Source organism: Lactovum miscens (assembly GCF_014202895.1).
Lineage (GTDB): Bacteria > Bacillota > Bacilli > Lactobacillales > Streptococcaceae > Lactovum > Lactovum miscens.
The window spans coordinates 1-57,671 of sequence record NZ_JACHHV010000008.1 but is presented as its reverse complement, the minus strand read 5'-3'; the positions used below and the strand labels follow the sequence as shown (position 1 = coordinate 57,671).

Here is a 57,671-nt window from a genome sequence, read left to right as displayed (position 1 = left end):
CTGCGCCACGAGTTTCTGGAATAAATTTAACGTCTTGTCCAAGCTTTTCAGCTAGTGTAGCTGCAACTGGAGCCAAAGACTTACCAACTTTATCAGCTTCTTCTTTTACACGGCCAAGGTGAGAGAAAAGAATGGCACGTCCTCCTTGTTCGAGGATATATTTTATTGTCGGCAATGCTGCGGTGATACGGTTATCATTAGTTATAACGCCGTCTTTGATTGGAACATTGAAATCAACTCGAACGAGAACTTTTTTTCCCTTTAATTCAACGTCTTTTACGGTAAGTTTTGCCATAATTGGATGTTTCTCCTTTTTATATCGTCCTCCTCAACTTTCAAAATTTGGGTTATAAGTCCAAAATAAAAAGAGAATCGTAACGTTTTATTTTTGTTAAGTAAATTATATCACAAAAAATTTTGAAGACTTTTTTGAAAATGCTTACGTTAGGAGACTTTTATCATTTTTCAAATCATTAAGGATTCATTAATTTTATGTGATAGAATATTCAAAATGGAGGTTAAACCTATATGTTATCTTGGATTTTTCGCTTAATAAAAGGAATGATTATCGCTCTTGGGTTTATTTTACCAGGAGTATCTGGTGGTGTTTTAGCTGCTATACTTGGGATTTATGAACGGCTGTTATCTTTTCTTGCTCATATAGGTCAAGATTTTAAAATCAATTTTTTCTTTTTCTTGCCTGTGGGTCTCGGGGGAATCTTAGGACTTATTTTGTTTTCAGCCCCCCTCGAGTTCTTACTTTCAAACTTTCAGGTAACCGTACTTTGGGGATTCGCGGGTGCAATTTTTGGCTCACTCCCCGCTTTATTTAAAGAGGGAAAATTGTTTTCCAACAATCCCCGTTTAAAAGGTCCTACTGAATACACGTGGCTTATAGCAACATTCTTTATCTCACTTTTCTTACTTTATTTTTTTCCCGCGGTGGGTTTAAAAGCGCCAGCAAATTTTTGGGGTTTTATCTTTGCGGGAATATTGATTGCTCTTGGGGCACTCGTTCCTGGTCTTTCACCTTCAAATTTACTTTTAATTCTGGGACTTTTCAGTCCCATGCTAAAAGGTTTTCAGAATCGAGATATTTTTGGTGTTTTTTTGCCTATTTCTATTGGATTAGTTCTTACCCTTTTAGCTTTTTCAAGATTGATGGAAACAGTGCTCAATAACTACCATAAACAAGTTTATCAACTTATCATTGGTCTTGTCCTATCAAGTACTTTTCTCATCTTAATTCCAACAAAATCTTCGGAATCAATTTCCTATGATGCAGTTCAAATTTTCACTATCATGTTAACAGCATTTTTCTTTGTGGTCGGTCTAGGCTTAGGATTCTGGATGACCTTACTCGAAAAAAAATACAAATAATAACATTTACTTTCCACAACACGGGAAAGTCTATGCATGATGTTTTGATTAACATAATCCTCAGATGATCTTTCAATCCATGAGTCATCGAGGAAGTTGCCATTATTATTATCATGATGAATTCATTATTAAAACACCAACCGAATAAAAAATTTTTTAATTAGCTTTCTCAGCAAAGAATAGCTGTTAAAAATAGTATACTAACAAAACTGCTCAAGCCTCATTGTTGGTTGAGCAGTTTTCTAGTTTTATGGGTGCATTAACATCAAGAGTGAAACTTTAGGGTAAACACATAAAAATTGTGGCTCTTTATAAAAACTTGTATAAATTATAGATACAGACTCTCATTTACTTAACGTGTACCATTTTTTCCCCGTAATTAATTCGTTTCTTTGCTGTTGCTAACATCAAACGAATACGATTAAGTTGGTTAACGGCAGAGACGCCTGGATCATAATCAATTGGTGCCAAATTTGCTCCAGGATACTGACGACGTAATTCCTTAAGCATTCCTTTACCAACGATATGATTGGGCAAGCAACCAAAGGGTTGAAGACAGACAATATTCATCACACCTTTTTGCAATAGTTCAATCATTTCTCCTGTCAAGAACCAGCCTTCACCTGTATGATTACCGATTGAAATTATATCTTCAGTATTCGCGGCAATTTCATAAATTGACTCAATCCCATCAAAGTGCTTAGAAGCACGAAGCTTTTTATCCATTGGTTTTTCAAGCATATTGATAATACCCAGAATGGTCTTGGCAATGATCTTATTTTTCTTGGCAAAGCCAATCTCATCTGTTTCCCATATTTGGTTATAAAGACTATAGTTCATAAAGCCAATCAAATCAAGGACTACAGCCTCTGCTCCTTCCTCCTCTAGGATTCCAACAATATCATTGTTGGCAGTCTTTGAGTATTTAACCAAAATTTCTCCTACCACACCTACACGTGGTTTCCTTAAAGCCTCATCAAGAGCTATTTCATCAAATTCCTTGATAATTTGCTTCATATTTTTGTTAAATTCAAAAAATGATGCTGACTTTACGTTATGGCCAGCGATTTTTAACCACTTCTCGTGCAAAGCATTAACAGAGCCCTTTTCAATCTCATATGGCCTAGTTCGATAAACCACACGTTCAAAGAGATCCCCATAAAGGATTGCAATCATAAAGCGAGTTAACATTGGAGCAGTAAACTTGAATCCTTCTGTCTTTTCGGTTCCTTTATTTCCTAATGACAACGAAATAACTGGAACTTGGGGGAAACCTGCATCAACCAAGGCTTTCCGAAGTAAAGGAATGTAGTTTGTCGCGCGACACCCACCACCTGTTTGAGTCATCATTACAGAGGTATTGTTCACATCATATTCACCTGATTGAAGAGCTTCTAGAAGTTGACCAATTGTTATAATTGCTGGATAACAAGAATCATTATTGACAAATTGTAAGCCACGATTAACAGAATTTTGTGTTTCTGGAAGTACCACAACATTGTAACCTGATTGCTGAAAAGCAATCTCTATCAAATTCCCTTGATGAATTGGAGACAGCATTGGCATGAGTAGCGTATGCTTTTTTCGCATTTCCTTCGTGAAAGTTGGACTAGCCTCAATAATTTCTTCGAAATTTTTTTCGGAAGTGCTTAATATTCCATGCTTTCTTCGTTCAGACACAGCTGCCTTGAGGGACCTGAGCCGAATACGAACGGCTCCCATGTTTGAACCTTCGTCAATTTTCAGCACTGTGTAAAGTTTGTTGTGGCTGCGCATTATTTCTTCAACCTGATCTGTAGTTACAGCATCAAGCCCACAGCCAAAACTGTTAAGCTGAACAAGCTCAAGATTTTTATTCTTACAGACAACTTGTGCAGCAGCATATAACCTTGAATGGTAAACCCATTGATTCACAACACGTAAACCTTTTACATCTTCCAATTGAGAGATTGAATCTTCTGTTAATACATGGAAACCTTCTTGCATAATGATATCTGCAATACCATGATTAATTTCTGGGTCCAAATGATATGGGCGTCCTGCTAAAACAATTGCTTTTTCATTATTAAGGCTAATTTGCATCAAAAGATCTTCAGCCTTGTCACGTATGTCCTGCTTAAAAGCCTCCATTTCTTCAAAACCATGCATCACAGCTTTCTGCACGTCTTTTATGGCAATATCTGTGAATCCTGCACTGAGTAACGATTGATAAACATTTTTTACAACTATTTCCGGATTTGCTAGATTAATAAAAGGATGCAAATAACTCACTTTGCCCTCACGAATTTCATCGATGTTATTGCGAATGACCTCTGGATAAGACTGAACGATTGGGCAATTATAATGATTTTGAGCCTTTGCCTGTTCCTCTTGCTCATAAAGAACAGAAGGATAAAAGATTGTTGGGATTTCTTGCTTAATCAGTGCCATAATATGTCCATGGGTTATCTTTGCAGGGTAACAAACCGTATCCGAAGGGATAGTCTCAATTCCTCCTTCAAAAAGATCCTTATCCGAACGTGGACTAAGCACAACGCGAAATCCGAGATCTGACAACATGGTATGCCAAAGAGGGTAGTTTTCGTACATATTCAACACGCGGGGAATCCCAATCTCGCCATGCTCCGGATTCATCTTCTTTTTTGATAAAGAATGATAGTGAAAGAGCTTTTTGTACTTATAATCTACTAAGTTGACTTTCTTGTTGTGTTTGGAAATTTTAATTTTGGTTGCCTTTTCTTGCCCTCGCTCACATCGATTACCTGTTACAAACTTTGAACCATCTGGAAATACAGTCAGTGTCATCTTACAGTTGTTTTCGCATAAACCACAAACCATAAACTCCTTGGTTGTCTCAAACTTTAGCAAGTCAGCCATTTTCAAAATACTTGACTTTTCATTAGCAATTGCATTATTCATTGAGATTAAAGCACAACCATAAGCTCCCATCAGTCCTGAAATGCTTGGTCGAATAACTTCACGGCCAGAAATTATTTCAAAAGCGCGAAGTACAGCCTCATTGTAGAAAGTACCACCTTGAACAACGATTTTTTCTCCTAATTCTTCAGGACGTTTTACCTTAATAACTTTATAAAGGGCATTTTTTATAACAGAATAAGACAAACCAGCAGAGATATCGCCAACCGTTGCCCCTTCTTTTTGAACTTGTTTTACTTTTGAGTTCATAAAAACCGTACAACGCGAACCAAGATTGACAGGATACTTTGCTAATAGAGCAATTTTGGAAAAATCTTTCACATCATACTTTAAAGATTCCGCAAAAGTTTCAATGAATGAGCCACAACCTGAACTACAAGCTTCATTAAGCTGAATACTTGAAAGAGCTCCATCTCGAACACGCATAGCTTTCATGTCTTGACCACCAATATCCAAAATAAAGTCAACACCCGGATTAAAATAATCTGCAGCCCTATAGTGAGCCATTGTTTCTACTTCCCCATTGTCAACTTTCAGTCCTGCCTTAATTAAATGTTCACCATAGCCTGTTACGGTTGATTTAGCAATATAAACATCAGTTGGCAATTTTTGATAGATATCAATTAGAACAGTAATAACCGATTCTAGTGGCTCACCATTATTGCTACCATAATATTCATAAAGAATATTTCCATCATCATCAATTAGAACCAATTTTGTTGTCGTTGAGCCTGCATCGATTCCCAAATAAGCTGCACCATGATGCTCTGATAAGGACTTATAACTTGCTTTTGCCTGAGCATGGCGATTACGAAAAGTTTGAAGCTCCTCTTCAGACTCAAAAAGGCAATCCATCGTATCTTTTGGAATTAAACTCTCAGAATTGTCCTTTTTCAGACTATGAATCAGTTCATCTGCTGTTTTGATTCTCGTTTCGTCTGCTAATGCGGCACCCATTGCCACAAAAAGTTGTGGGTTTTCTGGAAAGATCACATCTTCCTCAGAAAGATTTAGAGTTTCTATGAAGCGTTTACGCAACTCTGACATGAAATAAAGGGGACCACCTAAAAATGCCACCTTGCCTTTAATCTTTCGACCAGAGGCTAGACCTGCAATTGTTTGATTAACAACTGCCTGAAAGATTGAAGCCGCTATATCCTCGCGTCGTACACCTTCGTTCAATAAAGGCTGTACATCAGTTTTGGCGAATACACCACATCGAGAGGCAATAGGATATATCTTATGATAATCCCTAGCTAGTTTATTGACTCCACCAGCATCTACCTTAAGCAGAGCTGCCATTTGGTCAATAAATGCACCCGTTCCCCCGGCACATGTTCCGTTCATTCGAAGTTCTTGTGTACCTGCATCAAAGAAGGTCATTTTTGCATCTTCGCCACCTAGCTCGATCATAACATCCGTTTGGGGAATAAACTTTTCAATTGTAATTGCAGAAGCAATAACCTCCTGAATAAAAGGAACATCTATGACTTCAGCCAACCCCATACCACCCGAACCTGTAATCGCAAGCTCAAGACTAATTTTTCCTTGCTCTTCTTCTAATTCTTTTAAGACCTTAATCGTAGCCGCCTTAACATCTGAAAAATGACGTTCATAACGACTAAAAATAAGGTTGTAATTATCGTCAAAAACGACAAGCTTGACCGTGGTTGATCCCACATCAATACCTGCTTTATATGTAGTCATGAATACTAAACCTCCAAGTTTAGGGCCAGTCGCACCGAGTTAAGGAACCATACCAACTCTTCATTTCTAAAAGCCGTGTAACAATAACAGGCTGTTGTTTATCTAATACAATGTCATTTTAACACTAAAATTTTTAAGAAGCAATTGTCAAAATGCCCGTCTTTATTGGTTATACAACGTTTTTTATCTATCTGTTGTTTATGGCAAATATCTTTGACATCCAGTTTAGCTGAAATAAAATAGAACATATTTTATAATGTATTACAACACTTTTTAAATAGTTGTTGTATAAACTACAAAGAATAACTAAGGATTTACTTTGGGAAAAGAAAATAAATTATCCCTCAGTCAACAGCTAAATGTTCTTCGAGCTGGTGTACTGGGTGCCAATGACGGTATCGTATCTGTTGCTGGTGTTGTAATTGGTGTGGCTGCGGCACACGGAAGCCATAGCGCCATATTAATTGCCGGGCTTGCTGCTATCTTGGCTGGCGCCTTCTCCATGGCCGGAGGTGAGTACGTTTCTGTCTCTACCCAAGCTGATACAGAAAAAGCAGCTATCAAAACTCAAAAAGAGGCCTTGGAAAATGATTTTGAAAACGAAAGAAGAGCTGTCGTAAACTATTATCTTGAAAAAGGTATCATCAAAGAAACTGCTGAAGAAATTGCTAATGAGTTAATGGAGTCAAGTCCACTCAAAACTACAATTGAAATTAAATACAACCTTGAGGAAGGGGAATACACAAACCCTTGGCATGCAGCAATTTCAAGTTTTATTGCCTTTGCAATTGGTTCGCTTCTTCCCTTTATTACAATGGCTTTTATTCCAGCCAATTACCGTATCATTGGGACTATCATTGCGGTTACTATTACCCTATTTTTAACAGGATACATATCTGCATATCTTGGTTCTGCTCGAAAAGGGCCTGCTATCCTCAGAAATGTATTAGTTGGTTTTTTAACAATGGGGGTCACCTATGGTATCGGATTATTGTTGCATGTTAATTAAGGGGGGAAAATGGAGAAAAAAGCAGTTGATTTACGTGTTAGACGCACAAAAAAAATAATTATTCAGTCTTTTATCAGTCTCTTGCGAAAAAAGAAATTCGAAAAAATTTCTATTCAGGAAATCGCCGACAATGCTATGATTAATCGCGCAACTTTCTACGCGCATTACTCTGATAAACAAGCATTGTATGACAGCTTAATTGACGAATTTTTAGAAAAATTTACAAAAGTTCTAGATGATGGCACACTAGTCGAAGGCGCTAATGTTTATGTCAACGAGATTGAAGGTATTCTGACTCGTTTCTACGATTTCATTCGTGAAAATCCCGAAGTCGCTCAAGTTATTATTGATAAATCACAAGATGAAGCCTTTACTCGTCGTTTCTACGAAATCATCTCTGAGCGTTATATCGAACTCTTTGAGAAACTTGAAGTGAGAGAAAAGGAGGTTGTAATCCCGATAGAGTTCGTGATTTCTTATATTACCGCTATTCTGGTTGGAACCTTAAAATGGTGGATCTCAAAAAATAGCCAAAATATGAGTTCTGACGATTATGCTCACCTGATTATTAAGCTGATATCTAACGGACATCTAACCGTTCTTGGGGTAAACATTGATCGACTTACAAAAATATAAACTCTCAGTAAAATTAGGACAAACAAAAGGAATCGCTATTTTGAGTGATTCCTTTTGTTAATTCTATTAAAGTTTGATCAATTTGAAATAATAATTTTTAATAATTCTTGATTATCATGAGCTATAAAATCAGACTTCTCCGCACGAAGGTTTTCCTCACTGTGACTTCCCCAAGTTACTGAGCAAGTTTTTACAGATGCCGCCTTTCCCATTTGCGAATCAAAGATTGCATCTCCAATCATAATAGACTCATCTCTGACAAGCTCGTATTTCTTGATAAGTAAATCAAGACTTTCAGGATTTGGCTTATATTTTTCCACCATGTCCGATCCAACTACATCATCAAAAAATAAAGCAATTCCCAAAGTATCTAGATTTCTAAGTAATGATTCGCTATGCTTACTAGAAACAACAAAGAGTTTGTAACCCTTTGTTTTAAGGCTTTCTAGCATTTCCATAGCATTTGGAAAAAGTGTTAAATAATTCTTTTCACTTTCCTTATAAAGCCAGCGAAATTCATTTAATAACGCCTGCAATTCTTCAGCTAAAAGTTCACGATCAGCCATTTCTATGAATGATTGCTCAATTGGGATCCCCATATAATAAGCAATCTGTTCAAAACTTGGTACAGTCAAATCAAAGTGAGCAAAAGCTTCTTGTGTTGCAAAATTTCCAAGTTCCTTGGAATCACCTAAAGTTCCATCAAAATCAAAAAAAATATTTTTTAAAGTCACAAATTCTCTAATTTCCACTCCAATTTTGGAGAAATTTTACCAGTTATTTGGTAACTGGTCTCAGTCTCAACTACATTATCCAAAAGGGAAATTTTCTTCAATTCCGGAAGTAAGTAAGACTTATCATAGGGAAGTTCTATCTCAAACCTAACAAAAATTTTATTTAATTCTTGTAAAATTGCTTGTCGGAAAACCATTGGTCCCTGCTCTGACTTGATAGATAATTCAAGAGCTGGTGTCAACGTATAACCAAAATCAGCTGGCGCAAGGTCCATTTTATTATAAACAACGAGCTGAGGAATTTTATCCATCCCTAATTCAGATAATAAATGTAGAACCGTCTGCTCATGTGCTTCATGATTAGGATTACTTGCATCAATGACATGAACCAATAAATCCACGTTAGCAGACTCTTCAAGTGTTGACTTAAAGGCCTTGATCAACTCTGTAGGTAAATCTTGGATAAATCCAACTGTATCCGTTAGTGCTACTGAAAAATCATCTTTCACTTTGATCAACTTTGTTGTTGCATCAAGTGTTGCAAAAAGCTCATTTTTCTCGTATTGTTGTTGTCTCTCATTAACAAGGGCATTAAGAATTGAAGATTTTCCAGCATTGGTATAGCCAACCAAACCAACTTTGAAAACACCTGACTCAAGCCTTCTTTTACGAGCTAAGTCCCTTGACTTCTCAATTTTCTGAAGCTTTCGATCAATGTCTTCAATGCGTTCTTCAATATGCCTGCGGTCTAACTCAAGTCTCGATTCACCTGGTCCCTTCGAGCCAATTCCCCCAGCTTGACGTGACAAAGCAACCCCACGACCGGCTAAACGTGGTTTCATATAACTCAACTGAGCTTGTTCAACTTGTAACATACCTTCCTGAGAACGGGCTCGTAAAGCAAAGATATCCAAAATCAGTTGCATTCGATCAATAACTTTAACTCCTAATTCATCTTCCAGGGCAACATTTTGCCTTGGTGATAAACGACTGTTGAAAATCACAGTATCAATCTCACGACTATCCACAGTCATAGCAATTTCTTCAAGCTTACCCGTCCCAACATAAGTTCGGGCGTTCGGCTTGTCTAGTTTTTGGACAGCAACCCCAACCACTTCTACTCCTGCAGTTTTTGCCAATGATGCAAGTTCTTCAAAAGTGGAAACGAAGTTTGCTGCATTTTCATACGTTTCAAGGCCTACCAGTAAAACTCGTTCTGCCTTATTTTCTATTTTTATCAAATTTTTCCCTGAAATCTATATTTATAATTAAATTTTTTATTAATTGACACTATTTTAACACACTGCCCGTCCTAACCTTTAAGAATTTTTAAAGATAAGGGAGTTGTTGAAATTTCAACCTCTCCTCCCAGAGGGAAAGTAAAAATCGGTTGAGTGTGTCCAAAGTCAACATCATAGATTACAGGAATTTTTTTTAATACAGGGAATTTTTCTAAAATGAAAAATAAAATATCTTCGGACATTTTGGTTACACTTGGAAAACGGCCTATAACAAGTCCTTTTAAGTCTGAATTTATTTGCAAGACCTGGGTAAGTTGACGATCAAAATTTAAAATATCATCTTCTTCCGCATTTTCTATAAAAACAATAGGGTTATTCACCTTAATAAAAAACTCTGTCCCTGCTTGTAAAAAGTAAGTACCTAAGTTTCCGCCAGTTATGACTCCTTTTGCAAATCCTTCACTGTAAACCTTCCATTTATTTTTCATAGTGTATCGTGGTTGAGTCAAATCATACCAAGGGTCACTTGTCCAAAGATTATTAGCCTCCAAATCATAAGTTTCTTCAGTTAAAGATTTCAGCCATTCACTAGTCTGAAAATCTTGAAGTTCATCCATTTTAAACGATGAGTATGCAGGTCCATAGTAAGTTACAAGCCCAGTTTTTGCAAAAATCGCATTGTGTAAGCTTGTGGTATCTGAATAGCCAATAAAGGCTTTAGGGTTCTTCCGAACTAACTCCCAATCTATATACGGAATAAGTTCATTACAGTTATATCCTCCAATTGTCGTTAGTATAGCTTTAACCTTCTTATCTGCAAACGCAGTATGAAAATCAGAGACTCGTGAAGCAATGCTGGCTGAGCTGAGCATATCATCTTCTAATATATGAGCACCAAAAGTAACTCTAAATCCTAATGCTTCTATCCTCTCCTTAGCAATGGGATTTTCTTCAAATCCACCAGCTCGTACGATGGATGAACTCGGGGAAATCACACGAATTTCGTCCCCTTGCTGTAACTTTGTTGGATAAACTTTCTTCATATTACTTTTATGCCTCCCCCATTTTCAAAAATTATAACAAAGGGAGAGAAAAAAAGCTTGAATTAATCAAGCCTTTCTATATTTACTTATAATCAAATTTTTGTTAAATCAGAGCACTTCTTGTTAGCACGTCCACACCAGCGGGTGCCCATACTGCAACTGTTGCTTTACCAGACACGCTAATCCAACCTAAGCCTGATATAACAAGATCAGTTTTTCCTTTAACATTAAACTCATGACGATCCAGATTTTTTGACACGCTTGGTTTCAATAATTCACCCGCATGTTTTTGATAAAAGTCATCTGCTCCTTGAGACTTCGTTCTGTGAATTTCTAACTCATTATCAAAATAAGTTGTGAAACCTTGCTTAGCTCCTGAAACAAAATCAAATCGAGCCAATCCACCTAAGAAAAGAGTTTGATCCGAATTGAGCTGCCAAGTTTTAGGTTTAATTTCTTTCTTCGGGGAAACCAACTTCAAATCTTCTGTATTCAGATAATGGGCCATCTGACCTTTATGAATAATTCCTGGTGTATCAATTAAAATTGAATCATCATTCAAGGGAATTTCAATCTGATCAAGGGTTGTCCCAGGGAAACGACTGGTTGTAACCAAATCGCTGATCCCAGTTTCATATTTAATAATGGCATTTGTCAAAGTTGACTTTCCTACGTTTGTCACACCGACAATATAAACATCTCGATTTTTCTTGTGTGTTGCTACAAGCTCAAGAAGCTCATAAACATCATATTCATGACGAGCGGACATTACCAAAACGGCCTTCGTTTTCAGTCCCATTGATCGCACTTGCGTTTCCACCCATTTGGTCAATTTATTGGGATTGAGCGAACGAGGTAAGACATCGAGCTTATTTGCAACGAGAATCACATCATTTTTCCCAATATATTGTGTCAGGTTTGGAATCATTGAGCCATTTAGGTCAAAAATATCCACAACATTGATAATCAGCGCATTCTTCTTACCAATTTCCACAATCATCTTTTGGAAATCTTCATCAGTCAAGCTGGCAGGTGCAATTTCATTATAATTACGCAAGCGGAAACAGCGTTGGCAATAAACAGCTTCATTTTCAGACTTCTTATCCAATGCTGCCTGTGGGAGATAACCCAACGCCTCGGGATTTTTTGTTTGTATAATTGTACCGCAGCCGATACACCGTAGTTCTTCATGATTTTCCATGCTTCTATTATATCATAGACATTTTCAACATTGCAAGATTATTGTTGAAATTTTCAGACTACTTAAGTTTTCACACTTTTTAGACCTAGAAAAATTAAGAACTCCAAAAATACTGACGGAGTCTTAATTATTAATCTTGGTCTTATATAGCGTTTCCCCATATTTTGCTTCGATTCTCTTTGTTCTGCGGCGCTCTCGCCAACGATTGAACTGCGTCTGCCAATGATCTGACTCTATCAAAGGTTTCACAAGGACACTACGAATACCAGCACGATGAGCCGCACGGATATCTGTCATTCGTTGATCTCCAACTAAAATAGTATTGTCAGTTGTACCATTAAAGCGCCTCATAGCTTCTTTTATTCCTTTTGCAAAGGGCTTCATTGAGTCATAAACAAAGTCGATATTAAAAGGTGCAACAGCACGTGCAACGCGTTTTTGATGATTATTTGAAACGACACACACTTCAATGCCATCTCTTTTCATTTCTTCAAGCCAAGTCCTCATCTCAACCGTTCCATCAGGATTATTCCAGGCCGTCAAAGTATTGTCAAGATCTGCTAATACTAAAGTAATTCCCAGTTTCTCAAGTGTCTTCGTATCAAGCTGATAGATAGCTTCAAGATAAAAATCTGGGATATAATTTTCGATTTCCATTTTCAATATTATATCAGAAAATTACATGATTAATGAATTATGAACAAGCTAACAAAGACTTCTAGCCACTTGAACTCTTGGCTTAATTTTACTTATGATAAGTACTCCCTCGATTAATCATATTTACCCTATATATTTGTTCTGCCAAAACAAGTCGCATCAGTTGATGAGGAAGTGTCATTCTGCCAAAATTTAATTTTAAATCTGCTCGATTCTGAACTTCATCGGACAATCCTAACGATCCCCCTATCAGAAAAGTGATGTTAGATGCACCATAGGTAACCCATTCGTTCATCTTCTCCAATAAGCTCTCACTTGTGAGAGGCATTCCATCTAAAGTCAAGGCAATCACTTTTTCATCATTTTTGATTATGGATAAGACTTTTTTACCTTCACGATTTTTTATGGCCAAAATTTCTTTATCCGAAGGGTTTTCCGGAATTCTCTCATCTATCAATTCAATAATTTCAAGTCCACCAAAGGCTTGCATACGTTTTTTATATTCTTCTATTCCTGCTCGGAGATAGGCTTCCTTTAACTTTCCGAGCGCAATTATTTTGCATTTCATGAAATCATTCTATCATAACCTCTTTTTATTTTATCCACTGAAAAAATGAAAATCATATGAAAGTTTTGTGAAAGCTTGATTCCTCCACATTTTTACAAAATTATACACATATCTGTGAAATACAAATATACTTTCCACAATTTTCTTCTACTTTTCCACAGAAAAAAGTGGAAAACTAGAAGCTTGCACTGCTAGAGCCTTTAAGCTATTATTAAGTTGCTATTCTTAAAATATGCTTATATTAAAAAAATGAAATGGAGAGACTATGGCAAAAAGTTCATGGGTCAAATATTTTTTATCCAGTGTTGCTGGTGGTGTAATTGCCCTTTCTGGAGGTGTTGCCTATCAGCAAATCCAAGGTGGCTTGATAAATAACTCATCAACTGGAACTTCAAAGGTAATAACAACTGCAACTCAGGTAACAACCGATTCAACAACAGCGATTGCAAAAATTCAAAACGCCGTTGTTTCTGTTTTGAATTACCAAACACCAAGTACAAGCTCTAATTCAAATAGCATTTATGATCAGTTTTTTGGTAGTAGCAATACTAATAATAATAGTAATAGTAATTCAGATACGACAACCCCTCAACTAACAAGTGAAGGCTCTGGTGTAATTTACAAAAAAGATGGAAATGACGCTTATCTTGTGACAAATTACCACGTTGTCAGTGGTTCTAACCAGCTTAAAGTGCAGCTTTCAAATGGAATTACAGTTGCAGCTACTTTGGTCGGAACTGATCCTACCAAAGATTTGGCTGTCATAAAAATTTCTTCAGCTGATGTAACAACTGTGGCTTCATTTGCTGATTCCTCAAAATTAACAGTTGGTGAACCAGCAATTGCCATTGGTTCACCAAATGGTGTCCAATTTGCTAATTCTGCCACTGAAGGTATTGTCTCGGCCGTAAACCGTTCTGTTGTTTACAACCCAAGTGAAGACAACACTAGCAATGTCACTTCAAACATTAATGCAATACAAACTGATGCTGCCATTAACCCTGGTAACTCAGGTGGTCCTTTAGTTAATATAAAAGGACAGATCATTGGTATTAATTCAAGCAAATTGGCAACCACTAGCGATGGAACTACAGCACTTGAAGGAATGGGATTTTCTATTCCTTCAAACGATGTTGTTAATGTACTAAATAAGATTGAAAATAATAAAAAAACTGTTGCACTTGGAATCTCTATGCAAGACCTTACTGATTTAGACACAACAACGCTTGGTAAACTTAATCTCCCTTCAACGGTTGTGAATGGTGTCTATGTGGCTCAAGTCACTGATGGCTTTCCTGCTACCTTAGCGGGCATAAAAGCTGGTGATGTAATTACTCAAATTGACAACACATCAATTTCAACTGGTGCGGCCCTATCTTCGCAATTGCTCAACTACAATGTCGGTGACACAGCAAAAATTACCCTCTATCGTGATGGTAAAGCTCAGACTGTGAGTGTTCATTTTACTAAGGATTCAAGCCAATTGAAAGCAACAAATTAAAATTCGATTGAACAGGGAAAAGGCCAAGTGCCTTTTTTATTCTGTTTGGTACTTCTTTCCAAATATTCCTGATTGAAATTTGACAAACGTAAGCCACTTTTATATGGTAAAATAAAGGGTATGACTTCAAATAAGAAATCAAAAATCACCATTAATATGATGTCCTCTGCTGACAAAATCGCTGGGCAAGGTGTTGGTTCCGCTTACCGTGAGCTTATTCGTCTCTTAAGAACCTATAATAGTGAGACTCTTGATTTAACTATTAACAAGATTTTTGCTAAAGCGGATATTACCCACTATCATACTGTAGATTTTCTCTTCTACTTGCAGAGCTTTTTGAGTAAAAAACATATTGGACGCCGAATAGGTTATGTTCACTTTTTACCAGAGACTTTAGATGGGTCCATTATGTTGCCACTCCCGCTCTTCTGGATTTTTAAGGCCTATGTTAAATCCTTCTACCGTCGAATGGATCAACTTGTTGTTGTGAACCCAGATTTCAAACAAAAACTGATCGATATTGGGATGGAACCTGAACGTGTGAGCTATATCCCAAACTTTGTTGCTAAAGAGCAATTTTACGAAATTCCTATCGACGAGAAGCCAGTGATTCGTAAGAAATACAATATTCCAGACAATCGCTTCTTAGTTGTTGGTACTGGTCAAATTCAATATCGCAAAGGTATTGATGATTTTGTTGCTCTTGCTAAGCGTAATCCAGATATAACTTTTCTCTGGGCAGGAGGTTTCTCCTTTGGCCGTATCACAGGAAATTATAAACACTACAAGGAACTTGTTAATAATCATCCTCAAAATTGTATTTTTACAGGTATTGTCAGCCGTGACGAAATTCGTAGCCTTTGTAACATTGCTGATCTCTTCTTACTTCCAAGTTATGACGAACTTTTTCCTATGTCAATCTTAGAGGCTGCTAGTTGTGGAGCACCAATAATGCTACGTGACCTAGATCTATATCACAACATCTTATCTGAAAAATATATTCCCTGTCAAGATATTGAAGAGATGGACGCCCAGCTAAAAAAGGTGTCAAAAGATCGCTCACTTCTAAAACACTTCAAAGAAATGTCAAAAGATGTGGCCGCTACTTATTCGGAAGAAAGTTTAACAAAGATTTGGGAAGACTTTTACAAAGAACAAGCAGAGTTAGTCAAGTATTAGGTCCGAACCCTAGTTAGAATAATCTGGAGGATTCAACTCTTTATGAAAATTGGTATTTTTTCAGACACCTATTTCCCTCAAATTTCTGGTGTTTCAACCTCAATAAAAACATTGCGAGATGAATTGATTCGTCTTGGTAATACAGTTTATATTTTTACGACCACAGATCCAAATTCAGATGAAATTCAGGATCAAGCTGAAAACATTATCCGGCTTCGTTCAGTTCCATTTGTATCCATGGAAGAACGTCGCATCGTGATGGTTGGCTTACCAACTGCTTTATCAATCGCAAGTAAATACAAGCTTGATATCGTTCACACCCAGACAGAGTTTGGAGTAGGAATTCTCGGAAAAGTTGTAGCTAATCGCTTAAAAATTCCAGTAATTCATACACTCCATACCAAGTATGAGGACTATCTTCATTACATTGCTAATGGTAAATTGATTCATCCGAGTGCTGTTAAATATGTCATTCGTACCTTTCTCCTAGGAACAGAAGGAATTATATGTCCTTCAGAAATGACCGAACAAGCCATTATAGATTATGGTGTAAAGATTCCCTTGCGTGTTATTGCAACTGGTATAGAGTTAAAGAAATTTACACGTCCTGATATCAGCAAAGTTGATTCAGAAAAGCTTCGTGAGGAGTTGGGAATTCAAACAGGTGAGACCATGCTTCTGAGCCTCTGTCGTCTTTCACAAGAAAAGAATATTCAAGCGGTTCTAAGGGCTCTGCCTGAAATCCAACAAAATACTAAAGTCAAACTTATTATTGTTGGTGATGGCCCCTATCGTCATGATCTAGAAGCCATTGTCAATGAAAAACAGCTAGAAAATATTGTAAAGTTTGTTGGTCCCATTCCAAATGAGGAAGTTGTTTTTTATTACAAGGCCGCTGACTTTTTCATCTCTGCTTCTACTTCTGAAACTCAAGGTCTTACCTTTACAGAGTCTATTGCTTCAGGAACGCCCGTGATTGCTTGGGAGAATCCTTATTTAAAACGAATTGTCAATAATGATATGTTTGGTTACTTGTTCGAGAATGAACACGAGATTGCTTCAATCACATTGAAAGCAATTAAACAAAATGTTCCATTTGATTCTGCAACCTTTGATAGAAAGCTTTACGAAATTTCTTCTGAAAACTTTGGACGTAAGGTAGCTGACTTCTATGACTGGATGATTACTAATTACATTCCTCCAATGGAACATATGACAAACAGTATGTTGCTGTTCGGAATAGGTACCGTAGGAAACATGAAGATTGTTAGAAACCAAGTCACTGATGTTATTAGCGACCAGACCAAAAAAATCTATGAAACAGGTCATTCCTTGATTTCAAAAGTCTCAAAAGCCTCGAAATATGTTAAAATTAAAGCGAATAAAAGTTCAGATTCCCTAAATCAGTCTCATTCATTAAATGATGAGGAGACTGATTTAAATAAGGAGGATTAACTAGAATTTGAAAATTATACTCGATATTTCAAAGATTCTAAATAAAAGAAAAGGATTATAATCATGAAATCACATTTGGCTACAATTCTTGACCGTCTACTCAAGTTGGTTGAAGAAAATAACGCAAAAGCAACTTATAACTTCGAACGTGAAGGCGAAGTTCAACTCACTGTTAGTTTCGATCCAGAAGCACAAGCTTTCAGTGTAAAATATCCTAAGCAAAAACAACCTGTCGAGTTTGATAGCATTGATCTTGTTGCGATTGAAGCATACGAATTAGTTTTCGATGAAGAATAATGAAAAAGCCAAACGGCTTTTTTTATTTACCCCCAAAATAAATTTTGTTAACTTCTTTTGTGTAATTTCCCTCTGAATCATAAACAATTAAGGGAGATAAGAATTTCTCGCCTCCCGATTTACCATCTTTTATGGCATCAATTAATAACAAATTCGCCTCGGCCCCAGCTTTAGGGTAAACAAACTGAATCGCTTTTGGCTGTAGTTTATATGCACGTAAAGTATCTATAACTTCCATAAAGCGTTCTGGTCTATGAACCAAGGCAAAGTGACCCGATGGTTTCAAAGTTTTCTGTACAATTGAACAGATACTTTCAAAGTTGGTCATGACCTCGTGCCTCGCGATAGTCAGGGCATCCTTATCATTTAGAATCTTCTGATCTGTTACTTTAAAGTAGGGTGGATTACAAAATATTAAATCAACTGATGAGGGAACAATGTGTTTTAGAGTATTTTTTAAATCGTCACAGACCACTCGTACTTGATCCTCCAGATTGTTCAACTTAACTGATCGATCTGCCATATCAGCTAAACGTTCTTGAAGCTCTACCTCAATTATCTGCGCCTTAGTATTTGAACTAGCCAGCAATCCAACTGCTCCATTTCCAGCACAGAGATCCAGAATGAGCCTATCTGCTCGCTTGGGAAGCCTAGGAAAGTGTGAAAGAAGGACGGCATCCATCCCGAAAGAAAAGACCTCTGGGCTTTGAATTATTTCGACCCCGTTTTCAACAACTGTATCCACTCGTTCGCCAGCTTTTAAAACTATTTTTGTCATCTTCACATTATATCATGACAGTTGTGTGCTATAATTTTAGTATGAAAAAGTTTCTTGATAAAATTCCAGTTGTACTTAGTTCCGATATCTCAATTTTCATTTTTCTTTTCCTTTTTGTTTATCTTTTTTTAATTGGCGTGATTGGCCTTTTTGTTCCTGCACTTGCACCTTCGAGTAATATGCAACTTGTACTTGGTAATTACACCAATGTAACAAGTGCACTTGGTGCGGCTATTTCAGCAGGAGCAGCAACAGCTGCACACACTTCCGTCAAGCGACTCCATATAAAGAATGATGAGCTCCAAGAATCTATGCGGAATTTACACAAAAAAAATGACCGGCTAAACGATTCTATTAATGAATTACAAGACAAACATGATAAAGTTCATGAATCATTGGAAAATCTCCATAAAAAAATTGATAAGATCAGTAGCAATCAGAAAAATTAAAATTATTATCAGTCTTTAGGAATATACAAAAATCCCACATTCTAGAATGTGGGATTTTTACTAATGGTTTAAACTTAAAGCATGTCAATCAAGAGTTGCTTCAGCTCATCAATTTTGGGTTGGCGTGGATTAGCCGGTGTACATTGATCGTTATAAACTAAATCGGCTAAACGATCAAGATTATCACGGAGCTGTTTCTCAGAGCAACCATTACCAGTTAGGGTAATATCAATCTCGATTGCATCTGTCAACTTCTTAATTTCAGCTAACAAAATTTCAACGGCTTTTTCATCTGAATCTACTTTTGTTGCAAATCCCATAAAGCGTGAAATATCCGCATAGTCAGCTTGAGCACGATAAACCTCATAGCGAGGATAAGGGGTACGTTTTACATTACCAGTTACCGCATTATACCGAATGACATGTGGCATAGCGATTGCAATTGCAAGGCCGTGAGGAAGGCCAAATTCGCCACCTGTCTTATGTGCCAAAGAGTGGTTAATTCCTAGAAAGGCGTTAGCAAACGCCATACCTGCCATGGTTGCCGCATTATGCATACGCTCACGTGCCATTTGGCCTTCCTTGGTCGGGTGGCTTGGATCATAGTTATAAGAGTTAGCCAGATTTTCAAAGATGAGTTTGATTGCTTGTAATGAGATAGGCTTTGTATAATCTGAAGACATAACAGAGACATATGATTCAATAGCATGTGATAACGCATCAATACCAGACCAAGAGACAGTGCGTTTTGGAACTGTCATGACAAATTCTGGGTCAACAATTGCTACTTGAGGTGTCAATTGATAATCGGCCAGTGGATACTTAACATGAGTCTCATCATCAGTAATAACTGCAAATGGTGTTACTTCTGATCCCGTACCTGAAGTTGTCGGAATAGCCACCATCTGAGTTTGATGTGGATGATAAAACTTAATGATACGTTTACGGATATCTACAAACTTTTGAGCAAACTCTTCAAACAGATGTTTCAGCGCAACATTATCATTAAGGTCAACCTCACCACGTGAGGCATATTCGTGAATCAAACGTCCAATCTTACCCGCATCAAGAGCAGAACCACCACCTAAACAGATAACTGTATCTGGATTGAAATCATGCATTTGACGAGCAATTTCGATTGCTTGACTCAAAGTAGGGTCTGGTTTTACAGAACCATAAATACTGGTCTCAACTGATGTTGGACGAACAGCTAATTGTTCTAAAACCTTCTCAACAAATCCGAATTTCACCATACCAGGATCCGCAACGATAAAAGCACGATGAATGTGTGGCAACTCTTGCAAGTAACTAATAGAATTTTTTTCGTAGTAGATTTCTTTAGGTAAGCGAACCCATTGGGGGCGATTACGACGCTTAGCCACTGTTTTAATATTCAAAAGATCGTAAGTGCTCAAATTATGTGAGAGCGAATTTTTTCCCCAACTTCCTGTTCCGAGCGTCAATGAAGGACGCATTGCATCTGTATAGATATCTCCCACACCACCAATTGAATCAGGTTGATTGACCAATATACGGGAGGCCTCTACTAAGATTCCAAACTCTTTAATGAATGGATCATCCATACTTCCAATTTGGATAGCTGCGTTATGTCCCGCCCCTTGGTAAGCCAACAGGCTACGAACAATTTCAATGCCTTCTTCACGACTATTTGATTTATAAACTGAGAGCAACGGAGAAAGCTTTTCTGAAGAAAGGGCTTCGCCAATGTTTTCTTTTTCAAGCTCGAAGAACAAAACATCTTTGTCAGCTGGAATTTCAACCCCTGCCTGCTCTGCAATCCATTGTCCAGAGCGACCTGCAACAGGGCCAGTCACACCATAGCCATCTGGTCGTTCTACAAAGACAAATTTTTCAATGGCAGCATAATCCTTCTTTGGGACGATGTATGCTCCTTGAAGTTGAGCTTTAGTCATAAATTCATCATAAACCTTGGCATCAACGACGGCAGAGTTTTCGGTAGCACAAATCATGCCATTATCAAAGCGTTTTGACAAAAGTAAATCTTCTACCGCGCGATCAATATTGGCTGTTGCATCAACATATATTGCACCATTACCAGCGCCAACCCCGAGTGATGGATTACCAGACTTAAGGGCTGCATTGACCATTCCAGGTCCGCCTGTTGCAAGAATTGTCGCAATTCCTGTGTTTTGAATTAACGCTGTTGTCATATCCAGACTTGGAGCTTCTATCCATTGAATGAAGTTTTTTGGCGCACCCGCTGCAAGGGCCGCTTCATAAACAACTTGAGCTGCATGGCTTGAACATTTTTGCGCCTGAGGATGAAATGCAAACACAATTGCATTGCGAGTTTTTGCGGTCAAAAGGGATTTGAAAATTGTAGTTGAGGTTGGATTAGTAGTTGGAACAATTCCAGCTAGGACACCCAGAGGGCTCGCAATTTCGACTGATCCAGCAACTTTATTTTCTGAAATAACGCCCACTGTTTTGTCATGTTGGATTGCATGATAAACTGATTCAGAGGCAAATCTATTCTTTGTGTCCTTATCTTCAACCACACCTCGGCCTGTTTCAATAACAGCCTCATGAGCCAATTCTAATGAGTGTTCACTAGCGGCAAGTGCCATCTCTGCCACGATTCGGTCAACCTTCTCCTGGCTGAAATTCAAAAATTCAATAACAGCCTTATTGGCTTTCTCTACAAGTTCCGCAGTAATATCTTGGGCTTGTTTAAAATTTGCAGTCTTTTCATCTGCAGTGAGTTCTTTTTTTGGCGCTTTCGTTGCCATGTTCTTCTCCTCCTTAAGGAATGTCTAAGTCAATTTTTTCAGCACTTTAATGTGCTTCATAACTCATGTATCAGTAAAAACAACTTTTATGTTAGTGATGTGTTTCACATACTTGTATTTTACATGTTCTTTTTTAGTTTGTCAAGAATTTTTGTGATTTTTTTATCAAAGTTTGTCTTCTATGTTGAAAACAAAAAAGATTCCACAAGAGAACCTTTTTAGTAAAATAAAACAAATTATTTCAGCTTATACACAGTAAAGTTTGTATCTTTAAGATTTACTTCTGTATAACTTGTCTTCAAAGTAGATTTGACAGAATCAGACAACTTCTTGCTATTCTGTACAACGACATACTTAGCTTTAGAGGACGCTAAGTTAATATCATAAGTCTGTGAATAGGATACAGGATAATAACTTGGTGGCATTGTCACAGTTGAAACGCGTTGAGCTAAATAGTCAATACTATTATTGTCAGCAACTAGAATGACTTGGTCTTTAATTGAGGTGTTTCGATCAATATATGAAGAAATCACCTTTTCAGAATTTATTTTATCTGCATTAATTGTATTATTTACAAAAGGGAAAGCAACAATTAGTAGCAAAGCAACAATCGGAAAGAAACTAGTTGCCTTTAAATATTGGCTTAAAGAGCCAACCAAACTAAATTCTTCAATTTTCTCTTGATAAGCCTTTCGATCAATAGTCAACCCAATAAACATCACAACAAAAGGAAGAATTACAAATGCATTTGCAGGGCTGTACTCTTTTTGAAATGAAATTAAAACCAAACTTAAGAATCCAGCAATCAAAAGGAATACTGACCAAATTCGATGGTGCCCATTGCTCACATAATAGAAACCTAGCAGCCAACTTGATAGAAGTCCAGACAGTAAAACAATGACTAATGAAATGCCAAGGTTCATCAATCCATTTAAGGATAAGTTTAAATGAGTAAATGGAAGAGTCACTGCTTGTTCTATAACTGGAAAGAAAATTTGGCTCGTAAGTGTATAGTAACCCACAACTGCATAGACAAGTACAGCCCCCATTAAGCCACATAAAAGTTGATAAAAGCCTCTTCCCCAATTTCCACGCGAGATGTTACTGCCAATAAGGCCAAGGACGCCAAGTACAAAAAGAAGAAGGAAGATTGGGAAAAACAAACTCGCAATCGCACCAGCTGCACCATAAAGCAATATTACCTCATCTTTTGCAGCTTCATCATCCATAAAGTAACGGTTGAGAACTCTGAAACCGTATAAGGCAAAAGGCATTGCGAAGAGAATAGGCTGCGCCCCCCCCAGTGACAAACCAGCCAACATAAAGGTCACAGAAGCAGAAATCACTGAACTTAGCCTCTTGCTATCAAGCAGATTATCAAAAATCTTAAAAAGTGATACAGCTGATAACCAAACCATCAAAACTTCAATCAACCAAAGTATCCAAGTACTTCCATTAATGTTTCCAACTTGATTCAGAAGATAATAAAGCGGGCCCGCAGAGCCAAATAGCTGAATATAAGGTGATATACTATGATTCATTGCAAAAGCAGCATAAAGATTGTTAACTGCCGCTCCAGTTGCCACTCGATGAATCAAAGGAAAGCTATAGAAAGTGAGGCTTCCCAAAAAAGCAACAACCAGAAGTTGTATATAATAAACGCTGTTTGGAATCAAAAAAACCGAACGAGACACACTTTCGCTAGCATCAACTTCGTTGTAATTACCTTCAATATCTTCTTGATTACTACTGACACTACTCAACCCAAGAAAATCAGAATTTGTCAGGGAAACCATATCATCTTCTAAATCAGAAATTTTTAAGGCTTTTAAGGCTTGGGTATCACTTTCATCACCATCACTCTTCAGTGAAGATAAATAGGTCTCAAAAGAGTTCGAAAATTCACCTGAGCTTGCGATATATTGATCAAGCGGGTGAGGTCCTTCACTTACCTTTAGTTCCTGTTCATTATCTTCTGAATCTGTTTGTATTGGATCCAGGTGGTTCTCACTCAAATGATTCTGATGAGACTTGAAAAATCCCGGTACCGTTCTGTGACTGATTGCTATATTTCTTTTCAAATTAGGTTGACTAAATTCAGATGCCTCAACCTCTTCTTCATTTCTATCTTGATTCGATGTCTTATTGGTTCTCTTTAGTCTTGACTCGAACACCTGATTGAGTCGGCGAGTTGTCCGACTATAGGTCGGGCCTTTCTTTTCTTCCTCTTTCAAATGAGCTCCTTTATTGGTATACCAAGTCATTTTATCAAAAAGACGAACTTTTTACAATTCGTTTACGTAAAGTAGACCTCTTAGACCCACCGATTATATTAATCGTTAAATTTATATACAAAAAAAGGAAAAGATTTCTTTTCCTTTAAAATAGAATCAATCTTCCTCTTCCACTTCTTCTTGAAATTGGTTAAAGACATCTTCGATCATTGCCCATTCGTCTTCTGCATCTTCTGGAATTGGTGTCAAGTTTCCTTCAGTGCCATCCTCATTTTGAGTGAAGCTGTAAACTGATATTTCGGCATCTTCATCATCTTCTAGTCCAGCCGGCAAAAGAAGAACATAGCTCTTACCAAATTCTTCTTTCCCATCAATCGTCAAAACAACCTCAAAAAGGACTTCATTCCCTTCATCATCAATGAGGGTAATCAAACGTTCTTCGTCTTCCAATTCCTGATCATGGTCATGTGTATGTTCTGTCATTTCGATTCTCCTTTGTAAGAACACTCTTCAACTAAAAGGCAGAGTGGGCATCTAGATAATTTTGTAATATTAAGACTGCCGCCAATTTGTCAATATACTTTTTTCGATTCTCTCGGCGTGTTCCACCTGCAATCAAGACCTTTTCGGCCTGAACAGTCGTTAGACGTTCATCTTGAAAGTCAACTGTAATGCCAAATTTTTCAACAATCTTTGCACCATAAAACCTACTTGCTTCAGCACGCAAACCTTCATCATTATTCATGTGCTTTGGTAGACCCAGTACTAATTTAACTGGTCTATGTGCCTGAATTAGTTCGGACAATCGATCAAAACCTAGTTCGCCAGTTGCTTCATCAATTTTAATAGTCTCGACTGGCTGGGCTGTTATACCCAAAGGGTCTGAAATAGCAACACCAACTGTTTTTGAGCCAACATCAAGTCCCATTAAACGACCGATCAATGTATAGTCCCCGTTGTTCTAAGATAGGATTTAACCAACTCCTCAACAATGTCATCACGATTTAAACGGCTCATTTTAGCCCTTGCTTCATTATGGCGAGGAATATAAGCCGGATCACCAGAAAGAAGATAGCCTACGATTTGATTGATCGGTTCATAACCTTTTTCACTTAGGGTTGAGTAAACGCTTGTCAATGTCGCTTGAATTTCATTTTGTGAAAAATCACGTAAATCAAAACGCATTGTTTCATCATTAAAGCTCATATTTACCTCCAAATATTCATGCAAGCCGATAAACTCACACCTATTTGAACTAATTATAACTTACTTTATGATAATTTTCCAGTTCACCATCCAAAAAATGGACAAAACCCTTAAGGCAAATCGTTTCCTGCTGATAGGTAAAGATCATACCATTCTTGGTGAGTCAAAATTACATCACTTGCATCTGTCACTGACTTAATACGAGTCGGATTAACTGTGCCTATAATTGTTTGCATATTTGCTGGATGGCGATTAATCCAAGCGATTGCAATACCATCTGGTGTCACCCCATATTTTTCTGCCAGCTCTTCTAACTTGTCATTCAAATCAGGAAATTTTTCACGGTTGCCAACAAAAAAGCCTTCAAATAAACCATATCGGAAAGGTGACCAAGCTTGAATTGTCATCTTATGGGCACGACTATACTCAAGAATTCCACCATCATGATCAATACTACGGGCATCAGCCATATTCACATGGAAACCGGAGTCGATCATTCCAGTATTTGTCAAAGAAAACTGGAGTTGATTCATCAAAAGTGGAACCTTTACTGCAGTTTTCAGAAGTTCAATTTGACCTGAATTTTGGTTTGATACACCAAAATAACGCACTTTCCCAGCTTTTTTTAACTCCTCAAAAGCATAATTAACCTCTTCAGGTTCCATTAAAGTATCTGGTCGGTGCAAAAGCAAGCTATCAAGATAGTCAACTTTTAAACGCTTCATAGAGCCTTCTGTAGCCTCAATAATGTGTTCTTTCGTGAAGTTAAATTCTTTTCCCGGCACGATACCCACCTTAGACTGAATATAGACATTTTCACGTTTTAAAGTTGATTTTCCAAATGAATCTGCAAAAATTTTTTCACACTCACCACCACCATAGATATCTGCATTATCAAAGAAGTTAATCCCACCTTCCGCAGCGACTTCAAGTGCTCTAACTGTATCTTTATCTGGCTCCGTAAAGTTCATAATACCAAGTACCACTTGAGAAGCTGACATTTCGCCAATTTGAATTCTTTTCATCCTTGAAAAAAACCTCCATTTTATAATTTAACCCAAATACAAATTATCTTATATTTGACCCTGTTTTAAAATTATAACATTTAAGCGTTCACATTTCTTAACAATTTTGTGACATTCTCATCTTTTTCAAGAAATTATTTGGATAATAAGATAGAGAGTAAAGTTAGAAAAATAAAAAAAGCCCCTAAAGGAGCAAATTTTTATCAGACTGTTAAGCTCTTACGGCCTTTAGCACGACGTGCTGCAAGGACGCGACGGCCATTTTTAGTAGCCATACGAGCGCGGAAACCATGTGTAGTCTTACGTGGCTTTTTATGTGGTTGATAAGTACGTTTCATTTTTGGGAAATCCTTTCTCTATACTTCATACTTGTTAGGTCTTGCCTAAAGCATGCTGTTAAATTATAGTACACGTAATGAACTTTGTCAAGAATTTTTTCTTTAGTGCTCTTCACTTGTCTCGTTATCTTCTAATTGAACAACGATAAAACGCTTTGTTCCTTGACCTTCTGAGTGACTATCAATCTCTGGATAATCTGACAATGTGTTGTGAATGATTTTACGCTCGTGCGCTGGAAGATCAGAAATATAGACAGCTTCACCCGTTGAGATAACGCGATCTGCTGCACGCTTTGCCAGACTAATTAGATAACGTTCACGTTTCTCATGATATTCACCTACATTCACACTAACATTCACACGCTCTGAAGTTAATACAGAAGCTAGTGCTTTTGCTAATACCTCAAGGCTTTCAAGGATCTTGCCGTGTTTTCCAATTAAAAGCGCATCATGATTTGAATTCATATTGAAACTCAAACCTTCTTGAGTTTCTTCATATGAAATTTCAGCTTGAATATCCATCCCATCAACGATAACATTGAGATATTCAACAATTTTACTTGCAAGTTCATCATGTGAAATTTGTGGTCCTTTTTTCTTTTCTGCCACATTTACAACTGTTTCTGCTGAGATATCTTCAACTGGAATAAATTTTGAAGCTGCTGTAATTTCTTCAATTTTTTCTTTGCGCTCTTCTTCTGATAAATTTTCATCATCTTGAATACCAGCCTCACGCACAGCCTTAATCACTTTATTTAATCGTAAAGTTGCTTCCATTGCGGATTCTGCATGTTCAACTTCGAGGTCTGATTGATCTACATTACGAGTCGCCATACGATTAGCACGACGAATTGTATCTGCACGAATAGGTTCAATGCTAACACGTGCACGTTTGCGTCCAAATCCCATAATCCCGTTTGATTCACGTTGTTCTATTTCAATATGAGCACTTTCGCGGGGAATTCCCTCACGTTTCAGACCGCGTTCAATTGCTTCTTCTACTGTGTTTCCAGTATAGGTTGCCATTTTATTAACCTCCGGTTATTTTATTCATAGATTGAGCGCCAGGAGTAGGCTTCAATTTTCAATGACACATTTCATTTATACATGAAATAAGGACGGATACAGAGGATACTTCTTACTTCTTTTTAGTGGCTTTTCGGAAAGCCCGCTCACGTGACTTTTCCTTATCAAGAACGGCTTGTGTCTTGGCATCACGTGCAGCAATAATTTTCCAAGGGTTTGCAATCAACATTGTTTGGAATACTTGGAACGCATTTGATACCACCCAGTACAGTGCCACACCAGCTGAGAAATTCAACGCCATAATTAGGATGAAAATAGGCATAATGATCGTCATTGATAGCGTCATTGAATTCCGTTCTGGTGCAGACTTCATCATTAAGTACGAACTGAGAAAGGTAAACAAGGCTGCCAAAATAGGTAAGACATAGGTTGGATCTTTAACTGTCAAATCCAGCCAGAAGAAATTCGTTGGAACATTCCAAATTCTAACAAAGTCAACATTGATTAAGGCTTGATATAACGCCCACAAAAATGGTAATTGTACAAGGACAGGTAAACAGCCCGCATATGGATTAACTTTATTTTCTGCATAAAGTTTTTGAGTGGCATCTTGCAGTAGACGACGTGACTCCATATCCTTCCCAGGGAATTTCGCTTGAAGTGCTTTAATCTGGGGTTGTAATTCTTGTGTCTTTTGAGACGACTTAATTTGCAAGCTCATTAGTGGCATTAAAGCGGCACGAATTATAATTGTAATAAGAATAATACCTAGACCAATTGATCCGCCAAAACTGAGCCAATGAATAATTTGTGCAAACCAGAAGACAATCTGATTCCAAAGACCATTTGAAGAACTGGTCACACCTGGTTTTGAACAGGCTGAGAGTATAAGCAAGCCGAGCGCAGCTGCGCCAGCAAGGCTAATTCGTTTAATTTTCTTTTTTTTCATCTGTACTTCTTATAATTTTTGATTTTGTTAACACATGTATGAGATTTTTTTGAACTTGAGCAAAGGTAAAATTTTCTACCCCCTTACGCGCAATAATAACAAAGTCTTTTTCAACCAGTTCTGGTCTAAGATCTTTCAAAACAGCTCGGATGAGACGTTTGATCCGATTTCTAGTTACCGCATGACCCAATTTCTTGCTAACAGATAAACCAACCCGAAAATGCTTCCTATCGTTCTCCACCATATAGACAATAAATGCTCTATTTGCGAAACTATTCTTAGCTTTAAAAATGGCCTCAAAATCATTAGATTTTTTGACTCGAAATGATTTTTTAATTCCCAAAAAGGCTCCCTCGTAAGCGTTATACTGGAATATTGTATCATATTTCTACGAAAAGTGCATTAACTTTAGCAAAGTGTCCCGTTTCTCTTACCATGCTTAAAGATGACTTTTGCTTTAATAAAAAAGCCACATCGGATGTGATGTGCCTTCAATATTATTAGGAGCCAACGAGATTTGAACTCGTACACCTGCGTAAACAGGTTCGACGGATTTCGAGTCCGTTGCAGTACCGGATTGTGCCATGGCTCCAAAAACTCTATTTCAGATTATATCACTTCATTAAGGCATTGGTCAATCACGAATCATCTTTTAAATAAATTGGTTTTATGAAGTTTTTCTCTTGACAATGCTTTTATAAATTGATAAGATGTTCGAGTACTAGTTAGCGGAATTGGCGGAATTGGCAGACGCGCAGGATTAAGGATCCTGTCGGGAGTTTTCCTGGTGCGAGTTCAAGTCTCGCATTCCGCATGACAGATCATTGAGAAACCTCGTTTATGAAACGAGGTTTCTTTTTATTACTTGAGCAGGAATTATATACTTGTATTGTATAATAATATAATATAGAAAACCTCAGTTGATGAGCTGCTTCCACTTTTGGTATATTAATTTTGCAGTACAAAAACCGCGATCATACATCGTGAAACGCTATTTTTTAATATTGCTCAATCATTGAAATAAACCAATACCTACCTTGGTATTGGTTTATTTCAAAATTTTCGTAGAAAAAAAGAAATTAGGTTTCAGAGAGAAATATAAAATTAATTGTCAGAAATATTTTTTCTACTAATTTTTTCATACTTCGGCGTATGTAAGAAGTTTATCTCTTTTCCTTAGTCTTAATTATATGAGCCGAATTATCCAATATAGCGATGTAAGCATTTTATGTGTACTTCTCCATTCATATCTATTTCTTCAAATACTCTTTCTTCATTCCGCATTTCTCCATTACTCTTTCCGACTGTATATTTAAAATATCATGTTTGGCAAAAATTCTTTCATATCCTTCGAGGTTATATAAATAGAAAATAACTTTTGATAGTGCTTCAGCCATATGGCCATTCCCCCACCACCTTTTTCCAATCACATACCCAATCTCTACTCTTTTTTCAATTTGGACAACATTTACACCAGTTATCGTTCCTATGAGAATATGGTCATCATTTGTAACAATTCCCCAATCGTAATAAGTGGGCAAGCTATACAGAGCCTTTCTTTTATTTAAACTGTATTTTGTTTCATCAATGCTAGTGTGTGGCTTCCAACTTAAAAATTTCGTAACTTCAGTATCACTAGCCCAATTTGTAAAGAATTCCTCACCATCTTTTTCAGTCAATCTTCTTAATAAAAGTCTTTTTGTAATTAGTCTTTTTGTTCCTACCATTTTCCCCAAATTAGCTATATTTTTTCCTAAAATTACGGAATTAATTATATAGCACATACTACCCCAAAATCAACAAGAATATCTTTTTCACTTGTTAACATAGACAAATTTAAGCCTTAAAAGCATGAATCTGAAAGATAAAAATATTTAAATTTTCAATTTTTCCAATTAATTTTTAAGCAACTTTGGAAAAGACGCTTTCCATAATAATCATTGCGAGAAATATTGCCCCTAAATTATTCATATGTGTACGTAAGGTGTTAATATTTTTCTACTTAGCTTGACATTCTTCTAGGTAGCAATAAAAACATCCTTATCGGATTTTTAAAAAGTACTACACCATCAACCTTTTGCCGAAGAAAATACTATTTCTTATATTGGTGCTTACTTTTTAAGGCCACCCAAGGCTCTCAACGCATAGAAGATTGAGACTGTATCAACTACTTCTTGGAGGAGGGCACCAATCGTTGCAGGAATTATGCCAGTTGCGGCAATCAGCATCAAGATGACACAGATAAAGATACCAATTAAAACCGCCTGTTTTGCAATCGTCATTGTATCTCGGCTAATTTTTATCGCGTTAGGTACAGCTGCCAAATCATTTTTTAAAAGAATTATGTCAGCGGTCTCGCTAGCTACTGTGTTTTCACCAATCCCCATTGCAATACCCACATCAGACAGAGCAAGAGCTGGAGCATCATTTACCCCATCTCCAACCATAATCGTTGGTTTCTCAGTGACCATACGAACTATTTCAAGTTTTTGTTCAGGTAATAATTGTGCATGAACTTGGTCAATTCCAACTTCGGAAGCAATTTTGTTAGCTGTCATCTGATTATCACCAGTTATCATCGTGATATTTTTGACTTTAAGTCGATGAAGCTCAGCCATAACTTGCTTGGCATCGTCCCGCAATTGATCAGAGAAGACCACTCGACCAATATAGTGATCATCTCTTGCTACATAAAAAGAAGTTCCTTCCAGATTCTCTGGCGCATTGGTATAGCTCGCACGGCCAATCTTTATGATTGAACCGCCAATATTCCCGGTCACTCCAAGTCCTGGGACTTCTTTAATTTCAGTCACGACTAAATTAGGAATTTCCTTATCAACAATGTAGGCAGCAAACGATCGAGCCAAAATATGGCTTGAAGACTTTTCTACCGCATAGACTATGGCTTCGAGTTCAAGTGCCGTAACTCCTTCCTCAGGGAGCACTTGATCAACGGCTAATTTACCCGTCGTGATGGTTCCAGTCTTATCAAAGAAAATTGATTTTGCTGTAGCCAGTTTTTCTATAATCATACCGTTTTTGATCAAAACTCCATTCTTAGACGAACGTGACATCCCTGATACAAAGGCTATCGGTGCCGCCAAAATCAAGGGGCAAGGGCTCGCAACAACCAAGACCTGTGCAATACGAATAGGATCCCTTGTAATGGCAAAAGCCACACCCGCAATCAGATACGCAGCTATCGTAAACGGAATAGCATAGCGATCAGCCAAACGCACAAAGTTGGCTGGCTGAGACTCTGCTTCTCGAACGAGACTTACAATTTTTTGAAGCTGTGAGTCTGCTGCTTCCACTTTCGTTTCGATCTCAATTGCCATATTTGAATTAATTGAGCCAGATAAAACATCATCCCCCTTATTGAGCTCATAAGGTTTTGTTTCACCTGTCACCGAGGCTTCATCCAGAGTTGCATGTTTTGAGACTAAGATACCATCAATAGGGATAACTTCCATCGGCTTGATTAAAAGACGTGAGCCAATCTTGACATCGTCTAGAGCCACATCAACAACTTTCCCCTCCTGGTTAATATGAGCTTTGTCTGGAGATTTATCCAATAAAGCTGTCAATTCTCTCCTTGCGACACCTGCAGCATAATCCTCTAATGACTCACCACCAACCAACATGATTATAATGATGAGGGCAGCCCAATACTCTCCAACAATCAAAGTTGCCGCAATTGCTGTAATCGCAAGTAAGTCAACTCCGTAACTCCCTTTACGTAAGGTTTGAACCATGCTAATAAACATCGTAATTGCTAAAACAGAACCTGCAAGAGTTACGATAATTCGCGCAAGAAAAGGATCACCAAAAACAAATTGAGCGAAAAGAGCTACAATTGCCACAGTGAATGCCAATACTAATTTTTTCCAGTTTTTCATATCTCTATTATAAAAGAAAAGCTAGATATAAAGTTAGAAAATGATTGTCAAAGAACTTTGTCCTTATTGTGAAACGCTGTATCTAGGAAAAATCTTGATAAAGCATCAATATTTAACATCCTACGTCTCTTTTGAAGAAAGGGAAGTCTCCCCCTTGCATTTCTTAGTACATTTTGCTAAAATAGCTAAGCATATATTTTGACTAGAGTCTAAATCTGAAAAATATCTGAACTAAAAATAAGGAGTCCAAAAAATGGCTGTACCAGCACGTCACACTTCGAAGTCTAAGAAAAATCTTCGTCGTACACACTATAAATTGACTGCGCCATCTGTTTCATTCGATGAAACTACAGGCGACTATCATCATTCACACCGCGTTTCTTTGAAGGGTTATTACAAAGGACGTAAGGTCACTAAAGAAGCATAATAGGGAGGCTTAAGAATGCGCGTTAATATTACACTTGAGCACAAAGAATCTGGCGAACGTCTTTATCTTACTCAAAAGAACAAACGTAACACACCTGACAAACTCGAGTTGAAAAAATACTCTCCAAAACTTAAGAAGCACGTAATTTTCAAAGAAGTAAAATAAAAGCATGGGTTCATTAGGCCTCATAGGGCCTTGCAAATCCTGACCTAATGAAACTTCTGAAATTATGAATTTCGTTGTATTGCATTAAAGGTAATAAGAAAACTAGCATTAAAATGAGTGCTAGTTTTTTAGGCGTTATATTATTACCTTAAAAATTCATTTTGTTTTTCCAGATAAATTTTTTATAAATTTAATTTATCCACTCATAAAACTTTAAAAAGTATCTGATATTAGAATATTTTCTTTGATAATAATTCATCCATATGTCGATTTTTAGAGGTCACATCACTTAAGCTGTTGTCATTTGGGTTTCTTTGAGCAAGAGATGTCGTATATATGATTATAATTCTCATTTTCCTCTCTCAAAGCTCAAAATAGTTTCTCAAATTTTTTTCGAAATCTCCCTGATAATTTGATGAAATAACTCTGAACATGTACTCTTCACAATCACTTCTATAAACAGCTTCTTCCTGAAATGCTTAATTGATTATTATTTTTTAATAGCTAAAATAATAATTGTCTAAAAGAAAAAAAGCCCTGAATCAATTTCGAAGGGCCTTTTAACTTTCGATTAAACTGGCCTTTATTTTAATTCAATCAATAAGTCCTGAGCTTGAATACTCTTTCCTGTCACTGCATGAATAGCTGAAATTTCAGCATCAAAAGCTGCGGTAATGGTTGTTTCCATTTTCATTGCTTCCGTTACCATTAGCGCCTGACCACGTTTGACCTTATCGCCAACCTTTACAAAGATTGGTCCAACTGAACCTGGCATAGTTGCACCAATTTGATGTTTATTATGTGGCTCCGCTTTCTGATTTACTGCCACATGTGACTCAAAGGAGAGCTCATTCACAACAATTTCCCGACGCTGACCATTCATGTTAAAGAAGAGTACGCGATTCCCAAATACATCTGGTTTTCCAATTTCATCAAGACGAATAATAAGCGTTTTTCCCTTTTCAATTTGAACTTCAACCTTATCTCCGGCACGCATACCATAGAAGAAAGTAGTCGTATCTAGAAGTGTAACTCTTCCAAATTCCTCAAGATGTTTCTGGTAATCTAAGAAGACTTGTGGGTACATGAGGTAGGAAACAACATGGTAATCTTTTGCTTGATAGCCCATTTTTTTCGTCAACATCTCTTGAACAGATTCAAGATTAACTGCCTCAGTATGCATTCCTGGACGATCTGTAATCTTAGCTTTACCTTTTAAAATAAGAGATTGCAATTTTTCAGGAAAACCACCTACTGGCTGACCTAGATCACCTGCAAAAAATGATACAACTGACTCAGGAAAATTCAAGCCTTCGCCTTTTTCATAGACATCTTCTTCTGTCAGCTCATTCTTAACCATGAAGAGTGCCATGTCGCCCACAACTTTTGAGCTTGGTGTAACTTTGATAATGTCACCAAACATCTTATTAACTATGGCATACATTCTCTTAATCTCATCAAACTCATGATCAAGCCCAACAGCTGCAGCTTGAGACTTTAGATTGGTATACTGACCTCCAGGCATTTCATGTTGATAAACCTCAGTGGAAGGACTCACAATTCCTGCTTCAAATGGAGCATAATATTTACGAACATCTTCCCAGTAGTGGTCAATTTGTTCAGCATGCTGAATGTTTAAAGCGGCTTGCCGATTACTACCTTCTAAAGCATAATAAACTGATTGCATAGAAGGTTGAGAAGTTCCCCCAGCAAAAGAGGCTGTTGCAACATCAATAATGTCCACGCCTGCTCTTACAGCGGCGCCATAGGTATATACTCCGTTACCACTAGTATCATGAGTATGCAAATGAATTGGCAAATCAATCGTGTCTTTAAGTTCGGATATCAAACGATAGGCAGCTGGTGGCTTGAGTAATCCCGCCATGTCTTTAATTGCCAAAATGTTTGCACCCGTTGCTTCAAGTTCCTTGGCTAAATTCTTATAGTATTCTAAATTATATTTAGTTCGACTTGAATCTAAAATATCACCTGTATAACAGATAGTCGCTTCTGCAATTTTTCCCGCATCTCTAACGGCTTGAATTGACTTCTCCATCTGTGGAAGCCAGTTTAAGCTATCAAAAATCCGAAAAACGTCAATTCCTTCACGTGCCGCAATTTTGATAAACTCTTCAATCACATTATCAGGGTAGTTTTGATAACCCACGGCATTTGAACCACGAAAAAGCATTTGGAAAAGTGTATTTGGCATTCGTTTACGTAGCTCGCGCAAGCGATACCAAGGTGATTCTGACAAGAAGCGATATGCTACATCAAAGGTTGCGCCTCCCCACATTTCAGCGGAGAAAAGTTCAGGGAGTCCCTGATCAATAGTCTCGGCTATATTTTTCATATCTTGAGTGCGTAAACGAGTTGCAATTAGTGACTGATGGGCATCCCGGAATGTCGTGTCTGTCAATAAAACATTCTGAGTCTTTTTAACAAAATTTACAACAGCAGCTGGACCTTGCGCATCCAAAATATTTTTTGCAGTTTGAATGTTCTGAATATCATATTCCGGCAAACGCGGAGCATCAAAATGTTTTTTTCCTTCTTTCTCAACTCCCGGAAATCCATTTACAGTGATATTAGCAATATAATTTAAAGTTTTGTTTCCTCGATCTCTTAGACGAGGAAAATTGAAAAGGCTTGGTGTATTATCAATAAAGGTTGTACTTGCTTGGCCACTCGTGAAATGTTCATCATCAATAACATTAATAAGAAACGGAATGTTGGTTTTAACACCACGAATACGGAACTCACGTAGAACACGATGCATTTTATTTGCGGCATCTTCAAAAGCATGTGCAAAAGTGCAAACCTTAACCAGTAAGCTATCAAAGTACGGTGTCACTTCATAACCTGAGTAAGCATTCCCAACATCAAGTCGGACCCCAAAGCCACCTGGTGAACGATAAGTGTTAATTTTTCCTGTGTCTGGCAAGAAGTTATTTTCTGGATCTTCTGTCGTAATACGGCATTGAATCGCTGATCCCATTAGGGAAATCTCAGCTTGTTCTGGTATTCCAATTTCACTGTGTAAATTTTTTCCCTGAGAAATCAATATTTGGCTTGTAACAATGTCAATCCCTGTAATTAGTTCCGTTATAGTATGTTCAACTTGTACTCTGGGATTGACTTCAATAAAGTAAAATTGATCATCTTTGACCAAAAATTCAACTGTTCCAGCATTAACATATTTGACACTTCGACAGAGTTTTACAGCTGCTTCGCAAATTTGTTGTCGTAAATTTAGAGATAAACCAATCGCTGGTGCAATTTCGATAACTTTTTGATTTCGGCGTTGCACAGAACAATCACGTTCATAAAGATGAATAATGTTGCCATGTTGATCTCCCAAAATTTGGACTTCGATATGCTTCGGGTTTTCAATGTATTTTTCAACGTAAATATCTGCTGACCCAAATGAAGTCAATGCTTCCGATTTTGCGCGCTCATAGCCTTCACGAAGCTCTTGGTCATTGCGAGCCACACGCATCCCTCGGCCGCCGCCACCGAGTGCTGCCTTAATCATTACAGGATAATTATATTTTTCTACAAAACTAAAAGCCCCATCAATATCAACGCTTCCTTCAGTTCCTGGTATACCTGGAATATTTGCTGCCTTTGCTGCAGCTTTGGCCTTGATTTTATCTCCGAAAACATCCAAATGTTTATTTTCTGGTCCAATAAAGATCAATCCCGCCTCTCGCACCTTAGTTGCAAAGTCTAGATTTTCTGAAAGTAAACCATAACCTGGATGGATCGCATCTGCGCCACACTCATGTGCAATACGAATAATGTCATTGATATCAAGATAAGCATCAATAGGCTTCCTGCCTTTACCTACTAAATAAGCTTCATCAGCTTTAAACCTATGAATGGAGTATTCATCTTCAGCTGCATAGATGGCAACTGTCTTTAATCCTAGTTCATTGGCTGCACGAAAAACTCGGATTGCAATCTCACCACGATTGGCTACAAGTAACTTTTTCATAAATTCTCCTCATAAATTACCTTCAGTTAAGCTTCTGCTCCCGAAAAGAAGGAGCGAAGTCTTTTCCCCGCTTCTTGAATTTCTTCAAGCGACTTAGCATAAGAAATTCGCACATTGTTAGGTGCATTGAAGAAGGACCCTGGTGTAATAGCTAGTCCCACTTTATCAAGTAAAAGGCTACAAAAATCAAGGTCACTATTTATAATTTTACCAAAATAGGTCTTTGACAATACAGGTTTGATATTTGGAAAAAGGTAAAAACTTCCATCTGGAATAATTCTTAAATCTAGCTCAGTCTGTCTTATATCAGTAATTAGACTGTCTTGACAGAATTTAAGTCTATCAACATGAGAACTATCAAAATTCAGAATGGCTTGCTCTGCAGCTTTCTGAGAAACAGAGGAAACGCTCGCTGTAATTTGACTCTGAAATGCGGCAATTTGCTTTGCGATAACCTTTGGCGCAGCCGAATAGCCAACACGCCAGCCAGTCATACCAAAAGCCTTTGAAAAGCCATTAATCACTATGGTATTTTCTTTTAAGTATTCTGAAAGAGTGGCAATTGAAACAAATTCCATTTCATAAACAAGACGTTCATAAATTTCATCGCTAATGACAATTAATTCATGTTTCTCAATAATAGGTGCTAGTTCTTCCAACTCTCCTTTGGAATAGGTTGCACCTGTTGGATTTGACGGACTATTTAGCATTAAGATCTTACTTTTTTTGGAAATTGCCGCTTCCAACAATTTAGGAGTCAGTTTAAACTTAGTTGTTTCATCCAATTGAATAAAATGAGGCACCCCACCGACTAATCTAATCTGTGCCTCATAACTTGGCCAAGCCGGTGTTGGCAAAATGATTTCATCCCCTTCGTTGACTAAAACAGCTAGGGTATTGTATAAAGCTTGTTTTCCACCAGTAGACACTGTTATTTGTCCCGGTGCATATTCCAAGCCATTCTCGATAAGGAGCTTTTCACAAATATTTTGACGTAAGGGTAAAATTCCTGAAGAATTCGTGTAATGAGTAAAGTGGGTGTTTATTGCTTCAATAGCCGCTTCACTTGCTTGTTCAGGTTCATAAAAATTGGGTTCCCCTACTGTGAGGTTAATAATATCTCGCCCTTGATCCTTCAGTGAGGCAATTCGGTCATTCAGCTGTAAAGTTGGAGAATCCGAGAGATAGTTCGTTCTTTTTGAAAATGAAATCAATTTTAAGCACTCCTTCTATGCCGTTCGTATCCCTTGCAGTATATCATTTTTGACATTAATTTCCTAGGCTTGAGACCAACTGGCCTTTTACAAAAAGAACTATCATTCAGGTTATTAAGACCTCTATTTTACAAATCTTTTTGTACTACTATAGTGGTATTTAGCACCAGTACTGCCTGTTATCCACACAAATTTTATAAGGAGAAAATATGTTTAATTAGGCAGCAAATATTTTTGATACCTTTGGCCATCATTGAAGCAAGCTTACTTTATAATACTATTCAATGAACGATTGGGGGAAGATTTTGGACTTCTGAGTCTGATAGTATGAAAAAAAAAGAAAATAACAATCTCTGAAATTTTCTTCACTTTTGATGGAATCACCTTTGCCAATGTCTTAATGTCAATTGAGCTCCTGCAGAACGTAATCAGTTTTCATACGGTAATTATGAAAACTTTTGGCGCCAACACTCTTATTATTACTATACAATTGGCTTTCTTAAGGAACTTGCCTTTTATTCTGTTGGACGACAATCAACCTTGCATTCTAGATATAACAGTCAATGAAAAGACTTAGCGGAATATACTTGGTAAATGAAATCATCGACCTCTTCTTGATAGGACTTTTTTTTAGAATTTTTGCTTAATTGAAAATAACTCAAGCAAAATCATATTACTTCAGTTATTTTTATTTTTAATTTAGGCCAAGTGCTTTGGCAATGTCAATATTGACTCCAAGTACATTGACGGTATTTTCTCCAATGAAGCCAAATAACTTTTGTTGCGTATTCTTTTGAATCATCTTATTCAAATCAGCTTTACTCAACCCTGTTGCTTCAGATAATGCTGGAACTTGAATCTCGGCGCTGGTAGGGCTGATTTGAGGATCAAGTCCCGATCCAGAAGCCGTCAAAAGATCATCCGGAATGGCTTTAGGCGAGACTGTTGGATTGGCTTTTAAGAAGGTCTTCAAGTCTGACTCTACACGTACCTTAAGTGTAGGGTTACTTGGTGATAAATTGGCAGAGCCTGTAGCCACACTTGTATAAATTCCATTGGCCTTATCAGCTATTGTGTAAGTATTGTAGTTAACCGCTGAAGGACGTGCCTTCATAAAGCGCACATCAGTAAATTTCTGACCAATCAAGCTTGAACCCACTACTTTACCATCAACCTTAATCAAACTACCATTTGATTGTGACGGAAAAATTGCTTGTCCTAAACCCGTCATAAGTAAAGGGTAAAAGAGACCACAGATTACGATAAAGACGATAGTAATCAAAAATGGGGTTTTTAATTCAAATAGTAACTTTTTCATCATTTCTCCTTTTACAAGCCAATCACATGCAATAATGGCGCAATCACAAGGTCAATAAACTTGATACCTATAAACGGGGCAATCACACCACCCAATCCGTAAACCAACATATTATGCGCCAACATTTTTTCTGAACGTTGAGGTTTGTACTTCACACCTTTCATAGCAAGTGGAATTAAGATTGGAATGATGATGGCGTTAAAGATCAGAGCTGACAAAATTGCACTTGAAGGAGTTGCTAAACCCATAACATTCAAAATCTTTATCTGAGGAATGGCCAACATAAACATGGCTGGAATAATTGCAAAATATTTTGCAATATCATTGGCAATTGAGAAAGTGGTTAAAGCACCACGTGTAATCAAGAGTTGTTTACCAATCTCAACAATATCAAGAATCTTAGTTGGATCAGAGTCAAGATCGACCATATTGGCAGCCTCCTTAGCTGCGCTAGTACCGGAGTTCATAGCGATACCGACATCGGCTTGAGCAAGAGCAGGGGCATCATTGGTGCCATCACCTGTCATAGCCACAACTTTACCTTGGGCTTGTTCTTTTTTAATCGCAATAATCTTATCTTCTGGTTTGCATTCTGCGATAAAGCTATCCACTCCAGCTTCTTGAGCGATCGTTGCAGCTGTCAAAGGATTATCACCCGTGCACATAATGGTTTTAATCCCCATCTCACGGAGACGAGCGAATCGAATAACCAGACCAGGTTTAATTGTATCTTTTAGATAAATAACCCCAAGAATTTTTTCATTACGTGTCACTGTCAATGGCGTACCGCCAACAGATGAAATCTCGTCAGTAATTGCCTTGAGATCTGTTGGAATATGTCCGCCAAGCTTTTCGATATGGGCGATGATTGCATCAGTGGCTCCCTTACGGATAACTGTGCCATTATTTAAATCAACACCACTCATACGAGTTTGAGCAGTAAACTCAACAAAGTTCATGGCTTCTGGAATCTCGCCTCCCTCTCCCCGTTCTTCATTGGCGAGTTTGACAATTGATTTACCTTCAGGCGTTTCATCTTGTAATGAAGTTAAAACTGCATTATCAATCAATTCTGAAATATCCACACCTGAAACAGACTGAAACTTAGCCGCCATGCGGTTACCATAAGTAATCGTACCTGTTTTATCAAGAATCATGGTATCAACGTCACCAGAAGCTTCCACCGCTTTACCTGACATAGCAATCACATTAAAGCGAGTGACACGATCCATACCGGCAATGCCAATAGCGGACAAGAGTCCACCAATCGTAGTTGGAATCAAACAGACGGTCAGAGCAATTAAAGTTGGAACGGCTAATTGTACATGCACATAAGCCGCAATTGGATAAAGGGTCACGATAACAATCAAGAAAATAATGGTTAAGCTTACCAACAAAGTATTCAAGGCAATTTCGTTCGGAGTTTTTTTACGAGAAGCACCTTCAACCAGTGAAATCATTTTATCCAAGAAGGATTCACCAGCATTTGAAGTGATTTTAATTTTCAACCAGTCACTGGAAACCGTTGTACCACCAGTCACTGAGGCAAAGTCACCTCCTGATTCTTTGATGACAGGAGCAGATTCACCAGTAATGGCTGACTCATCAACTGAGGCAATACCTTCGACAACCTCACCATCATTTGGAATCAATTCACCAGCTTTTACAAGAACAACGTCACCTTTTTTCAAGTCGGAAGCATCAATGATGCGGCCCTCCTCATTCTGATGTTTCAGTTCTAAATCATTCGCAAAATCTTGAACTGACATAAGCACTTTGATATCAGATGGTTTAACGTTGGCTGATTCGACCAAGCGTGCTGTCATACTCTTTTGAGTTTTTTTCAAGCTTTCGGCTTGAGCTTTCCCACGACCTTCCGCGATCGACTCGGCAAAGTTAGCAAAGAGAATGGTCAAGAGCAAAATCATAGTTACAATAATATTGTAAATTCGGATTGAAGTGGCTACTGGACCAAAGAGAGCTGGGAAAATAGATAAGACTAAGGTAATCAGAAAACCGACTTCCACGACGAACATAACTGGATTTTTAATCATGTAAGCTGGATTTAGTTTTAAAATCGCCCCTTTTAAAGAGCTTTGAAGAATCTTCTGATTCAACATTTTTTTATTATTTGTACGCATAACTCACACCCTCACATAGTTAAAAATTCAGAAATAGGGCCAAGGACAAGCACTGGTAAGAAAGTCAAAGCCGAAATCACGAGAACAACGACGAAGAGAACAATAGTAAATGTAGCTGTATCCGTCTTCAGAGTACCTAAAGATTCATTTACTTTTGGCTTTGCCATTAATGAAGCTGCAATCGCAAGTTGGATGATCATTGTGACATAACGGCCAAAGAACATTGCTAGGCCAGTTGTCACATTCCAAAAGATTGTATTATCTTTCATGCCTTCAAACCCAGAACCGTTATTGGCGGAAGAGGAGGCATATTGATAGACTACTTGTGATAGACCGTGGAAGCCCGGGTTTGTGATCCCTGCAAGCCCAGCTGAGACTGAAATAGCCAGAGCCGAGAAAGCTAAGATAATCAAGGGATGAACGATGATTCCTAGTGCGGTCAACTTCATTTCTTTGCCTTCAATCTTCTTGCCAAGATAAACTGGTGTCCGTCCAATCATGAGTCCACAGATGAAGACGCTCAGGATAACATAAAGGATCATGTTCATGAGACCCACTCCCTTGCCACCAAAGACCACATTTAACATCATGTTGATCATAGCAATACCACCAGACAATGGTGTCAGCGTATCATGCATATTATTTACAGAACCTGTCGTAAAGGCGGTAGTGATTTCAGTAAACAAACCAGACATATTCACACCAAAGCGACTTTCTTTGCCTTCCATGCTACCCATTGATTGGTTCAATCCAAGGTGGGCCAAAATTGGATTTCCTTTCGATTCTGACCAAAGAATCACAGCCAAGCCAAGCACAAATAGAATCGCCATCACGATGAAAATAGGACGCGCCTGGCGTCCGAGCCAGATTTTCTTCTCTTTTTTATTCTTGAGTCCTTGATTTTTTACAAATTTATTTTCAACCATCATGTGACCGAAGGCGAAGAGGACTGAACCAGGTAAGAGCATCATTGAAAGCATTTCTATAATGTTAGTAAAGACACTTGGATTTTCAAAAGGCATGGCTGAGTTGGCCCCAAAGAAACCACCGCCATTAGTACCTAAATGTTTGATGATTTCAAGTGTGGCCACAGGTCCCATGGGGATATCTTGAAATTTTCCTTCAATCGTTGTAACCGTCAAGTTATGCATCAGGGTTTGGGGCACACCTTGTGAGATAAGAATTAAAGCACCGATAATTGAAAAAGGTAAAAGAACTCGGGTGATAATTCTAACAAAGTCAACGTAGAAGTTTCCCATATCTGAGAACTTTCCAGACAGGGCACGGATGAAGGCCATTGCCGCTGCAAAACCAGATGCTGCTGAAGTGAACATCATAAAGGTAATCACAACCATTTGGCTCAAATAAGACAACCCAGTTTCACCCGCGTAATCTTGTAAGTCAGTGTTCGTAATAAATGAAATCACAGTGTTAAAGCCAAGTGAAGGCTCCATGCCAGCAATATGATTAGGATTAAAAATTGGAAGGGCTTGAATACGCAAGATGAGGTAGCCAATAAAAACCATCGCAAAATTGGTCAAAACCAAAGCAACAGCATATTTTTTCCAAGACATTTTAATTTTTTTCAAGCTAATCAGTTTATAAATAAATCCATCAATTTTATCAAAGACAGGATCGGCAAAAGTATGTTGTTCAGTAGCGATATGATAAAGGTATTTACCTGTTGGTATCATGAAGAGGACGCCAATGACAATAACCAGAACAATTTGTAACATATTTCCTCCTAAAATTTATCTGGATGAATCAGTGCATAGACTAAATACGCTGCGAGCAAAACAATAATAATTCCCAAAATTGCATACATCATTTTTAAACCTAACCTTCTTCTTTAATCTGCATATCACACCAATTAATCAAAAGTAACAACAAGGTAGCGCAGACAATTAAACTTATTAACATTATGAAATCCATCATTTTTCTTCCTCCATTGGAAAATCATTTTAACAGAAAAAATATTAAGAAAGTATTAAGATTTTGGGTTGGATATTAAGATTCCATTAAAGTCCAGATCATGGCGTTCTCACCTTTTTTATATGGTCTACAGCCTCCTTGAAGGAAGTTTATTTTCACAAACTGAAATAAAAAAGCACCATTTAAAAATGGTACTCAAAATTTAAATTTTTTGTTTAATCAATTCTGTTCATACGATAGCCAACTCCGATATGAGTTTGAATCAATTGTGGATTTGAGGGGTCAATCTCAATTTTCTTGCGGAGAGTTGTCGCAAAAACACGCAGAGCTGCAAAATCATAATCGTTGTAGCCCCAAATCTCCTTGGTAATAAAGTGATAAGTCAAAACTCGATTTAAATTGTTAGCAAGAAGACAAAGCAGTTTATATTCAATCGGTGTCAGATGAATTTCTTTATCTTGCACGAAGACGGAACCACCATCAAAATCAATCCTTAGCCAGCCATTTTCGAAGATTTGACTCTCTTCTTCAACCTGTGACATCTGTCCAAATCTCTCTTGCCTTCTTTGATTGACCCGTAAGCGAGCCAATAGTTCATCTGTAGAGAAAGGTTTGGTCAAATAATCATCTGCTCCCGCATCAAGAGCCTGAATCTTGTCTGAATCTTCACCACGTGCACTAATCACAATAATTGGGAGGTTAGAAAAACCACGAACCTTTTCAATAATTTCCACTCCATCCATATCTGGTAGCCCCATGTCTAGAAGTAAAATGTCTGGTAACTTAGAAACAATTTCATGAAGACATTGTTTCCCGGTTTTAGTTGATCGATAATCGTAGCCTTCGACTTCCATTGTCACACTCAATAATTTATTGATTGAAGGATCATCTTCACATATTATGATATTAGCTTTTCCAGCCATTTATATCCACCTCCACTAGCGGCAAGTTGAAACCAATAATTGTTCCTTTTGGTTTATTATCCTTCACATAAATCTCTCCACTATGTGAATTTATAATAGTTTTACAAAGTGATAAACCAATTCCAAGTCCGCGTTTTGAGTCTGGATTCTTATCAGCAGTATAGAAGAGATCAAAAATCTTTGTCTTAGCCACATCTGAAATTCCCTCTCCATCATCAGCGATTTCTACTTGAATACTGTTTTTCAGTCTTTCAGCCATCAATGTAATTGTTGAACCTTTTGGCGTATATTTAATTGCATTATTTACGATATTAATAATCACCTGTACAATCAAGGCACTATCCATTTTAGCAAAAAGTACCTCATCCGACAGAATTGTTTTTAACTGATGTTCATTAATATGACGGTCCACATGTTTCAAGGCTTCAGTAATAGCTTCTTCTATGCTATTAACCTGAAGGTTTAAAGCCACATTACTTTCTAATTTCGTGACAGCGAGAAGGTTTTCAATTAAGCTAATCAGCCACATGGAATCGTCATAAATATAAGAATAAAGCTCTAACTTTCTTGGCTCATTGAAAGAATTGCGATTCTCCATCAATAGTTTAGCATTTCCAGAGATACTGGTCAGAGGACTTCGTAAGTCATGAGAAATAGCCCGCAAGAGATTGGCGCGCAGCTGTTCTTGCTTCATTTCGATAACTGTTTGTTGCTGCTCAGAGCGGAGAACTTCTTTCTCAAGAGCTAGACCTGCTTCACCTAAAATAGACAAAAACACACTTTTTTCAAAGGGTTCAATCTCTTTTCCATCTAGCATGGAAACACCAATAATGGCGAAAATTCTGTTTTTGAGGCGAACTGAGAGATAGAGATATTTTGAGGCAGACAAAGTATTGGTTGTTGCCCCAGCCCTTTTGTTGTTGTGAAGTACCCAGTCGGCAACACCATTTTCCTTCAAACGCTGATAAGTTTCCAAAGTTTGATTCGACTGAGTTGCTGGAAAAAAGACCGCATTTTGCAAGACTTCATTTTCAACAGGATAAACCACCACGTCTTTCTCAAGTAAATGAGTAAGGGATCTAGCTGTTGCACTCAAAATTTCAGGAACACTCTCTGGAATTTGTAAATCTTTATTGGCTTGAAGTAGGAGTTCAGTTCGGTAAGATTTTTCTGCGTTCATCTTTACCTGATTTTGAATTCGCTTAATCAGGGTCGAGGTGATCAACCCGGCTGTCAACATGATGGCAAAGGTCACCGGATAGCTATTATTAAAGACTTCGAATGAAAAATAAGGGACAGTAAAGAAATAGTTAAAACAAAGAACAGATAACACTGAGGAAATTACACTGAAAATTCGCCCACGAGTGATTACCGCGTTGATCTGTACACCCAAAATATAGATTGTAATAATATTTGAAACATTAAACTTCCAATAATCGAAAATCAGGCCAACCAGAGTACAGGCAAATAAGACCATAATCGTCTTAAAAAGGTCGCTAAAGGTAAAGTGAATTGTGGGAAACTTTCTTATTCTAGAAAAATTCTGGTATCCAGCTTTAGTATATGGAATAATATAAATATCCAGCTCTGGCGCCAATTGTCCCAACTTATCAATAAAGCTTACCCCGCCAAAATTACGTTTCTCAGGTGTTTTCCCAATGACTAGTTTCGTAATATGACTCGTTTTTGCGTATTCTGAAATTTGCTCAGCCAACCCTGTCCCATAGACAACTGAAACTTTAGCTCCAAGTTGCTCAGCCAGTCTCAAGTTCTGTCGTAAACTTTTTCTCTCTTCATGGCTTAAACTTTCATCGCCCTCTTCACTCACATAAAGGGCTGTCAATTCAGCCTTAAAAGCGGCTGCTAATCTTACTGCTGCTCGAATGACAATTGGCGAAGAAGGTGAGGAGGAGACACAAACTAGAATCTGTTCTTTGGCAAAGCCTACTTTAGCATCAACTTGTTGCTTATTAGCCAAATTATTGACCTGATCAGCCGTTTTAAGCAAAGCAATTTCACGGAGAGCAAAAAGTTTTTCAAGTGTAAAGAAGTTATTTAAAGCCCGTTCAGCTTGGACTTTGTTATATATTTTTCCCTTGTGTAGCCTTTCCAAAAGATCGGCTGGCTCAATATCAACCAGCTTGATTTGATCTGCCTCATTAAAAACGTAGTCTGGAATTCTCTCATTGACCTGAATATCCGTAATTTGTTGAACTTGATCCATGAGGCTCTCAATATGTTGAACATTCAAAGTCGTATAAACATCAATCCCAGCACGTAATAACTCTTCGATGTCTTGGAAACGTTTCTTATTACGTGAGCCAGTTACGTTATTATGCGCCAATTCATCAACTAAGACCAACTGAGGTTTACGCCTTAAAGTGGCATCCAGATCAAACTCAGAAAATCTTAAACCTCTGTAGGTCATTTCTTTAGCCGAAATTGACTCAAATCCTAAAGCCAACTGGCTTGTTTCTGGCCTGGCATGAGGCTCAATATAACCTAGAACAACTTCAATTCCATTTGCCTTGGCTTCTTGGGCTCCTTGCAACATAGCATAAGTTTTTCCAACACCCGCGGCATAACCAAAGTAAATCCTTAATTTTCCTTGATGCATCTTTCCCTCCAATAAGCTCTTGAACAATTTCTAAGCTTAATTTAGTAACCATACTTATAACACATTTCATTCTCTTCTCGCAAAATCTAAGATTTTTGAGCTAACTAGCATGCTATAATTGGACATCAACTGTAACTCACGCTGTTATATCTATTACCATTTTACTCAAAAATTAGAAAAATAGTTATATCTTGTTAATATTTCAAATTTTAAAGAAAGGTTTCAAGTATGAAAATCGTAATTTTTGGTGGTTCCGGATTTATAGGCGAAAGCCTGGTCAAAACTTTATCTCAAGAAGCTAATGCTGAGATAGTTGTAATTTCTCGCCGTCCGCAATACAAATACCAGACTTTACCAAATGTCAAATGGCTTGTATCTTCAGTGACTGAAGATACAAGCTGGCAAACTACTGTTAAGGAAGCTGACTGGGTCATTGATTGTATTGGTATTCTTTTACCCAACCCCTTCAAGAAACAAAACTACCAAAGCGCCTCAATTAATCCTGCTCTCAAACTGATTCACTTTATTGCAAAATGTCAAAAGCCGAAATTTATATTTGTTTCTGCTAAGAAAATCCCATTCTTCATTTCTCCTTATTTTAAGGCAAAATTGAGAGTTGAAACGGAGATCATAGATTTTTTGGCAGATAGAGGACAAGCAATCTATCCAACGATTGTCTATGATCAACCAAAGCAAAGAAATTGGACAACCGCACAGCTTATTCTTTTTGCCAATCATTGGCCATTAATCAAAATTCTTGTTAAAGACTACCTTCCGATTCAAAGAAAAATTTTGAGCCAAGAAGTTGTCAAAATTTTGAAGGGACAAAATTCTTATTTGTCCAAGCGAAATTATTAGAGCACTCAGAATTTTTGTGTTTAAGACAAACAAACGAATAACAGATAAATCGACTTCTATGTAACAATAGTACAAAAATATCAAGAAAAATTTGTTATGTGCATAATAAATTCTGTTATAATTTAGCTATGGAAAAACAAGTCTTATTTACGATTTTTGGAGCCACTGGTGATTTAGCCAGCCGCAAATTGTACCCTTCACTCTTCCGCTTGTTTAAACGCGGTGAATTAGCTGAGAATTTTGCAGTGATTGGAACAGCCCGCCGCCCTTGGACAGATGATTACTACCGCGAAATCGTGCTCGCATCAATTTCAAGTTTATCAAATGATAAACGTCAAGCTGAGCTCTTTACTAATCATTTCTATTATCAAAGTCATGATGTATCTGATAGTGGACATTATGCCACTTTAAAAGTGCTCGGTGAAAAATTAGCTAGTCAATATCAAACAAGAGGAAATCAAATTTTTTTCTTAGCCATGGCGCCTCGATTCTTTGGCAACATTGCTCAACACTTAAAGTCTGAGAAAGTTTTGACTGGAAAAGGATTTGAGCGTATCGTCATTGAGAAACCTTTTGGCGAAAGCTTAAGTACTGCTACAGAGCTTAATGATTCACTACGTCAAGTCTTTGATGAATCACAAATTTTTCGTATTGATCATTACTTGGGTAAGGAAATGATTCAATCTGTTTCAGCTGTACGCTTCGCAAATCCAATTTTTGAAGCTCTCTGGAGCAATCAATATATTGATAACATCCAAATCACTTTTGCCGAGGCTATTGGTGTTGAAGACCGCGGTGGATACTATGATGGTTCTGGCGCCCTGAAAGATATGATTCAAAATCATGTCTTGCAGGTTTTATCCCTTCTTGCAATGGAAAAACCAGTCAAATTTGATGGAGACTCTATTTTAGCAGAGAAGGTTAAAGCTCTCCAAGCAATTCGTAAATACAGTCATGAAGAAGCTAAGGAGAGCTTCATTCGAGGCCAGTATGTATCTGCTAAATTTGACGGTCAAGACTTCATAGGCTATCGCTCTGAGCCAAAGGTTGCAGAAGACTCTCGTACTGAAACCTTTGTAGCTGGCAAATTTTTGATTGACAACGAACGTTGGGCTGGTGTGCCATTCTATGTTCGTTCAGGTAAGCGTTTGACAGAAAAAGGAACGCGTATAAATGTGGTCTTTAAAAATGAAAGTAACCCACTTTTTGAAAATGTTCAACAAAATGTATTGACTATTTATATTCAACCAACAGAAGGTTTTAGTCTGACCGTCAATGGAAAACAGGCTGGATCAGGCTTTGAAATTGATCCTCTACGACTTGCTTTCCGACATGACGCTGAGTACTTTGGAAATTCTCCAGAAGCCTATGAAACTCTGTTCCTTGATGCCCTGAATGGTAATAGTATGAACTTTTCACATTGGGAAGAAGCTAAACGAGCTTGGGAACTGATTGATGTTGTTCGTGAGGCTTGGGACAGTGATAGCTCTGAACTACCAGAATACCCTGCTGGGTCTATGGGACCAATAGCCTCTTTCAAGTTACTAGAAAAAGATGGACGCAGTTGGAACTGGAAACCAGATGAATGGTATCGTAAAAGAGGTAAGTTATAATGATCGAAAATATGATTGACCACAAAGATTTTGAGATGCGCATGCGTCAAGAATTGGCGATTCCTTTTTGGAATTTAAAAGCAAACAAATCTCAATTTACCGAGACTGAATTTCAGAAAATGAAAAGTCAGCTTATGGCCGATATTGAAACGTATGCTGAGTCCTATGTCAATCCATCAGAAAACGAATAAAAATGAAAAGATAATGAAAAAAACTTCCAGGCTTGGAAGTTTTTTTCATTTTTAAAAATTCATTAATTTTAAAACACGCCATCAATATCTGTTACTGCAATCAGTTTGTGGTTAACAAACTCTTTGATACCCAAATCAACCAGTTCACGTCCATAACCAGATCGACGAATGCCTCCAAAAGGTAAATCAGCTGCAACTCCTGTTGGATGATTTATATAAACCATACCTGTCGAGATTTTTTGTCCGACTTCAACACCATGCTGTATATCTTGAGTGAAGACTGAACCACCAAGTCCAAAAGGTGAGTTATTAGCAACGCGTATGGCCTCTTCCTCATCCTTAACTCGGATCACTTGTGAAACTGGCCCAAAGAATTCTAAGCTATAGGCCGGATTGTCCTCTGTCATGTTCAAAAGAATTGGTTGGAAGAAAGAACCTTGGCTCGGCACTTCAGCACCAATAATCTCAACTTGTGCTCCATTTTGAATGGCCAAATCCAAATGTTGCTGAAGCTCTTCACGTGCGGCAGTTGATGATAACGGTGCTAGTGTCGTTGTTGGATCTAAAGGATCACCTGCTTTTAATTGGGCAACACCTTGCTTATACTTCTTTAAAAATTCATCATAGACATCTTCTAGTACGATGATTCTTTTCGATGAGCAGCACACCTGACCACCATTCCAATGACGTCCAGTTACTGCCCAATTAACCGTCTTATCAATATCTGCATCTGAGAGGACAATAAAAGCGTCCGCGCCTCCAAGCTCCATAGTTGATTTTTTCAGGGCCCGAGCGGCTTGGGCGGCAACAATTGCACCTGCTCCCTCAGAACCAGTCAAGGCTATTCCTTGAACACGAACATCTTTAATAATCTGATCCAACTGATCACGTGTTGCATAGAGGTTTGTAAAACCACCCTCAACTAAGCCAGCTTCTCTGAACAATTCTTCAAAAGCAGCCGCACATTGTGGCACATTTGATGCATGTTTTAATAAGATAACATTTCCTGCCGCCAATTGTGGTGCTCCTACCCGAACGATTTGATAGTATGGGAAATTCCATGGTTCAATTGTCAGAATAATACCGAGAGGGACAGATTCTACCCAGTTATCAATATATGACGGATGTTTACTGACCAGCTTTTGTGGTTTCAATAGCTCTTGCGCATTCTCTACATAGTACTCCAGAATTTGCGCAGACAATTCAACTTCTCCTTCAGCCTCTCCAATCAATTTGCCCATCTCTAATGTCAAGAGCTTTGCAAATTCTGTATGACGAGCTCTTAGCAAATCTGCAGCTTTCTGAAGTACTTTCACCCGCTCTGAAACTGCAGTTTTACTCCAAACTTCAAAAGCAGCTTGAGCTTTATCTAAAATAACACTTACCTCGGCATCTGTTGCATCCGGGAAAGATTTTACCAATTCACCTGTATAGGGGTTTGTAGTTGCGTAGGTCATTTTCTTCTCCTTAAAAATTAAAATTTTACCATTTACGCAAGCAGACAAGAAAAAACACATGTGAGCCTGTTCAACAATTCTAACGCGAGCGCTTTCAAATGTCAATTTCATTATAGATAAAGAAAAACGGGTCTTAACAACTCGTTTATTTTTGGTTCCGTTTTTATTACAAGTCTGCTCCGTTGTTCTCATAATAAGCTATAAGTTTACCCACTACTTCACTCTCTACCATTTTATGAGCTTGAACAATTGCGCTTGATATCGCTTCAGGCGTAGAGTTACCATGCGCCTTAACCAAAGGAGCCTTAAGACCAAAGAGAACCGCCCCCCCCCGCACTTGAGCCCATTGACTTAAGCGATGAAAGATCATTTTTAATTAAAATACCACCAATTTTAGTTTTTAAATTTCCATTTTTTATAGTTGATTTTAGAAGTTTGAAAACAGTTGATAGAGTTCCTTCAATTGCTTTAAGAACAGCATTACCTGTAAAGCCATCAGCAACAATCACATCTGCTACTCCATCAAGAATGTCACGAGCCTCAGTATTTCCGACAAAATTTATTAGACCCTGTCGATCCAATTCTTTAAGCATTCCATGTGCTTCTTTAATCATCTGAGAACCTTTTGATTCTTCAGAACCATTTGATAAGAGAGCCACCCGGGGATTTTTGATGCCACGAACATGCTGCGCATAGTAACTTCCCAAGATAGCATAGTCACGTAAATGCTCTGCCTTGTTATCAGCGTTTGCACCTAAATCTAGCATATCAAAACCTGTTCCATCTGTACTCGGCAAAGTTGTCAAGAGACCTGGACGTTCTACTTTCTTAATACGACCAATTTGAAGTAGACCAGCTGTGAGCAGAGCACCTGTTGAACCTGCTGACACAATCGCATCTGCTTCCCCAGAATTAACAGCATGAATGGCACGAACCATTGAGGAGTCTTTTTTCGTCTTTACAACGCGCAAAGGATCATCATGAAAATCAACAATTTCGGTTGTTGGCAGTATTGTCACGTTTTTTTCATCTTCAAGAAGTTCACGAATCTTTGTCTCATCACCAAATATAAGAAATTCTGTATCTTGAAGTTCTTTTTTTGCTTGATTAAGACCTTTAATCACTGACTCAGGCGCGAAATCGCCACCCATGGCATCAATTGCTATTTTCATTGTTATATCCCTATTTCTACACTTATTAAGTACTTCTATTATATTAAAAAAATGTCTCAAAGACATTTGTTAGCCATTTTATTTATTAAATCATTTCATAGATTGCATCTGCCACAGCTCCCTCTTCACATGATGAAACAACTTTATAGGCTTTAGCTTTTATCTCTTCTTCGGCATTAGCTGGTGCAAATGAATATTCAAAGAGATCAAATAGGCTACTATCATTGAGGCCATCTCCCAGAACCATGACCTCTTCCTTTTTGAAACCAAATCTTTCAATGGCCTCTTCAAGAATAAAGCCTTTCTGGGCATGAAGATCTGTGATTTCAATATTATCCATAAAAGATGAAAGATAGCTAATCCCTTCTAAATTCGCCAATTTTTCTTTGCCTAGCTCAATTGGTCCTAATTCCCTAGAAAATGATTCTACTTTTAGGATTTCTAAATCTCTTTTTAAGAATTCTAGCTTATCGCCCAGTGGCTTAAGGTTTGCACAGGCCATTTTCGAAAGGCTACCACCTTGTTCAAAATCTTCTGGTTTAGCCCCAAATTTAAGTACAGAACGTGTCACAAACTGATTTTTGGTTTCATCTGGGTCAACCGAGTAAAAACCGTCTGTTGTAAAAACCATATATGGAAGATCAAAACTTTCAAGAATGTCTGTGACCGGAATAAAAGACTCTTTATCCAAATAAGCACTACTCAAGACTTCACCCCGGGCATTCACAAATTGTGCCCCATTCCCTAAAATTGCACAGTCCATTGTTAAATTTGCAGGTTCAGTTCGTTCTAATAATGTACCATAATCACGCCCAGTGGCAATCCCAAACATAACACCTTTAGCACGTGCATAACGAATTGCCTCTAGGTTTCTCTCTGGAATACCTTCATGAGAAGCTAGTGTTCCATCTACATCTGTGACTATCAAATTAATCATTACTCTTCCTCTATTTTTAACTAATTAATACTTATTCAAATGTCCAATCACTAAGCTTGGGTAGAAGAACTTTAAATTTATGTCTGAGCTTTCAAAACAAATCAATTTTTGGCTTTACGAAGCATGTTGTGCAAGGAAGGCCAATGATTTTGGAGAAGGATTAACTAAATTCAAACAGCACTCGGATACAAGCATACTTAAAGAACAAACTTAGCTCAAATTTTAATTTTCATTAATTACCTTCCAATTCAAGCCACTGATAGAGTCTAGCTGTAATCAAGCAGTCATTTAATGCATCATGTGATTTTAACCTCATATCAAAGAAATACTTGATAGTTGAAAGCTTATAATTCTGCAAAAAAGGCATCTTTTTTTTTGCGCCTGTTACAGTATCATAAGTTTCAAAAAATTCGCGGCGACGATGTTGATCCAGTTCGTAGTCAAGAAAACTCATGTCAAAACCAATATTATGGCCAACAATCAATTCACCAGAAATAAAATTCAAAAAATCATCGAACACCTCATCAAGAAGGGGTTGACTTTCCAAATGTCCTGCATCAATTCCCGTTAATCTAGTAATTTGAGGGCTTAAACTCGAACGTTGTGGTTTTATTAATTGATTAAAACGGGCAATTTCATTTTTTCCGTCAAATTTAACAGCTCCAAGCTGGATAATTTCATTGTTACTTGGTGAAAAACCTGTAGTTTCAAAATCCATAACAATATAGGTCGATTTCGTCATAATTTTATTATAGCAGAATCTATTTGCAATAATTTCAATTAACTCGTTTTAGAAAATTGAATTCTTTAGATTTATTCTCGCGAATCCTTTAAAGATATTCTTTCACATTGAACTATCGCGAGATAATTGCTCATCAAGGTAAGATAAGTTCTCAATAGCACATAAAAAAACTTGCTCTGGTAACCCTAACCTAAAAATTTAATATTTTATATTGAAAAAATTACCAATCAAAAAGGAAAGTACTTTTCCGAATACCTTCCTAAACTTCCTTTTCAAGTTTATTTATTTTCCAAGTTCTCACCATTGCTTGCAATAACTTGTTGATACCATTTGAAAGACTTCTTCGGTGTACGTTTGAGACTACCATTTCCGAAGTCATCACGATCCACGTAGATGAAACCATAACGTTTACTCATCTCTCCACTACTTGCCGATACAAGGTCAATACACCCCCAGCTAGTGTAACCAAGTAAATCGACCCCATCAAGTTCTACTGCTTTCTTCATCTCGGAAATATGTTCAGCCATGTAAGCAATCCTATAGTCATCTTCAACATACCCATTCTCATCTGGGACATCTTTTGCTCCCAGTCCATTTTCCACAATAAAGAGTGGTTTTTGATAACGATCATAGAGTGTGTTCATCGTAATACGCAATCCAACTGGATCAATTTGCCAACCCCATTCACTTGCACTGAGATAAGGATTCGCTACCGAATCAAAGATATTTCCAGCCGATTTATCTGCATTCTCTTCATGGGCTTTGGCTGTTCTAGATGAATAGTAACTAAAAGAAACGAAGTCTACTGTATTTTCATCAAGAATCTCAAGATCTCCTTCTTCAATTGGTAACTGGATGTCTTTCCGTTCTAGTTCTTTTAAAAGGTAATTTGGATATTTTCCTCGTGACTGAACATCAATAAAGAAAAGATTGTCTCGATTAACTTTTTGAGCCTTTAAGACATTCTCAGGCTTACAGTCATATGGGTAGAAATCTCCAGCTGCCAACATACAACCTATCATGTTATTTTCATCAATCTCGTGACCAATTTTTGTCGCAATGGCTGAGGCTAAAAGTTCATGATGAGCTGCGTGGTAAATCACTTCATCATGATTTTCACCCTCATCAAAAACAATACCGGCTCCCATAAATGGCGCATGTAGCAGGACGTTTATTTCGTTAAAAGTCAACCAGTATTTAACGAGACCTTTATACCGGGTAAAAATAGTGCGAACCAATTTTTCATAAAAATCAAGCATCTTACGGTTTCTCCAACCGCCGTAATTTTTTATAAGATAAACTGGACAATCAAAATGCGTAATAGTAACTAAAGGCTCAATTCCAAGTCGATGGCACTCCTTAAAAATATCTTCATAGAACTTTAAACCCGCTTCATTAGGCTTTGTCTCATCTCCATTTGGGAAAATACGTGTCCAAGCCAAGCTCAAACGATAAGTCTTGAAACCCATTTCAGCAAAAAGTGCTAAGTCTTCCCGCCAATGATGATACATATCAATTGCGTTTTTTGCAGGATAAAAATGTTCATCGTCAAATTCTAAGTGCTTCATTTCTCCTAAGCTGATCGGCCAGCGATCTTTCCCGTGTGGCACTAGGTCTACATTAGCAAGGCCACGTCCATCTTGATCAAAACCACCCTCACACTGATTCGCTGCTGTTGCACCACCCCATAAAAAATCTTTTTTAAATGGCATTTTTTCTCCTTAATTTTTAGTTATCTTTTAGTTAGCTAAAGGATACTTAATTTTACCAAAAAAACAGATATTATTTCAAGCGCTTTCATTTTTCTGAAATAAATAAAAACTTCCATTTTTGGAAGTTTATGCGCTCTCAATAAGTTTTTCCATCTCAGCTAGAACTGCCGACTCATCGTTTGTTCCGATAACATAATCCGCTATTTCTCTTATCCTATCCGTCGCATTGCCAACAGCAACTCCTGTACCAGCATGGCTAAGCATTTCAAAATCATTCATCTGGTCACCAAAAACAGTGGCGTCTTCTAGAGTTAAGTCAAAGTGATTCGCTAGTACTTCAAGACCTGTTGCTTTACTAATTCCTGCTGGAATAATGTCAATTGAGTTAAAACCTGATGAGGTCGCCCGTGCAAAAGGAAGCTTATCATTCAGCCAGATTATGCTTTCTTCAAGATGTTCTTCTGGAAAACGTGTTGATATCTTGAGCATAATATCATTTAGCTTACTCATTGAGTCAACCTTTTGACAATTTGGATAGTAAAGTCCAATAGCTTCAAAATATTTTTCGTTAACCGTCATTGGAACATAAGATCCTTTTAGACCTGAAATTATAAATGATTCCATGGGACTATACGGCATAATTTGTAGTTGGCGCATCAACTCCTCCATCTCAGCCTTTTCAAATCGAACCGCATGAATTATCTCATCTCCAATTGCCACCACTCCACCATTTTCAGCTACGTAAGCAATGCGATCTTTGACTGGTGAAAAGACCTGGTGGAGGGCCAAGAGTTGTCTCCCTGAAGAACTGACAAACAAGGCCTGATTCTCTTCAAACTTATCAAGTAACTTTTCTAACCGTTCCAAATCATAAGTCCGATCATCACGAAGAAAAGTGCCATCCATATCAGTCGCAAAAATTCTTTTGTATTTATCCATACTTGATTATAACAATTTATCCGAATGAATGAATCATCTTAGAATCTTATGTAAGTGTCAAATAATTGGCTGTAAATCTTCAAAACTGAATTTTTGTTTATATTTTAAAGCTCCTCCTGAGCTCCTGAGGCCCAAGATGTGCTTGGTAAAGTGAGTGGTAATCCCATTTCATCACCTTCTTGAACTCTGAAGTTGGCTTCTGATAAGTCCTAAAAAGGTGGTGCCAGTCGTAAACAGGCACCTCAACTTCAGGAAGGAAGTCATAATCTGTGTAGGCATTAAAGTTTTGATTCCGGCGTGCGCTGAGCAATTTAACCATCGCCTGAGCCCCCGCTTCACTCCAACGTCGGCCTTGTTTCTTCATCCGATAAGTATAGAGACGATGGTGACTCTCACAAGTGCCAATGACTGCCTCAAAATCTTTGAGAAGGGAACGTTGCTTGAAAGGCTTGAGTGAGCGCCAATTGCGATTAATGTAAGCTTGAAGTAAGTGCAGGTTCTCAAGTTCTTCTGGTGTTTCACACAAGCTCTCAATCGTCTCATAAAGCGGAACCAAGCTTTCAGAAGCGTAAGCGTACAGCGCCTTTTGAAAGTCCTTCACCAATTCCGGCACGAACTTCAGGCGTTCCTTGATCTTCTTGTTCACGTGATAACGATCCACAAAGTGCTCGTGGCAGAACGCTTCGCCACACAAGCTGTCAAAGTCGCTCTTCTGATAGCCTGAACCTTCGTCTGAGTTGCTCACAATTACGGTCTCACGTAAGTCATAGGTCTGACCCAAATAATTTTCGAGCGCTTCAAAAGCTTTCTCTCGGTCCAAATCAATGAATTCTTGGTAGTGGAGAAGCTTCGTACGCTGTTTTCCCACTTTTTGACGTCCTTCACAGACTTGAAGCCGGTGAAGATAAAAGTTCCCTCCGCCTTGTTTTCCCACAGAGAATGCATCCCCTTCCAGATACAAAATCTTGACTTTTCGTGTGCCTGAGGTTGGCGCATTCGCTAAGGCATTGCTTTGATTGCGGTCAATCTCTTGCCCTATTTGCTTCGCCAATTGTTGGAGCTGTTGGTGACTGATCGTGAGGGGAGAAACCAAACC

At 37.8% G+C, this 57,671-nt stretch carries 48 protein-coding genes, 2 tRNA genes and 1 pseudogene (1 of these 51 running past the window's edge); 14 read left to right on the top strand and 37 right to left on the bottom strand.

Annotated features, from left to right (window positions below; translation table 11 throughout):
- A protein-coding gene (locus tag HNQ37_RS03490) for a phosphoglycerate kinase (RefSeq protein ID WP_183539358.1) crosses the window boundary here: on the bottom strand, nucleotides 1-295 show its start. It extends 902 nt beyond the left edge of the window; 295 of the gene's 1,197 nt are visible here — the first part of the coding sequence; it begins with the start codon at nucleotides 293-295; its stop codon lies beyond the left edge, outside the window.
- 233 nt (nucleotides 296-528) lie between these two features.
- On the opposite strand from HNQ37_RS03490, the gene HNQ37_RS03485 reads away from it, so the two are divergent.
- Nucleotides 529-1,380: a DUF368 domain-containing protein gene (locus HNQ37_RS03485; protein ID WP_183539356.1), complete on the top strand. Its 852-nt coding sequence runs from the start codon at nucleotides 529-531 to the stop codon at nucleotides 1,378-1,380.
- Between the two features lie 348 nt (nucleotides 1,381-1,728).
- On the opposite strand, the gene HNQ37_RS03480 is transcribed toward HNQ37_RS03485, so the two are convergent.
- The gene (locus HNQ37_RS03480; RefSeq protein WP_183539354.1) at nucleotides 1,729-6,024 is read right to left on the bottom strand and encodes a 2-hydroxyacyl-CoA dehydratase; all 4,296 of its coding nucleotides are present in this window, start codon (nucleotides 6,022-6,024) and stop codon (nucleotides 1,729-1,731) included.
- A gap of 319 nt (nucleotides 6,025-6,343) precedes the next feature.
- Between HNQ37_RS03480 and HNQ37_RS03475 the strand changes: the two genes are divergently transcribed.
- Together HNQ37_RS03475 and HNQ37_RS03470 are read left to right on the top strand one after the other, a co-directional pair.
- Nucleotides 6,344-7,033 (top strand): VIT1/CCC1 transporter family protein, encoded by a 690-nt coding sequence (locus HNQ37_RS03475; protein ID WP_183539351.1) that lies wholly within the window; start codon nucleotides 6,344-6,346, stop codon nucleotides 7,031-7,033.
- Nucleotides 7,034-7,042: 9 nt separating this feature from the next.
- Nucleotides 7,043-7,669 carry a TetR/AcrR family transcriptional regulator gene (locus tag HNQ37_RS03470; RefSeq protein WP_183539349.1) on the top strand — a complete coding sequence of 209 codons (627 nt, stop codon included), beginning with the start codon at nucleotides 7,043-7,045 and terminating at the stop codon, nucleotides 7,667-7,669.
- A gap of 77 nt (nucleotides 7,670-7,746) precedes the next feature.
- Here the strand turns inward: HNQ37_RS03470 and HNQ37_RS03465 are convergent, their stop codons facing one another.
- The 6 genes from HNQ37_RS03465 to rlmH form a co-directional block, all read right to left on the bottom strand.
- Nucleotides 7,747-8,403: an HAD-IA family hydrolase gene (locus tag HNQ37_RS03465; RefSeq protein WP_183539348.1), complete on the bottom strand. Its 657-nt coding sequence runs from the start codon at nucleotides 8,401-8,403 to the stop codon at nucleotides 7,747-7,749.
- Nucleotides 8,400-9,644, bottom strand: coding sequence for a GTPase HflX (gene hflX / locus HNQ37_RS03460; RefSeq protein ID WP_183539346.1), 1,245 nt, complete (start codon nucleotides 9,642-9,644; stop codon nucleotides 8,400-8,402). The genes HNQ37_RS03465 and hflX overlap by 4 nt, the downstream gene beginning before the upstream one ends.
- 71 nt (nucleotides 9,645-9,715) lie before the next feature.
- Nucleotides 9,716-10,687: a S66 family peptidase gene (locus HNQ37_RS03455; protein WP_183539344.1), complete on the bottom strand. Its 972-nt coding sequence runs from the start codon at nucleotides 10,685-10,687 to the stop codon at nucleotides 9,716-9,718.
- A 103-nt stretch (nucleotides 10,688-10,790) separates the two neighbouring features.
- Entirely contained in the window at nucleotides 10,791-11,888 is a 1,098-nt protein-coding gene (yqeH, locus tag HNQ37_RS03450; protein ID WP_183539342.1) for a ribosome biogenesis GTPase YqeH, read from the bottom strand.
- 123 nt (nucleotides 11,889-12,011) lie between these two features.
- Nucleotides 12,012-12,545 (bottom strand): YqeG family HAD IIIA-type phosphatase, encoded by a 534-nt coding sequence (locus HNQ37_RS03445; protein WP_183539341.1) that lies wholly within the window; start codon nucleotides 12,543-12,545, stop codon nucleotides 12,012-12,014.
- Between the two features lie 88 nt (nucleotides 12,546-12,633).
- Nucleotides 12,634-13,113: a 23S rRNA (pseudouridine(1915)-N(3))-methyltransferase RlmH gene (gene rlmH / locus HNQ37_RS03440; protein ID WP_183539340.1), complete on the bottom strand. Its 480-nt coding sequence runs from the start codon at nucleotides 13,111-13,113 to the stop codon at nucleotides 12,634-12,636.
- 265 nt (nucleotides 13,114-13,378) lie between these two features.
- On the opposite strand from rlmH, the gene HNQ37_RS03435 reads away from it, so the two are divergent.
- From HNQ37_RS03435 to HNQ37_RS03420, 4 genes are all read left to right on the top strand, one after another.
- Nucleotides 13,379-14,614 (top strand): S1C family serine protease, encoded by a 1,236-nt coding sequence (locus tag HNQ37_RS03435; RefSeq protein ID WP_183539339.1) that lies wholly within the window; start codon nucleotides 13,379-13,381, stop codon nucleotides 14,612-14,614.
- Between the two features lie 120 nt (nucleotides 14,615-14,734).
- Entirely contained in the window at nucleotides 14,735-15,793 is a 1,059-nt protein-coding gene (locus HNQ37_RS03430) for a glycosyltransferase family 4 protein (RefSeq protein ID WP_183539338.1), read from the top strand.
- A 42-nt stretch (nucleotides 15,794-15,835) separates the two neighbouring features.
- Nucleotides 15,836-17,248, top strand: a complete 1,413-nt coding sequence (locus HNQ37_RS03425; protein WP_183539337.1) for a glycosyltransferase family 4 protein — start codon at nucleotides 15,836-15,838, stop codon at nucleotides 17,246-17,248.
- Nucleotides 17,249-17,311: 63 nt separating this feature from the next.
- The gene (locus HNQ37_RS03420) at nucleotides 17,312-17,545 is read left to right on the top strand and encodes a DUF1797 family protein (RefSeq protein ID WP_183539336.1); all 234 of its coding nucleotides are present in this window, start codon (nucleotides 17,312-17,314) and stop codon (nucleotides 17,543-17,545) included.
- Between the two features lie 22 nt (nucleotides 17,546-17,567).
- Here the strand turns inward: HNQ37_RS03420 and HNQ37_RS03415 are convergent, their stop codons facing one another.
- Nucleotides 17,568-18,323: a tRNA1(Val) (adenine(37)-N6)-methyltransferase gene (locus HNQ37_RS03415; protein ID WP_183539334.1), complete on the bottom strand. Its 756-nt coding sequence runs from the start codon at nucleotides 18,321-18,323 to the stop codon at nucleotides 17,568-17,570.
- A 41-nt stretch (nucleotides 18,324-18,364) separates the two neighbouring features.
- On the opposite strand from HNQ37_RS03415, the gene HNQ37_RS03410 reads away from it, so the two are divergent.
- The gene (locus HNQ37_RS03410; protein ID WP_183539332.1) at nucleotides 18,365-18,772 is read left to right on the top strand and encodes a hypothetical protein; all 408 of its coding nucleotides are present in this window, start codon (nucleotides 18,365-18,367) and stop codon (nucleotides 18,770-18,772) included.
- A 74-nt stretch (nucleotides 18,773-18,846) separates the two neighbouring features.
- Here the strand turns inward: HNQ37_RS03410 and adhE are convergent, their stop codons facing one another.
- The 11 genes from adhE to HNQ37_RS03355 all read right to left on the bottom strand — a co-directional run bounded on the left by adhE (nucleotide 18,847) and on the right by HNQ37_RS03355 (nucleotide 28,913).
- Nucleotides 18,847-21,543 (bottom strand): bifunctional acetaldehyde-CoA/alcohol dehydrogenase, encoded by a 2,697-nt coding sequence (adhE, locus tag HNQ37_RS03405; RefSeq protein ID WP_183539329.1) that lies wholly within the window; start codon nucleotides 21,541-21,543, stop codon nucleotides 18,847-18,849.
- A 236-nt stretch (nucleotides 21,544-21,779) separates the two neighbouring features.
- Nucleotides 21,780-23,777, bottom strand: a complete 1,998-nt coding sequence (locus HNQ37_RS03400) for a hypothetical protein (protein ID WP_183539327.1) — start codon at nucleotides 23,775-23,777, stop codon at nucleotides 21,780-21,782.
- Nucleotides 23,778-23,933: 156 nt separating this feature from the next.
- Nucleotides 23,934-24,260 (bottom strand): DUF1292 domain-containing protein, encoded by a 327-nt coding sequence (locus HNQ37_RS03395; protein ID WP_183539325.1) that lies wholly within the window; start codon nucleotides 24,258-24,260, stop codon nucleotides 23,934-23,936.
- Between the two features lie 31 nt (nucleotides 24,261-24,291).
- A complete protein-coding gene (gene ruvX, locus HNQ37_RS03390; protein WP_414672539.1) occupies nucleotides 24,292-24,705 on the bottom strand; it encodes a Holliday junction resolvase RuvX in 414 nt (137 codons plus the stop codon).
- 11 nt (nucleotides 24,706-24,716) lie between these two features.
- Complete coding sequence (locus HNQ37_RS03385; RefSeq protein WP_183539321.1) at nucleotides 24,717-24,983, bottom strand: IreB family regulatory phosphoprotein; 267 nt, start codon at nucleotides 24,981-24,983, stop codon at nucleotides 24,717-24,719.
- Nucleotides 24,984-25,093: 110 nt separating this feature from the next.
- Complete coding sequence (locus tag HNQ37_RS03380) at nucleotides 25,094-26,008, bottom strand: aldo/keto reductase (protein ID WP_183539319.1); 915 nt, start codon at nucleotides 26,006-26,008, stop codon at nucleotides 25,094-25,096.
- A 203-nt stretch (nucleotides 26,009-26,211) separates the two neighbouring features.
- Nucleotides 26,212-26,346, bottom strand: coding sequence for a 50S ribosomal protein L34 (gene rpmH / locus HNQ37_RS03375; RefSeq protein ID WP_183539317.1), 135 nt, complete (start codon nucleotides 26,344-26,346; stop codon nucleotides 26,212-26,214).
- A gap of 102 nt (nucleotides 26,347-26,448) precedes the next feature.
- The gene (gene jag, locus HNQ37_RS03370; protein WP_183539315.1) at nucleotides 26,449-27,372 is read right to left on the bottom strand and encodes an RNA-binding cell elongation regulator Jag/EloR; all 924 of its coding nucleotides are present in this window, start codon (nucleotides 27,370-27,372) and stop codon (nucleotides 26,449-26,451) included.
- Nucleotides 27,373-27,484: 112 nt separating this feature from the next.
- Nucleotides 27,485-28,321, bottom strand: a complete 837-nt coding sequence (locus HNQ37_RS03365; RefSeq protein WP_183539313.1) for a YidC/Oxa1 family membrane protein insertase — start codon at nucleotides 28,319-28,321, stop codon at nucleotides 27,485-27,487.
- The gene (gene rnpA / locus HNQ37_RS03360) at nucleotides 28,302-28,658 is read right to left on the bottom strand and encodes a ribonuclease P protein component (RefSeq protein WP_183539370.1); all 357 of its coding nucleotides are present in this window, start codon (nucleotides 28,656-28,658) and stop codon (nucleotides 28,302-28,304) included. Before rnpA ends, HNQ37_RS03365 begins: the two co-directional genes overlap by 20 nt.
- 165 nt (nucleotides 28,659-28,823) lie before the next feature.
- Nucleotides 28,824-28,913 (bottom strand) — tRNA-Ser (locus HNQ37_RS03355).
- Nucleotides 28,914-29,049: 136 nt separating this feature from the next.
- Here HNQ37_RS03355 and HNQ37_RS03350 point away from each other — a divergent pair.
- Nucleotides 29,050-29,135: transfer RNA gene (locus tag HNQ37_RS03350), tRNA-Leu, on the top strand.
- 436 nt (nucleotides 29,136-29,571) lie between these two features.
- Here the strand turns inward: HNQ37_RS03350 and HNQ37_RS03345 are convergent.
- A complete protein-coding gene (locus tag HNQ37_RS03345) occupies nucleotides 29,572-30,105 on the bottom strand; it encodes a GNAT family N-acetyltransferase (RefSeq protein WP_183539310.1) in 534 nt (177 codons plus the stop codon).
- 327 nt (nucleotides 30,106-30,432) lie between these two features.
- The gene (locus HNQ37_RS03340; RefSeq protein ID WP_183539308.1) at nucleotides 30,433-32,220 is read right to left on the bottom strand and encodes a heavy metal translocating P-type ATPase; all 1,788 of its coding nucleotides are present in this window, start codon (nucleotides 32,218-32,220) and stop codon (nucleotides 30,433-30,435) included.
- Between the two features lie 253 nt (nucleotides 32,221-32,473).
- Between HNQ37_RS03340 and rpmF the strand changes: the two genes are divergently transcribed.
- Together rpmF and rpmG are read left to right on the top strand one after the other, a co-directional pair.
- On the top strand, nucleotides 32,474-32,647 hold the full coding sequence (rpmF, locus tag HNQ37_RS03335; RefSeq protein ID WP_183539306.1) for a 50S ribosomal protein L32: 174 nt from the start codon (nucleotides 32,474-32,476) through the stop codon (nucleotides 32,645-32,647).
- A 15-nt stretch (nucleotides 32,648-32,662) separates the two neighbouring features.
- Complete coding sequence (gene rpmG / locus HNQ37_RS03330) at nucleotides 32,663-32,812, top strand: 50S ribosomal protein L33 (protein WP_183539305.1); 150 nt, start codon at nucleotides 32,663-32,665, stop codon at nucleotides 32,810-32,812.
- Nucleotides 32,813-33,395: 583 nt separating this feature from the next.
- Here the strand turns inward: rpmG and HNQ37_RS03325 are convergent.
- The 8 genes from HNQ37_RS03325 to HNQ37_RS03290 form a co-directional block, all read right to left on the bottom strand.
- Nucleotides 33,396-36,809, bottom strand: coding sequence for a pyruvate carboxylase (locus HNQ37_RS03325; protein ID WP_183539304.1), 3,414 nt, complete (start codon nucleotides 36,807-36,809; stop codon nucleotides 33,396-33,398).
- Nucleotides 36,810-36,835: 26 nt separating this feature from the next.
- Nucleotides 36,836-38,023, bottom strand: a complete 1,188-nt coding sequence (locus HNQ37_RS03320) for a pyridoxal phosphate-dependent aminotransferase (protein ID WP_183539303.1) — start codon at nucleotides 38,021-38,023, stop codon at nucleotides 36,836-36,838.
- 694 nt (nucleotides 38,024-38,717) lie between these two features.
- Complete coding sequence (kdpC, locus tag HNQ37_RS03315; protein ID WP_183539302.1) at nucleotides 38,718-39,341, bottom strand: potassium-transporting ATPase subunit KdpC; 624 nt, start codon at nucleotides 39,339-39,341, stop codon at nucleotides 38,718-38,720.
- A gap of 11 nt (nucleotides 39,342-39,352) precedes the next feature.
- Nucleotides 39,353-41,482 (bottom strand): potassium-transporting ATPase subunit KdpB, encoded by a 2,130-nt coding sequence (gene kdpB / locus HNQ37_RS03310; protein ID WP_183539301.1) that lies wholly within the window; start codon nucleotides 41,480-41,482, stop codon nucleotides 39,353-39,355.
- A gap of 11 nt (nucleotides 41,483-41,493) precedes the next feature.
- The gene (kdpA, locus tag HNQ37_RS03305) at nucleotides 41,494-43,218 is read right to left on the bottom strand and encodes a potassium-transporting ATPase subunit KdpA (protein WP_183539300.1); all 1,725 of its coding nucleotides are present in this window, start codon (nucleotides 43,216-43,218) and stop codon (nucleotides 41,494-41,496) included.
- 8 nt (nucleotides 43,219-43,226) lie between these two features.
- Nucleotides 43,227-43,307 (bottom strand): K(+)-transporting ATPase subunit F, encoded by an 81-nt coding sequence (gene kdpF / locus HNQ37_RS08675; RefSeq protein WP_183539368.1) that lies wholly within the window; start codon nucleotides 43,305-43,307, stop codon nucleotides 43,227-43,229.
- 322 nt (nucleotides 43,308-43,629) lie between these two features.
- On the bottom strand, nucleotides 43,630-44,337 hold the full coding sequence (locus HNQ37_RS03295) for a response regulator (protein ID WP_183539298.1): 708 nt from the start codon (nucleotides 44,335-44,337) through the stop codon (nucleotides 43,630-43,632).
- Complete coding sequence (locus tag HNQ37_RS03290; RefSeq protein WP_183539296.1) at nucleotides 44,321-46,954, bottom strand: sensor histidine kinase; 2,634 nt, start codon at nucleotides 46,952-46,954, stop codon at nucleotides 44,321-44,323. Before HNQ37_RS03290 ends, HNQ37_RS03295 begins: the two co-directional genes overlap by 17 nt.
- A 228-nt stretch (nucleotides 46,955-47,182) precedes the next feature.
- Between HNQ37_RS03290 and HNQ37_RS03285 the strand changes: the two genes are divergently transcribed.
- The 3 genes from HNQ37_RS03285 to HNQ37_RS03275 all read left to right on the top strand — a co-directional run bounded on the left by HNQ37_RS03285 (nucleotide 47,183) and on the right by HNQ37_RS03275 (nucleotide 49,616).
- A complete protein-coding gene (locus HNQ37_RS03285; protein WP_183539294.1) occupies nucleotides 47,183-47,812 on the top strand; it encodes an NAD-dependent epimerase/dehydratase family protein in 630 nt (209 codons plus the stop codon).
- Nucleotides 47,813-47,940: 128 nt separating this feature from the next.
- The gene (gene zwf, locus HNQ37_RS03280) at nucleotides 47,941-49,425 is read left to right on the top strand and encodes a glucose-6-phosphate dehydrogenase (protein ID WP_183539292.1); all 1,485 of its coding nucleotides are present in this window, start codon (nucleotides 47,941-47,943) and stop codon (nucleotides 49,423-49,425) included.
- On the top strand, nucleotides 49,425-49,616 hold the full coding sequence (locus HNQ37_RS03275) for a hypothetical protein (RefSeq protein WP_183539372.1): 192 nt from the start codon (nucleotides 49,425-49,427) through the stop codon (nucleotides 49,614-49,616). Before zwf ends, HNQ37_RS03275 begins: the two co-directional genes overlap by 1 nt.
- Before the next feature lie 68 nt (nucleotides 49,617-49,684).
- Here HNQ37_RS03275 and HNQ37_RS03270 read toward each other — a convergent pair whose 3' ends face one another.
- The 7 genes and pseudogenes from HNQ37_RS03270 to HNQ37_RS03240 form a co-directional block, all read right to left on the bottom strand.
- The gene (locus HNQ37_RS03270) at nucleotides 49,685-51,073 is read right to left on the bottom strand and encodes an NAD-dependent succinate-semialdehyde dehydrogenase (protein WP_183539290.1); all 1,389 of its coding nucleotides are present in this window, start codon (nucleotides 51,071-51,073) and stop codon (nucleotides 49,685-49,687) included.
- Between the two features lie 166 nt (nucleotides 51,074-51,239).
- A pseudogene (plsX, locus tag HNQ37_RS03265) lies at nucleotides 51,240-52,245 on the bottom strand (phosphate acyltransferase PlsX).
- An 85-nt stretch (nucleotides 52,246-52,330) separates the two neighbouring features.
- A complete protein-coding gene (locus HNQ37_RS03260; RefSeq protein WP_183539288.1) occupies nucleotides 52,331-53,182 on the bottom strand; it encodes a Cof-type HAD-IIB family hydrolase in 852 nt (283 codons plus the stop codon).
- 232 nt (nucleotides 53,183-53,414) lie between these two features.
- Nucleotides 53,415-53,924 (bottom strand): 3'-5' exonuclease, encoded by a 510-nt coding sequence (locus tag HNQ37_RS03255; RefSeq protein WP_183539286.1) that lies wholly within the window; start codon nucleotides 53,922-53,924, stop codon nucleotides 53,415-53,417.
- 278 nt (nucleotides 53,925-54,202) lie between these two features.
- Nucleotides 54,203-55,636: a 6-phospho-beta-glucosidase gene (locus HNQ37_RS03250; protein ID WP_183539284.1), complete on the bottom strand. Its 1,434-nt coding sequence runs from the start codon at nucleotides 55,634-55,636 to the stop codon at nucleotides 54,203-54,205.
- A 126-nt stretch (nucleotides 55,637-55,762) separates the two neighbouring features.
- Nucleotides 55,763-56,575: an HAD family hydrolase gene (locus tag HNQ37_RS03245; RefSeq protein WP_183539282.1), complete on the bottom strand. Its 813-nt coding sequence runs from the start codon at nucleotides 56,573-56,575 to the stop codon at nucleotides 55,763-55,765.
- A 97-nt stretch (nucleotides 56,576-56,672) separates the two neighbouring features.
- Nucleotides 56,673-57,671, bottom strand: a 999-nt coding sequence (locus HNQ37_RS03240) for an ISLre2 family transposase (protein ID WP_183539280.1), incomplete at its 5' end; no start/stop codon positions are given.

Coding starts and splice junctions, on each gene's coding strand:
- HNQ37_RS03485 (WP_183539356.1), top strand. CDS start 529: ATGTTATCTTGGATTTTTCGCTTAATAAAAGGAATGATTATCGCTCTT.
- HNQ37_RS03480 (WP_183539354.1), bottom strand. CDS start 6,024: ATGACTACATATAAAGCAGGTATTGATGTGGGATCAACCACGGTCAAG.
- HNQ37_RS03470 (WP_183539349.1), top strand. CDS start 7,043: ATGGAGAAAAAAGCAGTTGATTTACGTGTTAGACGCACAAAAAAAATA.
- HNQ37_RS03455 (WP_183539344.1), bottom strand. CDS start 10,687: ATGAAGAAAGTTTATCCAACAAAGTTACAGCAAGGGGACGAAATTCGT.
- yqeH (WP_183539342.1), bottom strand. CDS start 11,888: ATGGAAAATCATGAAGAACTACGGTGTATCGGCTGCGGTACAATTATA.
- HNQ37_RS03445 (WP_183539341.1), bottom strand. CDS start 12,545: ATGGAAATCGAAAATTATATCCCAGATTTTTATCTTGAAGCTATCTAT.
- rlmH (WP_183539340.1), bottom strand. CDS start 13,113: ATGAAATGCAAAATAATTGCGCTCGGAAAGTTAAAGGAAGCCTATCTC.
- HNQ37_RS03435 (WP_183539339.1), top strand. CDS start 13,379: ATGGCAAAAAGTTCATGGGTCAAATATTTTTTATCCAGTGTTGCTGGT.
- HNQ37_RS03430 (WP_183539338.1), top strand. CDS start 14,735: ATGACTTCAAATAAGAAATCAAAAATCACCATTAATATGATGTCCTCT.
- HNQ37_RS03425 (WP_183539337.1), top strand. CDS start 15,836: ATGAAAATTGGTATTTTTTCAGACACCTATTTCCCTCAAATTTCTGGT.
- HNQ37_RS03420 (WP_183539336.1), top strand. CDS start 17,312: ATGAAATCACATTTGGCTACAATTCTTGACCGTCTACTCAAGTTGGTT.
- HNQ37_RS03415 (WP_183539334.1), bottom strand. CDS start 18,323: ATGACAAAAATAGTTTTAAAAGCTGGCGAACGAGTGGATACAGTTGTT.
- HNQ37_RS03410 (WP_183539332.1), top strand. CDS start 18,365: ATGAAAAAGTTTCTTGATAAAATTCCAGTTGTACTTAGTTCCGATATC.
- adhE (WP_183539329.1), bottom strand. CDS start 21,543: ATGGCAACGAAAGCGCCAAAAAAAGAACTCACTGCAGATGAAAAGACT.
- HNQ37_RS03395 (WP_183539325.1), bottom strand. CDS start 24,260: ATGACAGAACATACACATGACCATGATCAGGAATTGGAAGACGAAGAA.
- ruvX (WP_414672539.1), bottom strand. CDS start 24,705: ATGGGACTTGATGTTGGCTCAAAAACAGTTGGTGTTGCTATTTCAGAC.
- HNQ37_RS03385 (WP_183539321.1), bottom strand. CDS start 24,983: ATGAGCTTTAATGATGAAACAATGCGTTTTGATTTACGTGATTTTTCA.
- HNQ37_RS03380 (WP_183539319.1), bottom strand. CDS start 26,008: ATGAAAAGAATTCAAATTGGCGAAATGTCAGCTTCTCAAGTGGTACTT.
- rpmH (WP_183539317.1), bottom strand. CDS start 26,346: ATGAAACGTACTTATCAACCACATAAAAAGCCACGTAAGACTACACAT.
- jag (WP_183539315.1), bottom strand. CDS start 27,372: ATGGCAACCTATACTGGAAACACAGTAGAAGAAGCAATTGAACGCGGT.
- HNQ37_RS03365 (WP_183539313.1), bottom strand. CDS start 28,321: ATGAAAAAAAAGAAAATTAAACGAATTAGCCTTGCTGGCGCAGCTGCG.
- HNQ37_RS03345 (WP_183539310.1), bottom strand. CDS start 30,105: ATGTGCTATATAATTAATTCCGTAATTTTAGGAAAAAATATAGCTAAT.
- HNQ37_RS03340 (WP_183539308.1), bottom strand. CDS start 32,220: ATGAAAAACTGGAAAAAATTAGTATTGGCATTCACTGTGGCAATTGTA.
- rpmF (WP_183539306.1), top strand. CDS start 32,474: ATGGCTGTACCAGCACGTCACACTTCGAAGTCTAAGAAAAATCTTCGT.
- rpmG (WP_183539305.1), top strand. CDS start 32,663: ATGCGCGTTAATATTACACTTGAGCACAAAGAATCTGGCGAACGTCTT.
- HNQ37_RS03325 (WP_183539304.1), bottom strand. CDS start 36,809: ATGAAAAAGTTACTTGTAGCCAATCGTGGTGAGATTGCAATCCGAGTT.
- kdpC (WP_183539302.1), bottom strand. CDS start 39,341: ATGAAAAAGTTACTATTTGAATTAAAAACCCCATTTTTGATTACTATC.
- kdpB (WP_183539301.1), bottom strand. CDS start 41,482: ATGCGTACAAATAATAAAAAAATGTTGAATCAGAAGATTCTTCAAAGC.
- kdpA (WP_183539300.1), bottom strand. CDS start 43,218: ATGTTACAAATTGTTCTGGTTATTGTCATTGGCGTCCTCTTCATGATA.
- kdpF (WP_183539368.1), bottom strand. CDS start 43,307: ATGTATGCAATTTTGGGAATTATTATTGTTTTGCTCGCAGCGTATTTA.
- HNQ37_RS03295 (WP_183539298.1), bottom strand. CDS start 44,337: ATGGCTGGAAAAGCTAATATCATAATATGTGAAGATGATCCTTCAATC.
- HNQ37_RS03290 (WP_183539296.1), bottom strand. CDS start 46,954: ATGCATCAAGGAAAATTAAGGATTTACTTTGGTTATGCCGCGGGTGTT.
- HNQ37_RS03285 (WP_183539294.1), top strand. CDS start 47,183: ATGAAAATCGTAATTTTTGGTGGTTCCGGATTTATAGGCGAAAGCCTG.
- zwf (WP_183539292.1), top strand. CDS start 47,941: ATGGAAAAACAAGTCTTATTTACGATTTTTGGAGCCACTGGTGATTTA.
- HNQ37_RS03275 (WP_183539372.1), top strand. CDS start 49,425: ATGATCGAAAATATGATTGACCACAAAGATTTTGAGATGCGCATGCGT.
- HNQ37_RS03270 (WP_183539290.1), bottom strand. CDS start 51,073: ATGACCTACGCAACTACAAACCCCTATACAGGTGAATTGGTAAAATCT.
- HNQ37_RS03260 (WP_183539288.1), bottom strand. CDS start 53,182: ATGATTAATTTGATAGTCACAGATGTAGATGGAACACTAGCTTCTCAT.
- HNQ37_RS03255 (WP_183539286.1), bottom strand. CDS start 53,924: ATGACGAAATCGACCTATATTGTTATGGATTTTGAAACTACAGGTTTT.
- HNQ37_RS03250 (WP_183539284.1), bottom strand. CDS start 55,636: ATGCCATTTAAAAAAGATTTTTTATGGGGTGGTGCAACAGCAGCGAAT.
- HNQ37_RS03245 (WP_183539282.1), bottom strand. CDS start 56,575: ATGGATAAATACAAAAGAATTTTTGCGACTGATATGGATGGCACTTTT.